55 protein-coding genes, 1 tRNA gene and 1 pseudogene (2 of these 57 running past the window's edge) are annotated in these 55,107 nt (G+C 64.0%); 36 read left to right on the top strand and 21 right to left on the bottom strand.

What is annotated here, in order from left to right:
* Positions 1 to 610: the 3' portion of an SDR family NAD(P)-dependent oxidoreductase gene (locus UB31_RS24070; RefSeq protein WP_045002293.1), read on the top strand. Its footprint begins 176 nt before the window's first position; the window shows 610 of its 786 coding nt (coding positions 177-786); the start codon falls outside the window, past its left edge; the stop codon is at positions 608 to 610.
* Between the two features lie 194 nt (positions 611 to 804).
* Here UB31_RS24070 and UB31_RS24065 read toward each other — a convergent pair whose 3' ends face one another.
* Together UB31_RS24065 and UB31_RS24060 are read right to left on the bottom strand one after the other, a co-directional pair.
* Positions 805 to 1,077: a GlsB/YeaQ/YmgE family stress response membrane protein gene (locus tag UB31_RS24065; RefSeq protein WP_197087151.1), complete on the bottom strand. Its 273-nt coding sequence runs from the start codon at positions 1,075 to 1,077 to the stop codon at positions 805 to 807.
* 28 nt (positions 1,078 to 1,105) lie between these two features.
* Positions 1,106 to 1,717: a YidB family protein gene (locus tag UB31_RS24060; RefSeq protein WP_045012677.1), complete on the bottom strand. Its 612-nt coding sequence runs from the start codon at positions 1,715 to 1,717 to the stop codon at positions 1,106 to 1,108.
* A 156-nt stretch (positions 1,718 to 1,873) separates the two neighbouring features.
* Between UB31_RS24060 and UB31_RS24055 the strand changes: the two genes are divergently transcribed.
* Both UB31_RS24055 and UB31_RS40630 read left to right on the top strand, forming a co-directional pair.
* Positions 1,874 to 2,878, top strand: a complete 1,005-nt coding sequence (locus UB31_RS24055) for a 2-dehydropantoate 2-reductase (RefSeq protein ID WP_045012702.1) — start codon at positions 1,874 to 1,876, stop codon at positions 2,876 to 2,878.
* 12 nt (positions 2,879 to 2,890) lie between these two features.
* Positions 2,891 to 3,094: a hypothetical protein gene (locus UB31_RS40630; protein ID WP_082078600.1), complete on the top strand. Its 204-nt coding sequence runs from the start codon at positions 2,891 to 2,893 to the stop codon at positions 3,092 to 3,094.
* Between the two features lie 118 nt (positions 3,095 to 3,212).
* Here the strand turns inward: UB31_RS40630 and UB31_RS24050 are convergent, their stop codons facing one another.
* Complete coding sequence (locus UB31_RS24050; RefSeq protein ID WP_045012676.1) at positions 3,213 to 3,836, bottom strand: hypothetical protein; 624 nt, start codon at positions 3,834 to 3,836, stop codon at positions 3,213 to 3,215.
* Between the two features lie 204 nt (positions 3,837 to 4,040).
* Here UB31_RS24050 and UB31_RS24045 point away from each other — a divergent pair.
* From UB31_RS24045 to UB31_RS24020, 6 genes and pseudogenes are all read left to right on the top strand, one after another.
* A pseudogene (locus UB31_RS24045) lies at positions 4,041 to 5,070 on the top strand (alpha/beta hydrolase).
* 126 nt (positions 5,071 to 5,196) lie between these two features.
* A complete protein-coding gene (locus UB31_RS24040; RefSeq protein WP_045012675.1) occupies positions 5,197 to 6,708 on the top strand; it encodes an AMP-binding protein in 1,512 nt (503 codons plus the stop codon).
* A 25-nt stretch (positions 6,709 to 6,733) separates the two neighbouring features.
* Positions 6,734 to 7,372 carry an RraA family protein gene (locus UB31_RS24035; RefSeq protein WP_045012674.1) on the top strand — a complete coding sequence of 213 codons (639 nt, stop codon included), beginning with the start codon at positions 6,734 to 6,736 and terminating at the stop codon, positions 7,370 to 7,372.
* A gap of 25 nt (positions 7,373 to 7,397) precedes the next feature.
* Positions 7,398 to 7,769: a cupin domain-containing protein gene (locus UB31_RS24030; RefSeq protein WP_045012673.1), complete on the top strand. Its 372-nt coding sequence runs from the start codon at positions 7,398 to 7,400 to the stop codon at positions 7,767 to 7,769.
* A 48-nt stretch (positions 7,770 to 7,817) separates the two neighbouring features.
* Positions 7,818 to 8,774, top strand: a complete 957-nt coding sequence (locus tag UB31_RS24025; RefSeq protein WP_045012672.1) for a tripartite tricarboxylate transporter substrate-binding protein — start codon at positions 7,818 to 7,820, stop codon at positions 8,772 to 8,774.
* Between the two features lie 96 nt (positions 8,775 to 8,870).
* Positions 8,871 to 8,947: transfer RNA gene (locus UB31_RS24020), tRNA-Arg, on the top strand.
* A 42-nt stretch (positions 8,948 to 8,989) separates the two neighbouring features.
* Here UB31_RS24020 and UB31_RS24015 read toward each other — a convergent pair.
* Positions 8,990 to 9,580, bottom strand: a complete 591-nt coding sequence (locus tag UB31_RS24015) for a helix-turn-helix domain-containing protein (protein ID WP_045002303.1) — start codon at positions 9,578 to 9,580, stop codon at positions 8,990 to 8,992.
* 202 nt (positions 9,581 to 9,782) lie between these two features.
* On the opposite strand from UB31_RS24015, the gene UB31_RS24010 reads away from it, so the two are divergent.
* The 10 genes from UB31_RS24010 to UB31_RS23965 all read left to right on the top strand — a co-directional run bounded on the left by UB31_RS24010 (position 9,783) and on the right by UB31_RS23965 (position 21,115).
* Entirely contained in the window at positions 9,783 to 11,015 is a 1,233-nt protein-coding gene (locus tag UB31_RS24010) for a dienelactone hydrolase family protein (RefSeq protein ID WP_045012671.1), read from the top strand.
* 69 nt (positions 11,016 to 11,084) lie between these two features.
* Positions 11,085 to 12,629 carry an ABC transporter substrate-binding protein gene (locus tag UB31_RS24005; RefSeq protein ID WP_156175525.1) on the top strand — a complete coding sequence of 515 codons (1,545 nt, stop codon included), beginning with the start codon at positions 11,085 to 11,087 and terminating at the stop codon, positions 12,627 to 12,629.
* 29 nt (positions 12,630 to 12,658) lie between these two features.
* Positions 12,659 to 13,666, top strand: a complete 1,008-nt coding sequence (locus tag UB31_RS24000) for an ABC transporter permease (RefSeq protein ID WP_045012669.1) — start codon at positions 12,659 to 12,661, stop codon at positions 13,664 to 13,666.
* Positions 13,659 to 14,549, top strand: a complete 891-nt coding sequence (locus UB31_RS23995; RefSeq protein WP_045012668.1) for an ABC transporter permease — start codon at positions 13,659 to 13,661, stop codon at positions 14,547 to 14,549. The genes UB31_RS24000 and UB31_RS23995 overlap by 8 nt, the downstream gene beginning before the upstream one ends.
* Positions 14,546 to 15,421 (top strand): ABC transporter ATP-binding protein, encoded by an 876-nt coding sequence (locus tag UB31_RS23990; protein WP_045012667.1) that lies wholly within the window; start codon positions 14,546 to 14,548, stop codon positions 15,419 to 15,421. The genes UB31_RS23995 and UB31_RS23990 overlap by 4 nt, the downstream gene beginning before the upstream one ends.
* Positions 15,418 to 16,275: an ATP-binding cassette domain-containing protein gene (locus tag UB31_RS23985; RefSeq protein ID WP_045012666.1), complete on the top strand. Its 858-nt coding sequence runs from the start codon at positions 15,418 to 15,420 to the stop codon at positions 16,273 to 16,275. The genes UB31_RS23990 and UB31_RS23985 overlap by 4 nt, the downstream gene beginning before the upstream one ends.
* Positions 16,272 to 16,991, top strand: a complete 720-nt coding sequence (locus tag UB31_RS23980; protein ID WP_045012665.1) for an SDR family oxidoreductase — start codon at positions 16,272 to 16,274, stop codon at positions 16,989 to 16,991. The genes UB31_RS23985 and UB31_RS23980 overlap by 4 nt, the downstream gene beginning before the upstream one ends.
* Before the next feature lie 48 nt (positions 16,992 to 17,039).
* Complete coding sequence (locus tag UB31_RS23975) at positions 17,040 to 17,642, top strand: VOC family protein (protein WP_045012701.1); 603 nt, start codon at positions 17,040 to 17,042, stop codon at positions 17,640 to 17,642.
* Between the two features lie 228 nt (positions 17,643 to 17,870).
* On the top strand, positions 17,871 to 19,871 hold the full coding sequence (locus UB31_RS23970) for an SPFH domain-containing protein (RefSeq protein ID WP_045012664.1): 2,001 nt from the start codon (positions 17,871 to 17,873) through the stop codon (positions 19,869 to 19,871).
* 104 nt (positions 19,872 to 19,975) lie between these two features.
* On the top strand, positions 19,976 to 21,115 hold the full coding sequence (locus UB31_RS23965; protein WP_045012700.1) for an amidohydrolase/deacetylase family metallohydrolase: 1,140 nt from the start codon (positions 19,976 to 19,978) through the stop codon (positions 21,113 to 21,115).
* Positions 21,116 to 21,122: 7 nt separating this feature from the next.
* On the opposite strand, the gene UB31_RS23960 is transcribed toward UB31_RS23965, so the two are convergent.
* From UB31_RS23960 to UB31_RS23945, 4 genes are all read right to left on the bottom strand, one after another.
* Positions 21,123 to 22,733 (bottom strand): ABC transporter substrate-binding protein, encoded by a 1,611-nt coding sequence (locus UB31_RS23960; protein ID WP_045012663.1) that lies wholly within the window; start codon positions 22,731 to 22,733, stop codon positions 21,123 to 21,125.
* Between the two features lie 166 nt (positions 22,734 to 22,899).
* Complete coding sequence (locus tag UB31_RS23955) at positions 22,900 to 23,505, bottom strand: TlpA family protein disulfide reductase (protein ID WP_045012662.1); 606 nt, start codon at positions 23,503 to 23,505, stop codon at positions 22,900 to 22,902.
* The gene (locus UB31_RS23950; protein ID WP_045012661.1) at positions 23,498 to 23,959 is read right to left on the bottom strand and encodes a DsrE family protein; all 462 of its coding nucleotides are present in this window, start codon (positions 23,957 to 23,959) and stop codon (positions 23,498 to 23,500) included. The genes UB31_RS23955 and UB31_RS23950 overlap by 8 nt, the downstream gene beginning before the upstream one ends.
* Before the next feature lie 19 nt (positions 23,960 to 23,978).
* Complete coding sequence (locus tag UB31_RS23945) at positions 23,979 to 24,407, bottom strand: DoxX family protein (RefSeq protein WP_045012660.1); 429 nt, start codon at positions 24,405 to 24,407, stop codon at positions 23,979 to 23,981.
* A 104-nt stretch (positions 24,408 to 24,511) separates the two neighbouring features.
* On the opposite strand from UB31_RS23945, the gene UB31_RS23940 reads away from it, so the two are divergent.
* Positions 24,512 to 25,396 carry a LysR family transcriptional regulator gene (locus UB31_RS23940; protein ID WP_045012659.1) on the top strand — a complete coding sequence of 295 codons (885 nt, stop codon included), beginning with the start codon at positions 24,512 to 24,514 and terminating at the stop codon, positions 25,394 to 25,396.
* A 42-nt stretch (positions 25,397 to 25,438) separates the two neighbouring features.
* Here the strand turns inward: UB31_RS23940 and UB31_RS23935 are convergent, their stop codons facing one another.
* Complete coding sequence (locus tag UB31_RS23935) at positions 25,439 to 26,164, bottom strand: alpha/beta hydrolase (RefSeq protein WP_045012658.1); 726 nt, start codon at positions 26,162 to 26,164, stop codon at positions 25,439 to 25,441.
* Positions 26,165 to 26,322: 158 nt separating this feature from the next.
* Here UB31_RS23935 and UB31_RS23930 point away from each other — a divergent pair, with 158 nt between their 5' ends.
* Positions 26,323 to 27,303: a helix-turn-helix domain-containing protein gene (locus tag UB31_RS23930; protein ID WP_045012657.1), complete on the top strand. Its 981-nt coding sequence runs from the start codon at positions 26,323 to 26,325 to the stop codon at positions 27,301 to 27,303.
* Positions 27,304 to 27,538: 235 nt separating this feature from the next.
* On the opposite strand, the gene UB31_RS23925 is transcribed toward UB31_RS23930, so the two are convergent.
* On the bottom strand, positions 27,539 to 28,684 hold the full coding sequence (locus UB31_RS23925; RefSeq protein ID WP_045002319.1) for an acyl-CoA dehydrogenase family protein: 1,146 nt from the start codon (positions 28,682 to 28,684) through the stop codon (positions 27,539 to 27,541).
* Between the two features lie 125 nt (positions 28,685 to 28,809).
* Here UB31_RS23925 and UB31_RS23920 point away from each other — a divergent pair, with 125 nt between their 5' ends.
* Positions 28,810 to 29,487 carry an alpha/beta hydrolase family protein gene (locus UB31_RS23920; protein ID WP_045002345.1) on the top strand — a complete coding sequence of 226 codons (678 nt, stop codon included), beginning with the start codon at positions 28,810 to 28,812 and terminating at the stop codon, positions 29,485 to 29,487.
* Between the two features lie 3 nt (positions 29,488 to 29,490).
* On the opposite strand, the gene UB31_RS23915 is transcribed toward UB31_RS23920, so the two are convergent.
* Positions 29,491 to 30,465: a ketopantoate reductase family protein gene (locus UB31_RS23915; RefSeq protein WP_045012656.1), complete on the bottom strand. Its 975-nt coding sequence runs from the start codon at positions 30,463 to 30,465 to the stop codon at positions 29,491 to 29,493.
* A gap of 159 nt (positions 30,466 to 30,624) precedes the next feature.
* Between UB31_RS23915 and UB31_RS23910 the strand changes: the two genes are divergently transcribed.
* Entirely contained in the window at positions 30,625 to 31,428 is an 804-nt protein-coding gene (locus UB31_RS23910) for an enoyl-CoA hydratase-related protein (RefSeq protein WP_045012699.1), read from the top strand.
* A gap of 10 nt (positions 31,429 to 31,438) precedes the next feature.
* On the opposite strand, the gene UB31_RS23905 is transcribed toward UB31_RS23910, so the two are convergent.
* Complete coding sequence (locus UB31_RS23905) at positions 31,439 to 32,323, bottom strand: LysR family transcriptional regulator (RefSeq protein WP_045012655.1); 885 nt, start codon at positions 32,321 to 32,323, stop codon at positions 31,439 to 31,441.
* 113 nt (positions 32,324 to 32,436) lie between these two features.
* Between UB31_RS23905 and UB31_RS23900 the strand changes: the two genes are divergently transcribed.
* Genes UB31_RS23900 through UB31_RS23885 form a run of 4 tightly spaced genes read left to right on the top strand, consistent with a single transcriptional unit; the run spans position 32,437 to position 36,440 of the window.
* Entirely contained in the window at positions 32,437 to 33,801 is a 1,365-nt protein-coding gene (locus tag UB31_RS23900; protein WP_045012654.1) for an FAD-dependent oxidoreductase, read from the top strand.
* Positions 33,802 to 33,834: 33 nt separating this feature from the next.
* Positions 33,835 to 34,839, top strand: coding sequence for an ABC transporter substrate-binding protein (locus tag UB31_RS23895; RefSeq protein ID WP_045012653.1), 1,005 nt, complete (start codon positions 33,835 to 33,837; stop codon positions 34,837 to 34,839).
* 16 nt (positions 34,840 to 34,855) lie between these two features.
* Positions 34,856 to 35,629 (top strand): ABC transporter ATP-binding protein, encoded by a 774-nt coding sequence (locus tag UB31_RS23890; protein ID WP_045012652.1) that lies wholly within the window; start codon positions 34,856 to 34,858, stop codon positions 35,627 to 35,629.
* The gene (locus UB31_RS23885) at positions 35,622 to 36,440 is read left to right on the top strand and encodes an ABC transporter permease (RefSeq protein ID WP_045002326.1); all 819 of its coding nucleotides are present in this window, start codon (positions 35,622 to 35,624) and stop codon (positions 36,438 to 36,440) included. Before UB31_RS23890 ends, UB31_RS23885 begins: the two co-directional genes overlap by 8 nt.
* Positions 36,441 to 36,557: 117 nt before the next feature.
* Here the strand turns inward: UB31_RS23885 and gtdA are convergent, their stop codons facing one another.
* Complete coding sequence (gene gtdA, locus UB31_RS23880; RefSeq protein WP_045002327.1) at positions 36,558 to 37,598, bottom strand: gentisate 1,2-dioxygenase; 1,041 nt, start codon at positions 37,596 to 37,598, stop codon at positions 36,558 to 36,560.
* Between the two features lie 90 nt (positions 37,599 to 37,688).
* On the opposite strand from gtdA, the gene maiA reads away from it, so the two are divergent.
* Positions 37,689 to 38,321, top strand: a complete 633-nt coding sequence (gene maiA, locus UB31_RS23875; RefSeq protein ID WP_045012651.1) for a maleylacetoacetate isomerase — start codon at positions 37,689 to 37,691, stop codon at positions 38,319 to 38,321.
* Positions 38,311 to 38,823 (top strand): MarR family winged helix-turn-helix transcriptional regulator, encoded by a 513-nt coding sequence (locus UB31_RS23870; protein ID WP_045012650.1) that lies wholly within the window; start codon positions 38,311 to 38,313, stop codon positions 38,821 to 38,823. Before maiA ends, UB31_RS23870 begins: the two co-directional genes overlap by 11 nt.
* A 359-nt stretch (positions 38,824 to 39,182) precedes the next feature.
* On the opposite strand, the gene UB31_RS23865 is transcribed toward UB31_RS23870, so the two are convergent.
* The 5 genes from UB31_RS23865 to UB31_RS23845 form a co-directional block, all read right to left on the bottom strand.
* Positions 39,183 to 40,796, bottom strand: coding sequence for a benzoate-CoA ligase family protein (locus UB31_RS23865; RefSeq protein ID WP_045012649.1), 1,614 nt, complete (start codon positions 40,794 to 40,796; stop codon positions 39,183 to 39,185).
* Positions 40,793 to 41,947, bottom strand: coding sequence for an FAD-dependent monooxygenase (locus UB31_RS23860; RefSeq protein WP_045002331.1), 1,155 nt, complete (start codon positions 41,945 to 41,947; stop codon positions 40,793 to 40,795). The genes UB31_RS23865 and UB31_RS23860 overlap by 4 nt, the downstream gene beginning before the upstream one ends.
* A gap of 190 nt (positions 41,948 to 42,137) precedes the next feature.
* The gene (locus UB31_RS23855; RefSeq protein ID WP_045012648.1) at positions 42,138 to 42,353 is read right to left on the bottom strand and encodes a hypothetical protein; all 216 of its coding nucleotides are present in this window, start codon (positions 42,351 to 42,353) and stop codon (positions 42,138 to 42,140) included.
* Between the two features lie 122 nt (positions 42,354 to 42,475).
* A complete protein-coding gene (locus UB31_RS23850) occupies positions 42,476 to 43,294 on the bottom strand; it encodes a cysteine rich repeat-containing protein (RefSeq protein ID WP_045002333.1) in 819 nt (272 codons plus the stop codon).
* Between the two features lie 153 nt (positions 43,295 to 43,447).
* Positions 43,448 to 44,449 carry an NADP-dependent oxidoreductase gene (locus UB31_RS23845; RefSeq protein WP_045012647.1) on the bottom strand — a complete coding sequence of 334 codons (1,002 nt, stop codon included), beginning with the start codon at positions 44,447 to 44,449 and terminating at the stop codon, positions 43,448 to 43,450.
* Positions 44,450 to 44,658: 209 nt separating this feature from the next.
* On the opposite strand from UB31_RS23845, the gene UB31_RS23840 reads away from it, so the two are divergent.
* Positions 44,659 to 45,954, top strand: coding sequence for a dicarboxylate/amino acid:cation symporter (locus UB31_RS23840; RefSeq protein WP_045002335.1), 1,296 nt, complete (start codon positions 44,659 to 44,661; stop codon positions 45,952 to 45,954).
* Positions 45,955 to 45,965: 11 nt separating this feature from the next.
* A complete protein-coding gene (locus UB31_RS23835; RefSeq protein ID WP_045012646.1) occupies positions 45,966 to 46,886 on the top strand; it encodes an amino acid ABC transporter substrate-binding protein in 921 nt (306 codons plus the stop codon).
* A 110-nt stretch (positions 46,887 to 46,996) separates the two neighbouring features.
* Here the strand turns inward: UB31_RS23835 and UB31_RS23830 are convergent, their stop codons facing one another.
* Positions 46,997 to 47,809 (bottom strand): ATP-grasp domain-containing protein, encoded by an 813-nt coding sequence (locus UB31_RS23830; RefSeq protein ID WP_045012645.1) that lies wholly within the window; start codon positions 47,807 to 47,809, stop codon positions 46,997 to 46,999.
* 390 nt (positions 47,810 to 48,199) lie between these two features.
* Here UB31_RS23830 and UB31_RS23825 point away from each other — a divergent pair, with 390 nt between their 5' ends.
* The 4 genes from UB31_RS23825 to UB31_RS23810 all read left to right on the top strand — a co-directional run bounded on the left by UB31_RS23825 (position 48,200) and on the right by UB31_RS23810 (position 52,360).
* Entirely contained in the window at positions 48,200 to 48,973 is a 774-nt protein-coding gene (locus tag UB31_RS23825; protein ID WP_045001785.1) for a ferredoxin--NADP reductase, read from the top strand.
* Positions 48,974 to 49,308: 335 nt separating this feature from the next.
* Positions 49,309 to 50,187, top strand: coding sequence for a patatin-like phospholipase family protein (locus UB31_RS23820; RefSeq protein ID WP_245306051.1), 879 nt, complete (start codon positions 49,309 to 49,311; stop codon positions 50,185 to 50,187).
* A gap of 200 nt (positions 50,188 to 50,387) precedes the next feature.
* A complete protein-coding gene (locus UB31_RS23815) occupies positions 50,388 to 52,013 on the top strand; it encodes an FMN-binding glutamate synthase family protein (RefSeq protein WP_045012697.1) in 1,626 nt (541 codons plus the stop codon).
* 107 nt (positions 52,014 to 52,120) lie between these two features.
* Entirely contained in the window at positions 52,121 to 52,360 is a 240-nt protein-coding gene (locus UB31_RS23810; protein ID WP_045012644.1) for a PilZ domain-containing protein, read from the top strand.
* A gap of 28 nt (positions 52,361 to 52,388) precedes the next feature.
* Here the strand turns inward: UB31_RS23810 and UB31_RS23805 are convergent, their stop codons facing one another.
* On the bottom strand, positions 52,389 to 53,684 hold the full coding sequence (locus tag UB31_RS23805; protein WP_045012643.1) for a hemolysin family protein: 1,296 nt from the start codon (positions 53,682 to 53,684) through the stop codon (positions 52,389 to 52,391).
* 227 nt (positions 53,685 to 53,911) lie between these two features.
* Between UB31_RS23805 and UB31_RS23800 the strand changes: the two genes are divergently transcribed.
* Positions 53,912 to 54,643 (top strand): sulfite exporter TauE/SafE family protein, encoded by a 732-nt coding sequence (locus UB31_RS23800; protein ID WP_045012642.1) that lies wholly within the window; start codon positions 53,912 to 53,914, stop codon positions 54,641 to 54,643.
* A gap of 4 nt (positions 54,644 to 54,647) precedes the next feature.
* On the opposite strand, the gene UB31_RS23795 is transcribed toward UB31_RS23800, so the two are convergent.
* A protein-coding gene (locus UB31_RS23795; protein ID WP_045012696.1) for an ABC transporter ATP-binding protein crosses the window boundary here: on the bottom strand, positions 54,648 to 55,107 show its end. Its footprint extends 854 nt past the window's final position; only the last 460 of its 1,314 coding nucleotides appear in the window; its start codon lies off the right edge, out of view; its stop codon occupies positions 54,648 to 54,650.

The raw sequence follows: 55,107 nt of genomic DNA, 5'->3' as shown, positions 1-55,107 counted from the left end.
GGTCGCGCAAGGCGATGTCTCGCGCGACGAGGATTGCCGCAAGATCGTGGCGGCAGCAGCGCCCTGGGGCCGGCTCGACATCCTCGTCAACAATGCCGGCACTACCAAGCACGTCGCGCATGCCGACCTCGATGGATTGTCGGCTGAAGATTTCCAGCGACTCTACGGCGTCAACACCATCGGCCCGTTCCAGATGGTACGTGCCGCGCGCAGCCTGCTCGAGGCCGGCGCGAAGGCGTCGGGGCGGCCGTCGGCAGTGGTGAACGTCTCTTCAGTGGCCGGCATCAGCGGCGTCGGCTCGTCGATTGCGTACGCTGCAAGCAAGGGCGCGCTGAACACGATGACGCTGTCGCTGTCACGTGCGCTGGCGCCGCTGATCCGCGTCAACACGGTGTGCCCCGGCTATATCGACACGCCCTGGTTCACCAAGGGTCGCGGCGAGGCCGGCGCCAAGCAGGTGCGCGACAGTGTGGTCGCGAAGGTGCCGCTCAAGGTCGCCTCAACCGCTGATGATATCGCCCAGCTCGTCTGCTTCCTGGCGATGCCGGCGTCGAGCAACATGACCGGCGAGATCGTGCGCATGGATGCCGGGATGCATTTGGTGACGTGATTACGTAACTGTGCCGGGGTGACGTCCCCCGGGCGCGTCAAACAAAGTTGTCGTCCCGGCGAAGGCCGGGACCCATAACCACAAATGGCCGTTGCGACGCGACACTGACAACTACGAGTCTTCGCCAAACCCAATCCTGTGGGTGGGTCCCGGCCTTCGCCGGGACGACGCAAGAATTTGCCGGGCGAGATGGGCTACCCCTTGATCACGCCGCTCGCCACCAGCCGGTGCCAGATGAACAGCACTACCACGGCGCCGATGGTGGCCATGATGAAGCCGGCGCCCTGGTCAGGACCGTAATGGCCGATGGCCTGGCCGATGAAGGTCGCGAGAAACGCACCGACGATGCCGAGGATGGTGGTCAGGATGAAGCCTGACGGGTTGTTCGGCCCCGGCGCCAGCCAGCGTGCGATAAGGCCGGCGACGAAGCCGACGACGATGATCCACAAGATGCCGCCCATGCTCATGTCAGTGCTCCCCTCGGTTTGACTAAAATCAGACTCGGTCCGAGATCTCGTTCTCGGTCGGCAGCCGTCCGTCCGGCGTCAAATGGTCGATCACCTGCGGCAGATACTGGCTGAGGCCGGAGAGCAGCTCGTCGCGTGACAGGCCGCTCTGGGCGGTGAGGCTTTGGATCTGATCGGCGCCGAGTGCATTGGCGAGATCACCGGGGGCGATAGGCTTGTTCTCGCCCTTGCCGACCCAGGTGTTGGCGGTCTCGCCGTGGCCGCCCTGCTGAAGCTGGTTGAGGAGATCGCCGAGCCCGCCGCTGAGCACACTGCCGGCCGCGCCGCCCGCAAGCAGGCCGCCGAGGCCACCCTTGAGCACATCACCGAGGCCGCCGCCTCCGCCAAGAGCACCTCCAAGCGCGCCACCTAGGCCTCCGCCCGGGCCCGCATTCACCGGCGGCGGCACAGAAGTCGGCGCCGTCTGCGGCGCTGCGCCCGGCTGGCCTGCCGTCAAATGCTTGAAAGTCTTCCAGGCCAGCAGACCAAGGATCGCCATGGTCATGGGCGACATGCCGCCGCTGGATGAGGATTGTGAACTCGGCGCGCTCGGGCCGCGAGGGCCGTTCTGCATGCCGTTGAGGACGTCGAGTAAACCCATGGCGTTCTCCTTTGGCGTTCTCTTGCCGGTAACAAGCCCCTGTCGAAAACATATGAGGCTCTCATGACGGTTACAAGGCGATTGCGCCGCAACCGGGCGATGGGCAGCCAGCGTCGGCTCTGCTATCGAGGGCCGGTCATTCAGGGAGCAAGCCAGGTGGTTACGGATCGATCGATCGTGGTGGCCGGCGCGGGCGCCATCGGCTGTTTTGTCGGAGGCCAGCTGGCCGCCGCCGACCGTCGCGTCGCGCTTTTGGTGCGGCCGCGGGTGAAGACCGAGATCGAGCGGTTCGGCCTGCGGCTGACCGATTTCGACGGCTCCGAGCAGAAGTTAGGCGCCGGCCAGCTCGCACTGTCGGACGATCCCGCGATCTTCCACAGCGCCGGAATCGTGCTGGTCACCGTGAAGAGCGCCGACACCGCTGATGTCGCGGACCAGATCGCGCAGCATGCGCCGCAGGATGCCGTCATCGTCTCCCTTCAGAACGGCGTCGGCAATGTCGCCGCGCTGCATCAGCGGCTCGGCGGTCGGCGCGTGCTCGCCGGCATGGTGCCGTTCAACGTGATCGCGATGGGCGAGGGCCGCTTCCATCGTTCGACCTCGGGCGACATTCATGTCGGCGAAGATGCGGACAACACGGCCGCGGCACTCTCGGCGCCCGGTCTCGCCGTGCGCGCGAGCCGTGACATCACCGGCGTGCAATGGGGCAAGCTGATCATCAATTTGAACAACGCGCTCAGCGCGTTGTCCGACATGCCGCTCGCCGCGCAACTGGCGAACCGCGACTGGCGAAAATTGTTTGCCGACCAGATGGCGGAAGGGCTCGCCACACTGAAGGCTGCCGGCATCACGCCGGCCTCGGCGACGCCGATCCCGCCGAACTGGATGCCGACAATGCTGAGGTTGCCCGATATGATCTTCAGCGCGATCCTGGGGCGGACGATGAAGATCGATCCAGAGGCGCGCTCCTCGATGTGGCAGGATTTGAAGCAGGGGCGCCGGACCGAGATCGACTACCTCCAGGGTGCGGTCATTGCGCTGGCCGAGCAGAACAATGTCGATGTGCCGCTGATGCGCCGCATTGTTGCGCTGATCAGGGACGCCGAGACGGCGGCCGCGGGCCCGCCCGGGCTGACGCCGCAGCAGATTCGCGGCGGTTGATGGAGGAGCGCGATGAAACGTCGTTTGATAGTCGGGCTCGCGCTGGCCGCGTTCTGTGGCGGATCGACGATCGCGGAGGCAAGGCCGCCGACCGTCATGAACTCTCCCGGCTATGACAGGCGATTGCAGGAGAGCAGGTCGGCGTTGGGCAATTCACCAACAGTCGCTGCGCCGGTGGCGACACCCAGGCACACCAAGAAGAAGCACACGAACTGACGGCGGAGTTGTAGGGTGGGCAAAGCGAAGCGTGCCCACCATTTTCTCCAGCTGTTCGGTGGTGGGCACGGCGCGCGAAGGGCGCGCCTTTGCCCACCCTACATTCGGCATGGCAAACTCAGCCCTTCTTCGCCGGCTTGCTCGGCGTCGGGCTGAACATCTTCTTCAGATCGCTCAATCCCTCCGACAGGCGCGGCCATTCGCAGGAGAATGCACTCTTGGTGCAGTTCGCGCCCTTTTGCCGTGATCGCGGATCGCCGCCGGCCTGTAAGACCTTGGGCCGCTCGACCGGAACGGGCACGCGCTCGACCTCGGTGCGCAGCGCCACCTGCTGGATCTGTTGCGCCTGTTGTTCCTGTTGCTGGCGCGCGAGGGCATCGGCCACGACGGTGCTGCGGCGCTGATTGGCGAGATAGGCGGTGTAGGATTCGTCGATCTTCTTCTGCTCCTCCGGCGTCGGATTGGGTCCGGCGATGTCGAAGGTGCGGTCTTGCAGGAAGTCGTAATAGGTGTAGCCACCGCCGGTCTTGCGGCGGCCGGCGAACTTGGCGTTGCAGTCGGCAAGTGCTGATGTCTTCTCGGCCTTGGTCGCGGCTTTCTCGGCCGCGTCGGCGCATTCCTCGAAATCGACCGGTGCGCGCTTCCACCATTGGGCGTGGACATGCGACGACGTCAGCAGAAAAAACCCTGCTGCGGCAACGATAAGCGGCGCCGCGCGACGCGATGCAACTACGTCCGACATTCTACGAGAGCATTCCTTGCAAAACTCAACCCGAACTGAGTCGGAACAGATTTTTGCCCCTTTATCGCCGGCTTGTCACCCATGGAACCCGGGAATTTCATGGCTGGGATGCTGACATTTTTTGCTTGACGTGGCGCGGCAGTCACAGCCGCGCACTATCCGATGCGCGTAGAGTTTGGTCGATTTGAATTCGAGGGGGACGACATGAGAGCGCTGGCCGGTCTTGCCGTAATCGCTTTGGCGCTCATTTGCGGCCATGCGCGCGCCGCGGATGAGGATGCTCCCAACCGCAAGCCGGTGAAGGCGATTGCCGATGCGCGGCTTTCGGTCGGCGGGCAGGGCATTTTGCCGCTTTACGTGTCCAGCGACTGGTCGATGCCGTTACCGGCGATCTCTCGCGCGATCATCGTGCTGCACGGACGCCTGCGCAACGCCGACGAATATTATATTTCAGCCAACACCGCGCAGGTCGCAGCGGGCAATGATGGCAAGAGCGCGATCATGATCGTGCCGCAGTTCCTGGCGGAGATTGATATCGAAGCGCACAAGCTGCCGGCGGAAACACTGCGCTGGTCGCTGGAGGGATTGGGAGGGCGGCGATGCGGCGCTTGCGCCGAACCCGGTTTCTTCTTTCGAGGCGCTGGATGCGATCCTCGCAAAATTGTCCGACCGGCGCATCTTCCCGAATCTGAAGCAGGTCGTGGTTGCCGGTCATTCCGGCGGCGGCCAGGTCGCGCAGCGCTACGCCATCGCCGGCAAAGGCGAGGCGGCGCTGTCGCGTCAGCACATTGATGTCCGCTACGTCGTCGCCAACCCGTCGTCCTATGCGTATTTCAGTGCCGATCGGCCCGTGCCCGCGATTGCTGCGTCCTGTCCGGGCTACAACAACTGGAAATACGGCATGGACGAACGCCCGCTTTATCTCGCCGACGCGACGCCGGCTGCGCTCGAGCAGCGCTATGTCGAGCGTGACGTGATCTACCTGCTCGGCACGCTCGACACCAATCCGGAGCATCCTGCGCTCGACAAGAGCTGCATGGCCAAGGCACAAGGCCCTTATCGCTACGCCCGCGGTCACGCCTATGTGGACGCGATGGCGAAGCGCGACCACGGCACACCCAATCACAGGGTGTGGGACGTCGCCGGCGTCGGCCATGACGGTGACAAGATGCTGACCTCGAAATGCGGCCTTGCGGCGCTGTTCGATATTCCGGGCTGCGGAGCGGAGCGCTGATGCGGATGCCTTGAAGGCGGGCACCTTGAAGGCAGGCACCTTGAAGGGTTGGCTCCGGCTGTTACACTTCGTCCCGTGACCGCCTCGCCCTGAGGCGGCGCCAAGAAGACGAACTGGAAACGCCTGATGCTGCTGCCCCTGTCCGACGTGCCGCGCTGGTACGCGCAACGCAAACCGCAAGGCACGATCGCCGTCCGCCATGGGCAGGACACGCTGACATGGGACGAGCTCGAACGCGGCGCCAACAGGCGCGCCCGGGCGTTCGCGGCGAAGGGCGTCAAGCCCGGCGATTTTGTCGCAATCGGCCTGCCCAATGGCAATGCATTCTTCGAGACCTCGTTTGCGGTGTGGAAATGCGGGGCGACACCGACCTCGCTGTCATGGCGGCTGCCGCGCGGCGAAGCCGCTGCCGTGCTCGACATTTTGAAGCCGGCGCTGGTGGTCGGCGGCGAAGCCGACTGGAATGCGCCGAACCGGTTGCCTGCCGATTTCGTGCCGGAGGGTTTTTCCGATGAGCAGCTCAACCCGCCGGTGGCGCGCTACTGGAAGGCCATGACCAGCGGCGGCTCGACCGGCCGCCCAAAAGTGATCCTCGATCACCATCCGGCCGTGACCGACACCGTCGCCCCGCTGCCGCTCAACATCCCCACCGGCGCCTCGCTGCTCAATCCGGGGCCGCTCTATCACAATGCGCCGTTCATCCTGTCGCACTATGCGCTGTTCGGCGGCGGCCGGCTCACTGGTCTCGTCAAGTTCGACGCCGAGGAAACGCTGCGGCTGATCGCGCGCGAGCGCGTGCAATGGGTTAATTTCGTGCCGACCATGATGCACCGGATCTGGGCGCTGCCGGAGGACGTGCGCAATTCCTACGATGTGTCGAGCCTCCAGACCGTGTTCCACATGGCGGCTCCGATGCCGCCCTGGTTGAAGGAGAACTGGATCGCCTGGCTCGGACCGGAGCGGGTCTGGGAGCTCTATGGCGGCACCGAGCGGCAGGGCTCGTGCATCATCTCCGGCACGGAATGGCTGACGCACAAGGGGTCGGTCGGCAAGATCGGCGAGATGGCGCGCTTACGTATCGTCGGCGAGGACGGCAAGGACGTCGCGCCGGGCGAGACCGGCGAGATCTATTTCCTCAACAATGAGGGCACTGACGCCACCTATCACTATCTCGGCGCCGAGCCGAAGCGCCGCACCGACGGCTGGGAATCGCTCGGCGATATCGGCAGGCTCGATGCAGAGGGCTATCTTTATCTCGGCGACCGTCTCGCCGATATGGTGCTGCGCGGCGGCGCCAACATCTATCCGGCCGAGGTCGAGGCTGCGGTTTCCGCTTGTCCCGGCGTGCGCTCCTGCGTCGTGGTGGGGTTGCCCGATCCGGAATTCGGCCAGCGCGTGCACGCCATCATCGAGCTGGAGGCCGGCGCTGACGGTCAGGCGATCTCCGACGGCATGGCGGATTTTTTGAAGGACAAGCTCAGCCGCTACAAGCATCCCGAGAGTTTTGAGATCGTCAGCGCGCCACCGCGCGATGATTCCGGAAAAGTTCGCCGCACACTGTTGCGCGACGAGCGCGCGGCGTGGATGAAGGAGGGGCGCGCGTTCCGGATGACGCCTTCGAAGGCGCACGCCGACTAAGAGAAATCACGGAAGGACTGAACGTATGACCATTACCATCGCTGCCAACAGCGTGCCGAAGCCGCCGACCGACATCATCGAGGGTTTTCGGGTCGCGCCGACTTCGATCATTTCCGATAATCTCGCCCGTCTGCCCGGCGCGGTCGGGCTGAAGCCCTATCATCGCGGCGGCAAGCTGGTGGGGACGGCCTTCACGGTGCGCACCCGGCCCGGCGACAATCTCGCCATCCACCGCGCGCTCGAGCTGGTCGGCCCCGGCGACGTCATCGTGGTCGACGGCGGCGGCGACGAGACAAGGGCGCTGGTCGGCGAGATCATGAAGAACATCGCACAGTGGCGCAAAGCGGAAGGCTATGTGATCGACGGCGCCATCCGCGATGTCGCGGCCTTCGCCGGCGACGACTTTCCCTGCTTCGCCCGCGCGGTGATCCATCGCGGCCCCTACAAGAACGGCCCCGGCGAGATCAACGTGCCGGTCTCGATCGGAGGCAGCGTGATCTCGCCCGGCGACATCGTGGTGGGCGACGAAGACGGCGTGGTGTCATTTCCCGCCGCGGGCGCTGCGGCGCTGCTGGAGGCGGTGCGTGCCCAGATCACGCGCGAGGAGGAGACACTGAAGGCGATCCGCGAGGGCCGCTACCAGGGCTCCTACGGCAAGTCGTAATCGAAGCAAGGCAGGGAGAACGGGCGTGAGCCAGAAGGACGAATTCCACAATCTCGACGACGCCAGCGACGGGCTGTTTCGCGAACTCGCCGCGGGGGTGACCACGCGCATCTTCTCCGGCGAGCAGGCGATGCTGTCGGTGGTGACGCTGGCGCCGCATGCGCATGGCACGCTGCATCATCATCCCGAAGAGCAGTGGGGTGTGCTGCTCGACGGCTCGGCGATCCGCGTCCAGGGTGACGAGGAGATTTCCGTGAAGAAGGGCGATTTCTGGCGCACGCCCGGCAATGTGCCGCACACCATGCGTGCCGGACCTGACGGCGCCCGCGTGCTGGACATCTTTAGCCCACCGCGGCCGGAATATAAAAAAGCGGGGTCCGGTTTCGGGACGACGTAACGCTCAAAAGCAAAAAGCGGAGCGGCAAAACAAAAAAGGGAGGCGACCATGACGATCACACGACGCGCGCTGCTGGCTGCGCCGGCCATTCTCGCAATGATGCCGGCGGCGGCTCAGGCCGGCAAGATCACGCTGGTGGTACCGTTTCCGCCGGGCGGATCGACCGATGCGATGGCGAGGCTGCTTCAAAGCAATCTGCAAACCAGGCTCAACCGCATTGTCGTGGTCGAGAACAAATCGGGCGCCGCCGGTGCGCTCGGCGCGGCGCAGGTCGCCAAGAGCCCGCCGGACGGCTCGTCGTTTCTGGTGACCTTCGATTCCCATGCGGTGATCCCGTCCATTCTCGACAAGCCGCCGGTCGACGTCGAGCGCGAGCTGATGCCGGTCTTCCTGGTCGGCACCGCGCCTTATGTGATCGCGGCCAATGCCAGCCGCCCCTATAAGAGCTTTGCCGACGTGGTGGCGGCCTGCAAGGCGTCCCCGGGCGCGGTGAAATACGCCTCCGTCGGCATCGGCACGCTTGGCCATCTCGCCATGACCGTGCTCGGCAACAAGGCCGGCGTCGAGATCACCCATGTGCCCTATCGTGGCGGCGGGCCTGCCATGAACGACGTGCTCGGCGGCCATGTCGATCTCATTGCGGGTTCGGCGGCGCTGGTCGCGGCCCAACTCGGCACCAATCTGCTGCGCCCGATCCTGCAACTCGGCCGCCAGCGTCTGCCGCTGCTGCCGGATACGCCAACCGCGATCGAGGCCGGCTTCCCGGATTTCGAGACGCTCGCCTGGTGGGGCATCTTCGCGCCCACAGGCACGCCGCCCGACATCGTCGCGGCCATGGCGGCGTCGACCAAGGAGATCCTGAGTGAGCCGGCGACTGCCACCCAGCTGAAGGAGACCCAGCAGATGACGCTGCTGCTCGAGGACGGGCCTGCGTTCAAGACCTTCTTCGACACGCAGGTCGCCTATTGGGGCAAGGTGGTGCGGGACAACAATATCAGGGCGTAAGGCCCTGAAGCTCCCGCCCGGTCTGCGAAGTGTAGGCTTCCGGTCCCGCCGCTGCTTTGATATGAACGGGCCGGTAACCCGCTCAGCGGGTTCCGCGGTCCCGTAGCTCAGCCGGATAGAGCGACGGTTTCCTAAACCGTAGGTCGCATGTTCGAGTCATGCCGGGATCGCCAGTTTTTCGTCTGCAATCGCCATGGATCGCGCGGGACAATCCCTTATGGCTGGTGCCGTCTGGTGATCGCGACCTGGGCTGCCTGGGTATAGAGGCTCGACACCAGCTCGAGATGACTGCCGGCGGCCTCGGACTTTTCCGCCCAGCCTTCGAGGGCCTCCAGCATAGGCGGCAAGGTCGCGGCGCGCAACGCCGCATAGGCTTCGGTGACGGAGTGGCCCGTCTCGGTCGGGCGATAGCGCGTCTCCTTGCGCGATGACGAACCTTCGGTCTCGATCAGGCCGGCCTTCACCAGCTTGCGCGTGGCGTATTGCAGGTTGGGGACGTCGACGCGGTTGAGCAACTGACCTATCTCGGACAGCCGTTTCGGTTCGTCACCCATCCTGACCACGTTGAGCACGGCAACATCGTCACCCGTCAACGGGACGTCGCAGACGGCCGCAAGGCACGCGGCTTTCCAGCGGTAATAGGCCTGCGCCAGCCGCTCCACCCTGAACTCGAATTCCGACAGCCGCCGCTCGGTTTCACTGCGCGCCAGGTGCCAGGAGCCCGGCCGCTCGTTGGAGGCTCGCTGCTGCTTCGGCTTGACCGTCGCGCCGGTTCGTTTCGCCGCAGCCTTCTCAGTCTTCCGCAAAATCGTCTCCTGATTCCCGCCTCGCTTACGGCCTAGGCAGGCTGTGCTCAATCTATGCTATTTACAAGTTGGATTCTTACATTAAAAGTTCAATTAAGAAAGCATGATGAAAAAGGCAAGGCCTTCGGCTCATGCAGGACGCGTCAAACAGACGCGCCGGAGGGAAGACCCTAGGGACTCAACGACGAGAAGGGATCGAACGATGGCCGGACAATGGATCGACATCGCTGCCAAGGATGGCGGCAGCTTCAAGGGGTATCTCGCGGTCCCCGCGTCAGGTTCCGGTCCCGGCATCCTGCTGTTGCAGGAGATTTTCGGCGTCAACAAATCGATGCGCGAGGTCGCCGACTACTATGCCGAGGAAGGCTATGTCGTGCTCGCGCCGGATCTGTTCTGGCGCATGGAGCCCGGCATCGAGCTCGGCTACACCGAGGCCGATTTCGGCAAGGCGATGGGCTACTACCAGCGCTTCGACGCCAACCAGTCGATCAAGGATGCCGCGGACGCGCTGAAGGTCCTGCGTGCGCGCCCCGAATGCAAGGGCAAGGTCGGCGCGCTCGGCTTCTGTCTCGGCGGCAAGCTCGCCTACCTCGCCGCCGCGCGTACCGATGTCGATTGCGCGGTCAGCTATTACGGTGTCGGCATCGAGGCCGATCTCGCCGAGGCCGGTCAGGTGAAAGGCCCGATGGTCTTTCACTTTGCCGAGCTCGACCGCTTTGCGCCGCCGGAAGCGCGCGCGCAGATCACGGCCGCGTTCAAGGGCCGTCCCGACGTCGAGTCCTATCTCTATCCCGGCTGCGACCATGCCTTCGCGGCGCCGGAGCGGACCAGCTTCAACAAGCCTGCGACGCTGATGGCGCATTCGCGCTCGATCGCGCTGTTCCGCAAAGTCCTGGGCCCGCACTATGACCTCTCGACATTGTGGGACCGGCATACCGAGCTCGAATTCGTGACGCGTTCGGCGGAGGAGACCATGACCACCATGGTCGCCGAGCCCTATGTCAACCACATCCCGACCATGACCGGCGGGGTCGGCTACCGCGACCTGCTGCGTTTCTACAAGAACCATTTCATCCCGAAGACGCCGCAGGACACCAAGCTGGTGCCGATCTCGCGCACCATCGGTGCCGACCGCATCGTCGACGAGATGCTGTTCTGCTTCACCCACGACATCGAGATCGACTGGATGCTGCCGGGTGTGCCGCCGACCGGCAAATACGTCGAGATTCCGCTGGTCGCGATCGTGCGCTTCCGCGGTGACAAGCTCTACAACGAGCACATCTACTGGGATCAGGCCTCGGTGCTGGTGCAGATCGGGCTGCTCGATCCGAAGAAGCTTCCGGTGGCCGGCGTCGAGACCGCGAAAAAGCTCGTCGACGAGGCGCTGCCGTCGAACACGCTGATGGCGCGCTGGTCCGAGAGCGCCGGGAAATAGACGCACTGATCGACGGCGCCGCTTGCGGCGCCGTTTTCGCACATGGCTCATCGTGTTGGGGTAATGAACATGTCTTCACTGTCTCGTCGCTCGATCCTGCAACTCGCCGGCGGCGCTGCCGCGCTTCCGCTGACGTCCGGTCTCCTCGGCGACGGCGCTGCGCACGCGGCAGCAGCCGGTACGCTGACCATCGCCTACAACGTCAATCTGCCGTCGTTCGATCCGACGGTGGGCCTGTCGGCGGTCAATCCGACCATCCAGTCGATCTACCAGTCGGTGTTCGATCCCTATATCGGTCAGGCGGCGGACCTCTCGTTCAAGCCCGGCCTTCTGACCAAATGGGGCTGGAACGAGGACCGCAGCAAGATCACGCTGGAATTGCGCAAGGGCGCGACCTGGCACGACGGCTCGCCGGTGACGCCCGACGACGTGGTCTGGTCGCTCACGCGCGCCGCCGATCCCAAGGGCGGCAATCCGATTCAGTTCGTCTGGTCCAAGGTCGGCAACTACAAGATCGACGGCAACACCATCACCGGCGACGTGCTGGAGTTCGAGCCGACGCTGTTCAAATGGATGGCGTTCCTCACCGGCTACATCCTGCCGAAGGCCTATTATGAGAAGGTCGGCGCCGAAGGCTTCGAGAAGGCGCCGATCGGGTCGGGCCCCTACAAGGTCGACGCGTTCGAGCGCAACGCGTTCCTGCGGTTGAAGGCGCACCCGGGCTATTGGGGCGGCAAGCCCGCCTTCGAGACCGTGGTGTTCAAGTTCATCACGGACTCCACCAGCCGCGTCGCCGAGATGGAATCCGGCGGATCGGACCTCACCTTCGAAATCCCCTACGAGGAATTCGATCGCCTGAAGGGCAAGCCCGGCATGGTCGGCCAGACCAAGCCGGTGTCCGATATCGCGATGATCTTCCTCACCGACATCGATCCGATGCTGGATCGCAACGTACGCCTCGCGGCAAGCCACGCCATCGACAAGAAGGCGATCGTCGACCGGCTGTTGAAAGGCTACGGCGTTCCGATCGCGACGCTGGAGGCGCCGGGATATGCAGCCTTCGACCCCTCGATCAAGGTTGCCTATGATCCGGAGCTTGCCAAGAGCCTGCTGGCCAAGAGCGGCTACTCGCCGGAAAAGCCGGTCAAGTTCACGATCCAGACGACGCGCGGCTTCAAGCCGAAGGACTACGAGATGATCCAGGCGATCGTCGGCATGTGGCGCAAGGTCGGCATCGACGCCACCATCGAGGTCTACGAGATCGCCAAGCACTTCGAGCTGCGCGCACGCCATGCGCTGGCGCCGGCCGCCTTCTACAATTGGGGCAACGCCATCGGCGATCCCTCGACCTCGACCGGTTTTGCCATGTTCGGACCCTCGCCGCATTGCGCCTGGAAGGGCAAGGACCTCGTCGAGCGCATTGGGCCGCTGTGGGGCGAGAAGGACGAAGCCAAGCGCATCGCCGGCTACAAGGCCGTCGACAAATACATCGCCGAGGAAGGCGAGGTGATTCCGCTGTTCCAGTACGTGCAGCCGATCATCCACAAGAAGGGCCTGAAGGTGGTGCCGCAGGCGAACGGCATGATCCTTCCGCACCTCATCACGCCGGCCTGAGCGGCCGAGAAACGCGGAGTCATACAGCGATGCGATGGGGCGAGATCATCAAGCGACTCGTCCTTGTGCCGCCCACGCTGTTCGGCGTCGCGGTGATCGTCTTCGTGCTGCTGCGCGTGGTGCCGGGCGATCCCATCGCCATGATGATCCCTCCCGGCGCGTCGGAGGCCGACATTACGAGGCTGCGTGCGCTCTACGGCCTCGACCAGCCGATCCTCCAGCAATTCGCAACCTGGCTAGGCCAGGTCGCAAGCGGCGATCTCGGCCGCTCGATCAGCGTACGTCAGGGCGTACTCGATCTGCTGCTGGCGCGTTTGCCTGCGACCATCGAGCTCGCCTTGCTGGCAACGGTGATTGCCGTCGTGCTTGGCGTCCTCGTGGCGCTGGCCGGCATCCTGCTGCGCGGCCGCCGCGCGGAATGGGCGGTCGATGGCGGTGTTGGCGCGCTGCTCGCCATCCCGGATTTCCTCTGGGCATTGATCCTGCTGCTGCTGTTCGGCGTGCTGATTCCGTGGTTGCCGATCTCCGGTCGCGTCGATCCGCAGATTGATATCGACCTGCGCAGCAATTTCTATCTGCTCGAAAGCCTGCTGACCGGCCGCTTCGACACGGCCTCGGCGCTGCTGCATCACATGTTCCTGCCGGCGCTGGCGCTGGCGCTGCCCTTCGCGGCGCTGGTCGCGCGTATCCTGAAGGCTTCGCTGGCCGATGCCGAAGATCAGGACTACGCGCAGATCGCGCGGGCCCGCGGCTATTCGCGGCCGGCCATCCTGCTGCACGAGGTCTTTCCAAACGCACTGATCCCGACAGTCGCGCTCGGCGGCGTGCAGCTGACGCTGCTGCTCGGTGGCACCGTGCTGGTCGAGCGCATCTTTTCCTACGAGGGCATCGGCAACATGGCGATCGACGCGGTGATCAATCGCGACTTTCCGCTGATCCAGGGTCTGGTGCTGACCTTCGCGGTGCTGTTCATCGCGCTCAATCTCGCCGTCGATCTCGTGGTAGCGCTGCTCGATCCGAGGCTGCGCCATGGCTGATGCTATGGCTGATATAGCGCTCACCCTGCCGCCATCGCGCCTGCTCGCCGGGTTGAAGCGAGGTGGCGCGCGATTGTGGGTAGGCGCCGCGCTGGTCGCCGTGCTGGTGCTGGTTGCGGCATTTGCGCCAGTGCTCGCGCCGCATGATCCGCTCGAGCAGGATCTGATGTCGGCACAGCTGCCGCCGGCCTGGATGCAGGGCGGCGATCACGCGTATCTGCTCGGCACCGACAGCCTCGGTCGCTGCGTGCTGTCGCGGCTGATCTATTCGGCGCGCATTGCGGTCGCCGTCGCGCTGATCGCGGCCACGCTCGCGGCGCTGATCGGCGTCGCGCTTGGCCTGTTCGCGGGCAGTTTCGGCGGCTGGGTCGATCAGCTGATCTCGCGGCTGATCGACGTCTGGATGGCGTTTCCGCCGGTGTTGCTGTCCATCGTGCTGGCGGCGGTGATCGGCGCCGGCCTGACCTCGGTAATCGCGGCGATCGTCGTGGTCGACTGGACCCGCTTCGCCCGCGTGGTGCGCGCGGAGACGATGGTGCAGCTGACCCGCGACTACGCCGCGGCCGCCCGGGTGATCGGATTGAGCCGCGCAAAGCTGCTGCGGCTGGAGGTGCTGCCCAATCTCGTTCCGCTCCTGGTCACGCTGCTCGCGGTCGAAATGGGGATCGCGATCCTGGTGGAGGTCATCCTTTCCTTTGTCGGCATCTCCGTTGCAGGCGATACGCCGACCTGGGGCAGCATGATCGCTGAGGGTCGCCAGATCGTCTATCAGGCGCCATGGATCATGGCGCTGCCGATTGTCTGCATCATCTCGAGCGTGATCGGCCTCAACCTGCTCGGCGACGGGTTACGCCTTGCGCTCGATCCGGTGCAGCGATCATGAACGCAACGCTCACTGTGGAAGGGCTGAAGGTCGCGATCGGTGCCGCCAATGTGCTGCGCGGCGTCAGCCTCGAGGTGCAGCCCGGCGAGGTCCGTGGGCTGGTCGGCGAATCCGGCGCCGGAAAATCCATGCTCGGCCGTGCCGTGCTCGGACTGCTGCCCGCGAATGCAACCATCACGTCAGGTCAGATTGCATTTGAGGGGCGTGATCTCCTGGCGATGACGGAAACCGAGCGCCGCGGCCTGCTCGGCCGCCGCATCGCGCTGATCCCGCAGGACCCGATGACCTCGCTCAATCCGGTTAAGCGCATCGGAGCGCAGATCGGCAATTTGCTGCGGCACCATCTCGGCCTGCCGAAGCGCGCGGCGCTGACGCGCGCCGCCGAGCTCCTGACCGAGGTCGCGATCCGCGAGCCGGAGCGGGTGCTCGCGCTTTATCCGCACGAGATCTCCGGCGGCATGCGTCAGCGCGTGCTGATCGCGATGGCCTTTGCCTGCGATCCCGCCCTCGTCATTGCCGACGAGCCGACCACGGCCCTCGACGTCACTGTGCAGCGCCAGGTGCTGCAACTCGTCGAGCGACTGCGCTTGCGCCATGGCAGCGCGATCTTGTTCGTCACCCACGACCTCGGCGTCGTTGCCAAGATCTGCCGCAGCATGAGCGTGCTGCATGCGGGCCGCGTGCTCGAGGAGGGCGAAACCGCGGACGTGCTGGTACGTCCGCGTCATGCCTATACGCGCGCATTGCTCGCTGCGACGCCGCGCGCCGACCGGCCGGCGGACGCGCTGCGCCCGGTGCCGCCGGCCTTGATCGAGCAATTGTGGTCGGAGGCCCATCGCCTCGACCGGGCAGGCGAGGCGAGGCCGGCATGAGCGAGATCCTGCTCCGCACCGGCAGTCTGAGCTTCGGATATCCGGAGCATAAGGGTTGGTTTCGCAAGCCCGGTTTGCGCGAGGTGATCAGGGGGGTCGATCTCGCCGTGCCGCGCGGTTCGGTGCTTGGTTTGGTCGGTGAATCCGGCTCGGGCAAAACCACGTTCGGCCGATTGCTGGTGCGGCTCTTGAAGCCGACCGCCGGCGGCATTCAGTTCGATGGCGTCGAGATCGGACAGCTCGACGAGGCCGAGCTGCGCCCGTTGCGGGCGCGCATCCAGATGATCTTTCAGGATCCGCAGTCCTCGCTCAATCCGCGGCTGCGGCTCGGCACCACGCTGACGCGGCCGCTGGAGGTGCATGGGCGGCTGAAGGGCAGATCCGACCGGCGCGAGCGCGCGGCTGGCCTCCTCAATCTGGTCGGTCTGCCGCCGGAGTTTGCCGACCGTTATCCGCATGAATTGTCCGGCGGGCAGCGCCAGCGCGCCGGCATTGCGCGCGCACTTGCGCTCGAGCCCGATTTCATCGTCGCCGACGAGATCGTATCTGGCCTCGACGTCTCGACGCAGGCGCACATCATGCTGTTGCTGAGGGAGCTGCGCGCGCGGCTCGGTCTCACGATGGTGTTCATCAGCCACGATCTCTCGGTCGTGCGTGTGCTCTGCGACGATGTCGCAATCCTGCATCAGGGCGAGGTCGTCGAATACGGGCCCGTTGCACGCGTCTTCGGTACCCCGCAGCACGCCTATACGCGGCAACTGCTCGCCGCAATTCCCCTGCCCGACGTCGAGCCGGGCTGGCTCGACGATTCTCCGCCGGTTGTCACGCCCCAGCAACAAGGATCAGCCGCATGACCGAAAGCATCAAGGGTTCCGTCGTTCTCATGACCGGCGCCACCGGCGCGATCGCGCAGGCGCTCATTGCCGAGCTGAAGGCGCGTGGGGCTACGAAGATCTACGCCGCGGCGCGTGATGTTTCCGCTCTGATCGCCTCGGACGGCGTCGTGCCGATCAAGATGGACGTCACCAACGACGATGATGTCGCAAGGGCCGCAGCCACGGCGAATGACGTCACGCTGCTGATCAACAATGCCGGAGTGAACCACAACACCGGCTTCATGGCCGCGCCTGATCTTGCGATCGCGCGCGAGGAGATCGAGATCAACTATCTCGCGCCGCTGCGGGTGACGAAGGCCTTCGCACCAACGCTGATCAAGAACAAGGGGGCGGTGCTTAATATCCTCACCATCCTCGCGCGCGTGAACCTGCCGTTCATGGGGTCCTACTGCGCCTCCAAGGCGGCGGGTCTCAGCCTGACGCAGGGCCTGCGCGGCGAGCTGGTGCCGAAGGGCGTGCGTGTCGCCGCGGCGCTGCCCGGTGCGATCGACACCCGCATGACCGCGATGCTGACCATCCCGAAGATGACGACCGCGGATGCGGCGAGGGAAATCCTCGACGGTTTCGAGGCCGGCGAGGAGGAGATCTATGTCGGCGAGATGGCGCGTGGCCTTGCGCAAGGCCTTGCCCATGATCCCAAGGGCGTCGAGCGCCAGTTGGCGTCGCCGGGCTGAGTTTTCACGTCGGATGTTGCGTTGGCTTTGAACCAAAAGGAAGCGATCATGATCCCGTTGAGAGTACTGCTTGCCTCCGCCGCGCTGTCGCTCGGCGCCTCGATCCTGCCGGCTTCGGCGGATTCCATTCCCGGCCTGCGCGGCCACGATCATACCGGCATCACCGTGCCGGACGTGAAGGCGGCGACCGCCTTCTTCACCGACGTGCTTGGCTGTTCGCATGCGATGTCGTTCGGCCCGTTCATGGACGATAAGGGCACGTTCATGCAGGATGCTGTCAACGTGAACCCGCGCGCCGTCATTGACGAGATCAGCATGGTCCGCTGCGGCTACGGCTCCAACATCGAGCTGTTCCAGTACCAGTCGCCCGACCAGGCCAAGACGCTGCCGAAGAACAGCGACATCGGCGGCCACCACATTGCGCTCTATGTCGACGACATCGCCAAGGCCGCCGAGTATCTGCGGTCGAAGAACGTCAAGACCATGCAGGGACCGATCCCGGTGAACGAAGGACCGGCCGCCGGTCAATCCATCCTCTATTTCCTGACGCCGTGGGGCATGCAGATGGAGCTGATCAGCTATCCCAAGGGCATGGCCTACGAGAAGAGCGCCAAGACCGTGCTGTGGTCGACCACCGAGCCGATGAAATAAGGAGCACTTAACGGCGCTCATCGGCGGCCGACGTGCAGCACGGCTTTTTCGGCCGTGCTGCGGCGCAAGTTTATTCACGCGTCAAGTCCCCAATAAAAAAAGATTGGCACGGCTTTACGCGACAGCCGACTTGCGAAGCAGGGTCGGTACTCACATCTCCGCTCCCGCAATTCTGGGGTGTGGCTTTGGTTAACCAAGCCGCCCAGTTGCGAATCGTGGAGATGAACTATGGACCTCAATGGTTTCAATGGCGCCTGGCTGACCCAGCCGGCGCTTTGGGCTGCGGCAGCGATCGCGCTCGTGATCCTGCTGCGGATTGCCAATATCTTTCGTTACATCCCGAACAATCAGGTCGGCATCGTCGAGAAACTATGGACGACCAAGGGATCGATCGAAGGCGGCTTCATCGCGCTGAATGGCGAAGCCGGCTATGAGCCGGAAGTCCTGCGCGGCGGCCTGCACGTGTTCTTTCCGTTCATGTACCGGATCCACAAATCGGATCTCGTCACGGTCGGACAGGGCAAGATCGCCTATGTGTTCGCGCGCGACGGCGCGCCGCTTGGTGCCTCGCAGGTGCTCGGCGCCAACGACACCGAGGACAGGGCGGATTTCCAGGACGTGCGGCGATTCCTGCTCGGTGGCGGCCAGAAGGGCCCGCAGCGAAAAATCCTGCGCGAAGGTACCTATGCGATCAACACGACGCAGTTCGCGATCATCACCGACGAGCGCGTCTACGGCCATGCCCTGAGCGGGCAGGAGCGCGGCGTGCTCGACGCCATGCAGCTCACCATCGCCGAGCGCTGGGGTTTTGCGCCCGTCGTGCTGGCTGCCGATCATGATCTGGTCGGAATCGTCACCGTGCATGACGGCCCGTCGCTGCCATCAGGCGAAATCATCGCGCCCGAGGTCGGCACCGATCTGCGCGACGACGAGATCTTTCACAACAATTTCCAGGAGCCCGAGAAATTCTTAAGCGCCGGCGGCTATCGCGGTCGCCAGTTGCAGGTCATCGTCGAGGGCACCTGGTACATCAATCGTCTGTTCGCGACCGTCGAGGCGGTGCCGAAGACGGTGATCCCGGTCGGCAATGTCGGCGTCGTCATCTTCTATACCGGCCCGCACAGCGCCGACGTGTCGGGTGATCAGTATCGCCATGGCGAGCAGGTTCTCAACGGCGGCCGCGGCGTCTGGAAGGATCCGCTGCTGCCCGGCAAATACGCCTTCAACACTTATGCGGGCAAGATCGAGATCATCCCGACCGTCAACTTCATCCTGAAATGGGTGCGCGGCGAGGTCGGTGCGATGAAGTTAGATGAGAACCTGTCGGAAATCTCGTTGATCACGCGGGACGCGTTCGAGCCGACGCTGCCGGTGGTGATGCATATCGACTACAAGAAGGCGCCGATGATCATCCAGCGCTTCGGCGACGTGAAGAAGCTCGTCGAGCAGACGCTCGATCCGATGGTGAGCGCGTTCTTCAAGAACATCGCGCAGAAGATGACGCTGATCGAGTTGCTTCAGAACAGGGCGTCGATCCAGGATGAGTCGGCGGCGCAGATGAAGGCGAAGTTCGAGAGCTATTCGCTCGACCTCCAGGAGGTCTTGATCGGCACGCCGCGCGCCGCGAACGGCGACCACACGATCGAGAACATCCTGATCCAGCTCCGCTCGCGCCAGATCGCGCGCGAGCAGATCGAGACCTATCAGGAGCAGGAAAAGGCCGCTGTCCAGGAGCGTACGCTCAACGAGGCCAAGGCGGCGGCGGCGGCGCAGTCGGCGCTGACGCAGTCGCTGATCCAGATCAAGGTCAACGAGAATGAGGGTGCTGCGGCGTTCGCCCGCGCGCAAAAGGATGCGGAGACCCGAAAGGTGACCGCGGCCGCGGTCGGCGAGCAGTCGCGACTCGAGGGCCAGGGCGAAGCCGACCGGGTCCTTGCGGTTGGTACCGCCAATGCCCAGTCGACAAAGCTCTCGGTCGACGCCTATGGCGGACCGGAGTTCAGGTTGGCCGAGCAGAACTTTACAAAGTTCGCGGAAGCCCTGACCAAGATCAACCAGCCGTTGGTGCCGCAGTTCCTGATGTCCGGCGGGCAAGGCCAGGACACCGGCAATGCGGGCCTGATCCCGACCGCGATGCTGAGCTCGATGTTCGGCCGCATGATGCCCGATGCGCTGGAGCGGCTGAAGGAGGAGGCGCCGAAGGCGGATCGCAGGACTAACGGGCATTGAGCGCAGTTGATTTGCTTCGCTGGTGTGAAAATTGCTAACAGAAGCGGCCGGGCTGGAAGAGCACCTTCCAGCCCGGTCCATGTTTGCCTGATCCGGAGATGATGATGCCTTTCGACCTGATCCTGCGCGGCGGCCGTGTGGTCGACCCATCCCAGAAGCTCGATGCCGTGACCGATGTGGCCTTTTCGGGTGGCAAGGTCGCTGCGGTCGGCAGTGGGCTGAAGGCGGATCCGGCGACTGAGGTGCGCGACGTATCGCAGCTCATCGTGACGCCGGGGCTGATCGATCTCCATACCCACGTCTATTGGGGCGGCACCTCGCTCGGCATCGATGCCGAGGAATTCTGCCGCGCCTCAGGCGTCACCACCTCCGTCGATACCGGCAGCGCCGGCCCCGGCAATTTCGCGGGCTTTCGCAAGCATGTGATCGAGCCGAGCCAGGTCCGCATTCTCGCCTATCTGCACGTCTCGCATGCCGGCATCTTCGGCTTCTCGCACCGGATCATGGTCGGCGAGAGCGAGGAATTGCGGCTGATGAATCCGATCGAAGCGGTAAAGGTGGCGGATGCCAACCGCGACCTCATCGTCGGCATCAAGGTGCGCGTCGGACTGCACTCCTCGGGCACGTCGGGGACCGTGCCGCTCGACATCGCGCTCCAGGTCGCCGACGAGGTCGGCATGCCCTTGATGGCGCATATCGACCATCCGCCGCCGAGCTACGAGGAGGTGCTGGCGCGCCTGCGTCCCGGCGATGTGCTGACCCATGCGTTCCGTCCGTTCCCGAACACGCCTGCGACCGCGCAAGGTACGGTGAAGAGGGCGGTGCTGGACGCGCGCGAGCGCGGCGTGCTGTTCGACATCGGCCACGGCAAGGGCTCGTTCGCCTTCAAGACCGCACGCGCGATGCTCGCCAACGGCTTCTATCCGGACACGATCTCGTCTGACATCCATCAGCTCTGCATCGATGGCCCGGCCTTCGACCAGGTGACGACCCTGTCGAAATTTTTGTGCATGGGCATGCCGCTGTCCGACGTCATCGCGACCTCGACGGTCAACGCCGCGATGGCGCTGCGGCGGCCAGAACTCGGCAGCCTCAAGCCAGGCAGCGCCGGCGATGCCACGCTGATTTCGGTGAAGGAAGGCCAGTTCGACTATGAGGACGTGGTCGGCGAGCACCTGATCGGCGACCGCAAGATCGTCTCCGAAGGCGTCGTCGTCGGCGGCCGCTGGTGGCATCCGAAATAGGGCTTCGCTATTCGTTCTTGTCCACATTCCAGAACATCGGTGTCGCTGGGCCGTCGATCACGCCGGTGAGCGATTTGCGCCATGCGCTCGGCGCCTGGAATTGGCCGAGCGGGACGTAGATCACCTGGTCGTAGGCTTCCTTCTGCACCTCAAGCGCGATCTTCTTGCTCTCCTCGGGCGAGGTTGCGCGGGCAAAGGAATCGCGCAACTCCTCGAGCTTGGGGTCCTCGGACCAGCCGTACCAGCCGCCACTCGTGCCCTTACCGCCCATCGGGACGTTGACCAGCGGGTTCAAGGAGTCGGCCGCGCCCTGGTAGGTGAAGAACATGTTCCAGCCGCCTTCCTTCGGAGACTTCTGGTTGGCGCGGCGGGTGACCACGGTCTGCCAGTCCATCGATTGAAGGTCGACCTTGAAACCGGCCTCGCGCAATAGCTGCGCGACTATGACCGGCTGCGCTTTCAGCAGGATCTGATCAGTGGGGGCCAGGATCACCACGGGCGTGCCGTCATAGCCGGACTCGGCCAGGGCTTTCTTGGCCTGCGCCAGGCCGTTGCCCTTGATCAAGGTCTCGCCGCCGGCATCGCTGGCCAGCGGCGTATCGCAGACGAAGAACGCGCCGCACAGCTTGTAGTATTTGGGATTGCCGATCTGCGCGTCGAGCACGTCCTTCTGGTTGATCGCGAGCATCGCGGCGCGGCGGATATTCACATTGTCGAACGGCGGATGCAGGAAGTTCATCCGGCCGAACGACTGGAAGCCGAATTTGTTCAGGATCGACACGGTGATGTCCGGATTGGACTCGAGCGCGGGCAGCATGTCGAACGGCGGCGTTTCAACGAAATCGACATCGCCGGATTGCAGCGCGTTGAGGGCGGTCTGCGCGTCCGGCATCGTGATCCACTCGACACGGTCGACCTTGACCACCTTGCCGCCCGAGGTCCATTCGGCCGGCTCCTTGCGCGGCACATAGTCGGTGTTCTTTTCGTAGATGGCTTTCACGCCGGGCTGGAATTCGCTCGCGACGAACTTGAATGGGCCGGAGCCGATCTGCTCCGGAATCTGCTTGATGATCGGGGTCTCGGCCAACCGCTTCGGCATCATGAAGGCGACAACGGCCGACGGCTTGGCGATCGTCTCCAGCACGAGGCCATAGGGCTCCTTTAGCTTGAGCACGATCGTCTTGGCGTCCGTTGCCTCGATGCCCGCCGTGAAGTCCATCAGCTTGCGCGCCATGCCGTCGACGCTCGTGCCCCAGCGCTTCAATGAGGCGACGCAGTCCTCCGCCGTCACCGGCGCGCCATCATGCCACTTCAGGCCGTCGCGCAGGGTGAAGGTGTAGGTCAGCTTGTCCGTGGACACCGTCCAGTCGGCCATCTGCGGCCGCACCTTGAAGCTGGAATCGATGCCGAGCAGCGTATCGTAGACCATGTAGCCATGGTCGCGGGTGATGATGGCCGTCGTGAAGCCGGGATCGGTGACGCGAAGGTCCGATTGCATCACCGCAGTCAGGATCTTCTTTCCGGTTGCGGCAGATGCAACCGACGTCCACGCAGCAGGAAGCGCCGATGGTGCAACAGCCGCAAGCTGAAGCAGTTTCCGTCGCGAGACGTGAACCATTCGCAATTCTCCCGATGCAAACGAGACCAGACGGCGGCTGCCGATGACGGGCAGCGTATGGTCTGCCGCCGCACCTTGCAATGATGGGTTGTCTCGTAAATCTGAATTCGTTTGCGATCGAGCAAGGGCCGTCGGAACCGGCGGCGCGACGACAGGCCGCCTCGTCCTAGCCCTGCTCGCGATAGAATTGCAGCAACCGCGCGCCCGCGGGTGAGAGCCACTCGGCTGCCCCGGTGATGTAGCCCTCGACGCGGTTGCCGGTTCCGACGAGATAGGTGATGGGCATGCCGACGAGCGGGAAGACCGAGGCGGATGACTCGGCCGCCGCTCCATACGCGTCGACGTAGCAGGCAAGGTTTTGCGCGGCGAGGCCGCCAAGGAACGCGCGGACCTTGCGCAGGTCCTTCGTGTCAGTGCAAACAGCGACAATATCCAGTTGATCGCGTTGCGATCCGGCGAGGCTTGCGAGCACGGGCAGATCGAGCCGGCAGGCTGCACACCACGTCGCCCAGAAATTGACGAGCGTGATGCGTCCCGGCTTCGCTGCCACCGCAACGTCCTTTCCATGCAGGTCCTGAAGCCGCAGCACTGGCATCACTACCCGCGGCCGCACCAGCGTGAACTGGCTGCGGCCCGTCTCGAACACCGGCGGCCATGTGGTGTCGCCGCCCTGCGCGAGGCTCGCGCGCGTAGCAACGAGAAGCGCCGGCGCCGCCATCAGGAGTGATCGCCTGGACAATGCGGCACGGTGCGCGCGGGTTGTCTCACGCATGGATATAGGCCCAGCCCTTCAGTTGCAGATCGACAACCCGCCCGATGCCGAAGGGGACGAGGCTCGCGCCTGATATCAGCGGGATCGAGACCTGTTCCCTGGCTTCCGCGATCGCCTTTGACGATGCGCACATGCTGTAGGTGAGATTTGGCAGCGACTGACGCAGTGTCGCGAGCGGCTCGATCAGCGTGGTCTTGTCCGCGCGAAACACTTCGATGCCCTTGCCGTTGGCGACGACCTCGATCAACAATTTCGCGCCCTTGTCGGCAAAGTGCTTTGCAAGATTGGCCGAGTAGCTGATTGCGTGTCCCATCACATAGGGCTCGTTGCTGTCGATCAGGATTACGACGCCGTCGACGAGACGATCGTCCTTGGCGGTGGCGGGGCCGCCTGCCGTGAGGATCGTGGCACCGGCGAGCAGGCCCCTGCGAGACCATCCATTGAGAGAGTGCATGGCGGCAGCGCCCTGCCGGTCAGAGTTGCCGTGGCGCGATCGGCGCCTTGCGACCACGTCCCCACAACACGAAGACGGCGAGCGCGAGCAGGACCAAATTGAGCGGCGTGACGACAGCCTCGCCGCGCGAGACATGGAAGACGATCGCAAACACCTGCAACACCGTACAGCCCAGCGCTGCCAGCACCGTCAACCGCGGCAGGATGCGCGTCAGCGCCGGCAGCAGGATGCCGATCCCGCCGGCGAGATCGATCAGCCCGATGATTCGAACGAAGGCTTCGGAGTGCTCGCCCGTCCACGGCATCATCGCGGCAAGCTGCGGAATCGGCGTCAGCAGCTTGACCAGCCCCGCGAAGGTGAACACGAAGAAGATCAGACCTTGTGCGACCCAGAGGCCGATGCGAAGGGTCCGGCCCGGGGCGGCGGTTTCAAGGGCAGTGGTCGACATGGTGGTTCTCCGTGGAACGAGGGGTTGCCACCATTTGATAGTTTCTCCATTTTTGATCATTATGTCTTCTGGGATAGGTTCCTTTCCTGGATGTTGATGATCTTATGGACTCCCTGGTCAGCATGAGGGTGTTTTGCCTGGTCGCCGAGCTGAAGAGCTTTGCGGCCGCGGCGGAGCGCCTGCGCATCTCGCCGGCGATGGCGAGCAAGCACGTGATGCAGCTCGAGAAGCGGCTGGGCACGCGATTGCTCAACCGGACCAGCCGCCGCGTCAGCCTGAGCGAGAGCGGCACGCTGTATTTCGAGCAGGCGCGCCAGATGCTGGATTCGCTCGACGAGGTCGAAGCCGCCGTCAGCAAGGCGACCGTCGTTCCGCGCGGCACGCTGCGGCTGACCGCGCCGGTGTGGATGGCGAACGCGATGTTCGCGGGGGTGCTGGCCGATTATCAGGCGCGCTACCCGGAGGTGTGTCTGGACGTCGATCTCAGCGGGCGTCTGGTCAATCTGGTCGAGGAGGGATTCGATCTCGCGCTGCGCGCAACCGGCGCGCCCGACGAGGCGTTGATCGCGCGGCCGATCACCAAGGTCGCCTTCTACATGGTCGCCGCACCCGCCTATCTCGATCGTGTCGGGCATCCGACCAAGCCGGCCGACCTCGCCGGTCAGGCCTTTTTGCACTATGCGCTTTATCCGGGAGAGAGCCTCTCCCTAAACAGGAATGGTACCGTCGAGACCGTCAAGCTCAAACCAGTCCTGCGCAGCGGCAACGAAACGTTGCTGCACATGGCCGCGCTGGAAGGCATGGGTCTCGCCTTCCTGCCGAAATGGCTGGTCACTGAGGACATCGCTGCCGGACGTCTCGTGCTCATCCTGCCCGACGACATCATCTTCGAAGGTCGCCTGTTCGCGGTCTATCCCAGCCGCAAATATCTCTCCGCGAAGGTGAGGACCTTTATCGACTTTGTCGCTGCCGACAAGCGGATGAGATAGCTGACGACAGCGACCGCGCGATCGAAGCTTCGGATGCGGCGGTCAGTCTCGCCCCGCCTCCATGATCGCCTTGGCAAGGCGTGCCGGATTGGAGAAGCACAGCTCATGGCTTCCCGCCACCTGCACCAGGCGGAATAGGCCGAGCTTCTCGGAGAGCCGCGGATGCCAGGCGTAGCTGTGCGGCAGCGCGGTATCTTCGGTGCAGTTGATGTAGGATTTAGCGAGCGGCGTCTCGGCCGGGTTGGCCTTGAGTGCGATCTTGTCGCTGAAGGTCTTCAGCGGATGCGGATTGAGGATGTCATAGGCGCGCTGCGCCGTCTCGAGATCGGCATCGTTGATGAAGGCCTCGCGCCAGATCGGGAAAGGCAGCACCACCGAACCATCGCCGCGCTCGGCCGCGATCATGTCGAACAGCCCGATATAGTGCGGCGGCACCATGTCGTTGAGCGACTCGCCATTGTTGGGGACGAAGGCGTTCCAGTAGACGAGGCGGCGGATGCGCTCAGGCACAAGGTCGGCGACGCCAGTGATGACCATGCCGCCATAGGAATGGCCGAGCAGGATCACATCCGTCAGATTGTTCTCGGCGAGATAGTCGGCGATCGACTGGATCGCTTCCTTCAGCCCCGTGGTCTTGGCGTCGCCCGGGCGATTGCCGCTGATCGTCGGGAGGTAGACCTGATGGCCGGCGGCGCGGATCGGTGCCGCGACCGGCTCAAGCTCGGCGCCGGTGTGCCAGGCGCCGTGAACGAGAACGTAGGTCGACATGTTGTGGCTCCTCCGCAGGATGTGGTTAGATCGGCATGAATTGGGTCCTTTGCGGCGCTCGCGAGGCGCGGCGGACAATTCTTGTTGTGCGAAGTGTGAACCGGCTGGCCATTTGCCGCTTGGCTGGGAGTGAACCGGATTGGTCTCGGAGTGAACCGATGGAGCAGGTCAATCCCACAAGCCGGCCGCGGTACGTCATCTGGAACACCGCGGAGACGCGGCCGGACGAACAGTTTTCTTATTACCGTGAGGCGATCTGCCAGGCCTTCATGAACCTGACGCCGGAATCGGCGACGACGTCACGCTTCCCGGCCAAGGTGGAGACGATCGGGCTGGGCGCCGGCGCGATCAACCGGGTGATGTTTCCCGAGCACACCGTCAATCGTTCGCGTGCCGATATCGCGGCGTCGCGCGAGAGCTGCTTCTATCTCAACTTCAAGCTCGCGGGGCGCTGCCGCATGCTCCAGGATGGGCGCGAAGTCAGCCTGTCGCGGGGCCAGGTCGGCATCGTCGACAGCGACCGCGAGGTGACACTGTTGCATGATCGCGGTCCGACGCTGGAGGTCGCTTCGTTCTGGGTGCCCTCGCGTGCCTTGCGCGATCGGCTGCCGCCGTCATTCGATTTCAGGGCCGAGCGCGTGTCCGACGATCCTTATGTCGGTCATCTCATCGTCGAGACGGCGCGCTCCCTGAACGCCGGCGCGTTGCGGATGGCGGAAGAGGATAGCGTTCGGCTGTTCGACGTGCTGCTCGATCTCGTTGCGCTCAGCCTGTCGCGCCGCTCGCGGGCGCAGACGTCGGAAGCCGCAAGCTTCGCGGACGCCACCGTGCTGGCGCTGCGCCGCGCCATTCACGAGCGGCTGCGCGAGCCGGGACTGACGGTCGCGGCGGTCGCCGGCGCCGTCGGCATCAGCGAGCGCTATGTCCACAAGCTGTTCGAGCGCTCCGGCACAACGTTTTCGGACTATGTGATGGATCGCCGCCTCGTGGGCGCGGCGGCCGATCTGAAGGATCCGGCCCTGGACGCCCGCGGGATCGGCGCGATCGCGTTCGATTGGGGCTTTTCCGATCTCTCCCACTTCGCGCGGCGCTTCAAGCAGCGCTTCGGCTGCCGGCCGCGGGATTGGCGCAGCCGGTGAGGGAGATTGCGTGAAACGGCTTGTGGCAACGCCGTCGCCCCGATGTCCGCTCGTCGTCCCGGCGAAGGCCGGGACCCATACCGCGTGATCTATCAATCGCGAAAGATAGGAGTACCGAACCACTAGTCTTGGCCAAACTTCTCCCTGTGGTTATGGGTCCCGGCCTTCGCCGGGACGACAGTGCTTTCGTGGAAGCAATATTGCCTCAAGCGCCTTTCGCCTGAGGTAAAGCGCCTCACAGCGACCTCGCAATCAACAGCTTCATGATCTCGTTGGTGCCGCCATAGATCTTCTGGATGCGGGAATCGATGAAGATGCGCGAGATCGGATATTCTTGCATGTAGCCGTAGCCGCCGAACAACTGGAGGCATTCGTCGGCGGTCTGGACCTGCTTGTCGGAGCACCAGTATTTCGCCATCGAGGCGGTGACGGTGTCGAGGTCTTTTGCGATCAGGCGCTCGATGCACCAGTCGACGAAGACGCGCGCGATCATCGCTTCGGTCTTGCGCTCGGCGAGCGTGAAGGCGGTGTTTTGAAAGTCCAGCAGCGGCTTGCCGAAGGCCTTTCGTTCCTTGGTGTACTCGGTGGTGAGTTTGATCGCGCGCTCCATCGAGGCGACGGCGCCGACCGCGAGCGACAGCCGCTCCTGCGGCAATTGCTGCATCAGCTGGGCAAAGCCCTGGCCTTCTTCCTTGCCGAGCAGGTTTTCCGGAGGCACGGTGACATTGTCGAAGAACAGCTCCGACGTATCTGAGGCATGCAGGCCGATCTTGTCGAGGTTGCGCCCGCGCTTGTAGCCGTCCGCGTCCGCAGTCTCGACCGCGATCAGCGAGATGCCCTTGGCGCCGACATCGCCGGTGCGGGCCACGACGATGACGAGATCCGCGGCCTGGCCGTTGGTGATGAAGGTTTTCTGGCCGTTGATGACGTAGGAATTGCCCTGTTTCTTGGCCGTGGTCTTCACCGCTTGCAGATCCGAGCCGGTGCCGGGTTCGGTCATGGCGATGGCGCCGACTATCTCGCCCGACGCCATCTTCGGCAGCCAGCGCTTCTTCTGCTCCTCCGAGCCGTAGTTGAGGATGTAGTGGGCGACGATGGCGCTGTGCACGGAGACGCCGGTTGTCATTTCCGGCACCGTGCTCTCGAGATCTTCCAGCACCGCCGCCTCATAGGCGAAAGTCGCGCCTAACCCGCCATATTCCTCCGGCACGCTGGTCAGCAGTGCGCCCATCTCGCCGAGCCCGCGCCAGGCGAAGCGGTCGACCATCTTCTGCTCGCGCCATGTTTCGGCATGGGGCGCCAGGTCCTTGGCGAGATATTTGCGGAACTGGTCGCGGAAGACATCGAGCTCTTCGGTCATCCAGGAGGAGCGATAGGACATGATCACCTCGGTTGATGCGGTTGCCAGCTTGGTAGGCCAGCCGGCCGTGGCAATTATTGTGTTTTCAGGCTGCGCCGGTGACGCTACCAAGGCGGCCGGAGTGGCGTCTGTCGGGATGATTGATTGTGGCTGTCAAAACTCAAGAGCTCAAGCTCGACATCGAGCGCATCGGCACGGTCTCGGCGATCCTGATGCAGCCTGACAATGCGCGCGCCTGCTACGTTCTGGCGCATGGTGCCGGCGCAGGAATGCGGCATGCCTCCATGGACAAGATTGCGGAGGGACTCGCAGAGCGCGGCATCGCCACGTTCCGCTTCAATTTCTCTTACATGGAAAAGAAACAGGGGCGTCCCGACGCGCCGGCTGTCGCGCACGCCACGATCCGCGCGGCGGTCGAGGAGGCGGCGCGATTGTGTCCCGGATTGAAGCTCGTCGCCGGAGGCAAGTCCTTTGGCGGACGCATGACGTCGCAGGCGCAATCCAAGGCGCCGCTGCCGGGTGTAAAAGGGCTCGCCTTCCTCGGCTTTCCCCTGCATGCCGACAAAAAGCCGTCGACGGAACGCGCCGAGCATCTCGCGCATGTCGATATCCCCATGCTGTTCCTGCAAGGCACGCGCGACGGGCTTGCCGATCTCGGCCTCCTCAAGCCTGTGATCGCGGCGCTCGGGACGAAGGCGACGCTGCACGAGATCGCTGGCGGCGATCACTCCTTCGCGGTGCTCAAAAAGTCAGGCCGCACCAACGAAGAGGCCCTCGCCGAGGTGCTCGACGCGCTCACCGCCTGGATCGACGAACTCGTCTGAAATTCACGCGGAATAAAGTCCCTTGTCGCGCGCTTTCTGGATCGCGAGCGCGGCGATCAGGTCGAGCGTCGGCGTCGACAGGCCGGCGGTGCGCGCAAACGCAGCGGGCGCCCTCACCAGCACGTCGATCTCCATGGCGCGGCCGAGCTCGTAATCCTGGAGCAGCGATGGTTTGTGGTTGGGGGCAGGGCCGCTGCGGGTCACGCGCTTGACCTCGGGGATGAAGTGCTGCGCGATGTCGTTGGCCTCGTTGAGCATGCGCGGAATCACTTCGGCAAAGGCGGCGTCGTCGCGCACGCCGCGCGCGGTTTGGCCGGTGAGCAGGCACAGCACCGACAGCGACATGTTGGTCAGCAGCTTTGACCAGATCGCCTCGCGGATCTCGGCGACCGGCGGCGATTCCAGCCGCGCGTCATTCAGGACGCCGCGAAGCTTTGTGATGCGCTCGCAATTGCGGTCGTCGCATTCGCCGATCAGCAGGCGGTTGCGGTCCGGCGTCAGGTTCTGCACCACGCCGGGCGCGACCACCTCGTTGGAGGAGAAGATCACGCCGCCGATGATCCGTTCCTTCGGGATGCAGGCGCGCAGGCGCCCGCCCGGATCGAGGAACGATATGTCAGGGGGCGTCGGGTGTCGTGGCGGCAGGCCGATCCCGTACCACCAGGGAATGCCGTTTTGCGCAAACACGATCGCGGTGTCGTCTTGCAGCAGCGGCTTTATGCTGGAAACCAGCCCCTGAAGCGCGGTGGCCTTCAGCGTAGAGATCACCACGTCCTGCGGACCGAGCTGGGCCGGGTCGCCGGTGGCGTTCACCTTGGCGCTTACCTCGGATTCGCCGACGCGGAGCTTGAGGCCGTTGGCGCGGACCGCCTCGAGATGTGCTCCCCGCATCACGCACGAGACCTCGTGGCCGGCGCGCGCGAGCCTGACCGCGAGATGGCTTCCGACAGCGCCGGAGCCGAAGATGCAGATACGCATATGTAGTGTCCCGTCCCTAATTCCCTGGCTGCCGCCCGGCGCCACCATGGCACAACCCGCCATGCGATGGGCGCGGCCGCCCCACGCCGGAAAGATATGGATCAAGTTCAGTGGCCTCGGCCATAGTGCGCGGCAATGAGTATGACCGGAGGATCGCCGATGACCGCCAGCCCCGTCCTGTGGACCCTCGACGCACGTGGTGTCGCGACCGTCACGTTGAACCGGCCGGAGGTCAACAACGCCTATGACGGTGCGCTGATCGCCGGCGTGCTCGCGGCGATGGATGAACTCGGCCAAAAGCCCAATCTCCGCGTTGTGGTGCTCAGGGGCAACGGCAAGCATTTTCAGGCCGGCGCCGACCTCAAATGGATCAACGGCGTGCGGCCGCAATCGACTGATGCCAACGAGGCGGCGTCCCGGGCGACCTTCGAGGCGGTGCAGCGGCTCAATACCTTGCCGATCCCGACGGTGGCGCTGGTGCAGGGCGGCTGTTTTGGCGGCGGCACCGGCGTGATTGCGGCATGCGACGTCGTGATTGCGGCCGACAACGCCCTGTTCTCGATCACCGAGGTACGCTGGGGCCTGACCGCCGCGATCATCATTCCGCAGCTCTGCGACGCCATTAGTGTACGGCAAGTCCGCCGTTACGCGCTGACCGGCGAACGCTTTGGCGCGGAGGACGCCCGCCGCATCGGCCTCGTGCATGAGGTGGTGCCGCTCGCCGAGCTGGAGGCCGCCGGCGCGAAAGTGGTCGAGCAGCTGCTTGCCAATGGGCCGGAGGCGATGGACGAGACCAAGCGGCTTGCACTGGAAAGCTCGTTCGGCGGGATGGCCGTGGATGATGCGGCCTATGGGCGGCTCGTACAGCTGCATTCGCTGAAGCGGCAGAGTGCGGAGGCGGCGGAAGGGCTGGCGTCGTTCGCCGAGAAGCGTGCGGGCAATTGGGGTGGTGGCAAAGGCTGAGCGACAAGCCTTACAGCGACGATGCGAGTGACGTCTTGAGCAGTGTCAGCAGCGCTTGCACCGCGGCCGCGTTGCGCCGCCGCTCGGGGATGGCGGCCTTCACCCACAATTCCGGAATTGGAAAATCGCGCAGCACGGGCTTCAGCGTGCCGTCGCGCAAAGCATCGGCCACGAGATAATGTGACATCAGCGCGATGCCGTTGCCGGCGATCGCGCTGCGCGCCAACACATGTCCTTCGTTGGAGGAGAGCAGCGGGCTGACCTGGATGCTGATGCGGCCGCGTGGCCCGTCAAAGATCCATTCGGGGCCGGTCGGCAGGAAGCTGAGGCAGCGGTGCTCGACGAGATCGCGCGGATGCTTTGGCGTGCCGTGCTTCTCCAGATAGGCGGGCGAGGCGCACAGCAGCCGCTTCAACACGCACAAGGGCTCGTCGACGACACCGCCGAAGGAGTGAGGGAAGGCGCCGATGGCGATGTCGAAGCCCTCGGTCACCGGATCGACCGGGCGATCGATCAGCACGATCTCGAGCTTCAGCCGCGGGTTCTGGGTCTGGAAGGCGCTGAAGGCATCGGCAAGCCGCGCCACGGTCAGCGAAGTCGGCGCCTTGATGCGGAGATGATCGACGAGGTCGTGGCCCTTCTCGCCCATGCGCGAGAGCAGATCGGTGGCATCTGTGACGACGCCGCGCGCGCGATGCACATAGCGCTGGCCGGCGTCGGTCAGCCGCAATTGCCGGGTCGAGCGGTGAAACAGTGGCGTGCCGATCCGCGCCTCCAGCTGCGTCACGCGCTTGGCCACGACCGAGGTCGAAACATTCAGTTTTCGCGCAGCGGCGGAAAAGCCGGCCGCATCGGCGGTGGCGAGGAAGGCCTGAAGGTTCACCAGGATGTCCATTTCGACCTTTCTCGATTCGCAAAAGCTGATCGCTTATTTTGATGGATTGTAGCTTGGCCCGCGTTAATTCATAGTCGGGACCAAGCAAGAGATTTTCAGGGATAGGACGCGCCATGCGGGCCACGACGATCGAAGAACCAGCGCGCCAGGTGCCGCTCTACGGCGAATATGAAGTCGTCGTTCTCGGCGGCGGCCCGGCCGGCATCGTGGCGGCAGCGTCAGCCGCGCGCGCAGGGCGAAAGACGTTGCTGATCGAGCGTTATGGCTTCCTCGGCGGCATGGGCACCGCTGCCGGCGTCACCAATTTCTGCGGCCTGCACGGTAACGTCTTTGGCCAGGCCCACCGGCTGGTGCAGGGCATGGCATCCGAGCTGCTGGCGCGGATCGATCTGCTGAACGGCCTCAACGCCCCGCATTTGATCCTCGGCAAGGTCTTTGCCCAGGCCTACGACACCGCGGCCTACAAGATCGCGGCCGATGAACTGCTCGCCAGCCACAAGGTGCACATCCTCTTCCACGCGCTCGGCGCCGGCGTGGTGATGGGCGATGACCGCCGCATCGACGCGCTGATGGTGGAGACCAAGGCCGGCCGGCAGGCGGTGCGCTCGGAGATCTTCATCGATTGCTCCGGCGACGGCGATCTCGCGGTGTGGGCCGGCGCGCCGTTCGAATTCGGCGACGAGCACGGCCATCCGATGTATCCGTCGATGATGCTCCGTCTCAACGGCATCGATCCCGAGAAGGCGGGCGAGGCCTGGCGCACCATCCCGCAATTGATGGAGAAGGCCACTGCTGCTGGAACGCACAAATTTCCGCGCAAAAGCGCGATCGTGCGGCCGCAGAAGTCCGGTATCGAATGGCGGGTGAATTTTACGCAAGTGGCGCGCGAGGATGGCCACGCCATCAATGGCATCGAACCGGATGATCTCACTCGCGGCGAGATTGAGGGCCGCAAACAGGCGCTCGCCGCCTTCGAATTCCTGCGCACCGTGCCGGGCTTCGAAAAATCCTACATCGTCGACCTGCCGCCGCAGCTCGGCATCCGCGAGACCCGCCGCATCAAGGGCGGCTACCAGCTCAGCGGCGAGGACGTGCTTGGCTGCGCCTCGTTCGAGGATTCGATCGGGGTCAACGGCTGGCCGATCGAGGCCCATGTTCCCGGCGACGTCGTCTTCACCTTTCCGCCGATCCCGGAATCGCGTGGCTATAATGAGCTGCCCTACCGCATGCTGGTGCCCGAAGGCGTCGACAATCTCCTGGTCGCCGGCCGCTGTGCCTCGATGACACATGAGGGCCAGTCGGCGGCACGGGTTTCCGGTGCCTGTTTCGTGATGGGGGAGGCCGCCGGTTCCGCCGCAGCGCTGGCGCTGTCGGGTAATCGGATTCCACGCGAAATCCCGGTTGAAAAGTTGCAGGAAACGTTGAAACAACAGGGCGCCTTCATCGGACGGGACCAGCCGGTGCCCGAGGGCCTGTGACGGGCTGCTAAGAGAACCACGAGAGGAAACGGGATGATCGGGATTGCGCGGCTCGCAGCTGCCGGCCTGGTGGCGATCATGGCGATGGGCACGGCCTGGGCCGAGGACGCGCTGAAGGCCAAGATCGGCGTGCTCCGCCTGTCGTCGTCCGCGCCCGTCTTCATCGCCCAGGACAAGGGCTATTTTCGCGATGCCGGCCTCGACGTTGAGCTGAAATTCTTCGACGCGGCGCAGCCAATCGCGGTCGCGACCACCTCGGGCGACATCGATTTCGGTGTCACCGCCTTCACGGCCGGTCTCTACAATCTCGCCGGCAAGGGCGTGCTGAAGGTGATCGGCGGCATGAGCCGCGAGAAGGCCGGCTATCCGCTGATCGGCTATTTCGCCAGCAACAATGCTTATGCGGCCGGATTGAAGACGCCGAAGGACCTCGCCGGCAAGCGCGTGGCCGTGACGCAGGTCGGATCGAGCTTTCACTATTCGCTCGGTCTGCTTGCCGACAAATACGGCTTCAAGCTCGCGGAGGTGAAGATCATCCCGCTGCAATCGCTATCGAACGCGGCGGCGGCGCTGAAGGGCGAGACGGTCGATGCGGCGCTGCTGCCGATTTCGACCGCGCGAAAGCTGATGGATGACGGCGGCGCGAAGTTCCTGGGCTGGGTTGGCGACGAGACGCCCTGGCAATTGGGCGCGGTGTTCGCCTCGCCGAAGACGCTGACCAACAAGGTGCTGGTGACAAAACTGCTCGGTGTGCTGGCAAAAGCCGACCGCGAGTATCACGACGTGATCCTCGCCGCGATGAAAGACGGCACAGCCCCGATCAACGAGCAGACCAAACCGCTGCTGGAGATCATCGCAAAGTACACCAATTTGCCGCTTGAGCAGGTGGTGGGCAACTGCGCCTATATCGATCCGGACGGCAAGCTCGACGTCAAGAACGTCGACAACCAGATCAAATGGCTCCAGGAGCAGGGCTTCGCCGACAAGGGCTTTGATGCGAATACGATCATCGCCAGGGATTTCGTGAGGGCGGATTGAGAATAGAACGCAGCACATGGACCTGATCGCCAACCACATCTCTCATCGCTTCGGCGATCTCGCCGTGCTCGACGACGTCTCGTTCACGGTCAGCGCCGGCGAAGTCGTGGCGATCGTCGGGCCGTCGGGCTGCGGCAAGAGCACGCTGTTGTCGATCCTCGGCGGGCTGTTGCAGCCGTCCTCCGGCGCGCCCGAGCTGCGCGGCACGCCGCCGGCGGACAGCCTCAATCCGCTGACCTTCGTGTTCCAGGATTTTGCGCTGCTGCCCTGGGCGACGGTCGAGGAGAACGTCGAATTCCCGTTGCTGCACGCGCAACTCTCGGCCGCGCAGCGCCACGCGCTGGTCGACGATGCTCTGCATCGCACCGGCCTGACCGATTTCCGCAAAACCTATCCAAAACAGCTCTCGGGCGGCATGCGTCAGCGCGTCGGCATTTCGCGTGCGCTGGCGGTGCGTCCCGCGATCCTGCTAATGGACGAGCCGCTGTCGGCGCTGGACTCGCAGACCCGCGAGCTGCTGATGGAAGATTTCGTCCGCCTGCTCGCCGACGGCGGCATGGGCGCGGTCTATGTCACCCACAATCTCGAAGAGGCCGCGCGGCTTGCGGACCGCATCGTGGTGCTGTCGCGTCGTCCGGGCCGCATTCGCGAGGTGGTGAGCGTGCCGATGACGCGCACTGAGCGCGGTGAAATCGCTGCGCGCGAAAAGCTGCTGGCGCTCCAGAACCAGATCTGGTCGCTGATCCGCAACGAGGCGATCGATGCCGAGCGCGAGGTGCAGCATGCTTGATCGCGCGGGTACGCCTCCGAAGGACGATACGACCCGGCGCGTCCGCTTCCGCGGCGCAGGCTTCGTGCCCGCGTCGAGCCGCTTCGGCGGCTGGATTGCGCTCGCGCTCGTCATTGCGCTCTGGCAGGCGGCCGGCAGCGGCGGTCTCGTCAATCCCCTGTTCCTGCCGGCGCCGTCGGCGATCGTGCGGGCGATCTATGAGCTCGCGGTGTCCGGCGCGCTCTGGCAGCATCTCTCGGCGTCGCTCCTGCGTATCGGCGTCGGCTGGCTGCTGGGAACGGCCGCCGGCATTGTGGTGGGCTTCGCTATCGGCCTATCGCGACTCGCACGCAGCGTCGGCATCACCTTCATCTCCGCACTGTTCCCGATCCCGAAGATCGCGCTGTTGCCGCTGCTGATCCTCTGGCTCGGCATCGGCGAAGAGCCGAAGATCGCGACGATTGCGTTAGGGGTGTTCTTCTCGACCGCGATCTCGGTCTATAGCGGCGTCGATGGGGTGCCGCGCAACCTGATCCGCATGGCGCAGAGTTTCAACGTGCCGTTCGCCACCATCGTGCGCAAGGTGATCTGGCCGGGCGCGCTGCCCGCGATTCTCGCGGGCTTTCGTATTACGGCGTCAGTGGCACTGCTGCTCGTCGTCAGCGCCGAGATGATCGGCGCGCAATATGGGATCGGTGCGTTCGTGTTGCAGGCCGGCAATCTGATGCAGACGGATCAACTGCTGGCGGGCGTGGTGATCTTGTCGGTATTCGGGTTGGTGGTAGGCAGGGTGATCAATCTGCTGGAGACGCGGCTGTTGCACTGGCGGTAGCCGCAATCAGCGCGCTAATACAAGGGTGGGCAAAGCGAAGCGTGCCCACCATCTTTTCATCAATTGCGGAGGCATGGTGGGCACGGCGCAAGGGCGCCTTTGCCCACCCTACGAAAGTCACGCGTTCCCGCGATCTTCCCGGAACAAGTCCAGCTTCTGCTGCACGGGCCGATCCGAGAAGCTGAACAGCACCGCATCCTCGTCCGCCTCGTGCGTCACCCATTGCCAGCTCGGCACCACGAACAAATCGCGTGGGCCCCATTCGAAGGTCGCCTCGCCGATACGGCTGCGGCCGTGGCCTTCGATCGGACAGAACACCGTGGCGTCGGTCGAACGATAGCGCGCGGTCTTGAAACCCTTGGGCAGCAGCTGGATGAAAGTGCCGATGGTCGGCATCGCGAAATCGCCGGTCTCGGGGTTGCTGAACTTCAGCTTCAGGCCGTGGCAGGCGTCCCACTCCTGGCTCGCGCGAGCCTTTTCCAGCGCCTCGCGGGTGTAGGCATAGGGATAGCTGAAGATCGGTGAAGTCTTTGATGATCGCTTGACGTCGACCGGCAGCAGATTGTGGCCGTAGCGCGCAAAGCTGTCGCCGGCCGGCCTCGTGATCTTCTGCTGGTCGTCCTTCGATCCTTCCGCAAAGGAGCAGTCGAAGAACTGCACCAGTGGAATATCGAGGCCGTCGAGCCAGAACATCGGCTCACTCGTTTCGTTGGAATGATCATGCCAGGTCATCGACGGCGTGATGATGAAATCGCCGGGCTCCATCGCGGTGCGCTCGCCGTCCACTGCCGTGTGGGCCCCCTTGCCTTCGAGCACGAAGCGCAGCGCCGACTGGCTGTGCCGATGCGCGGGCGCGACGTCGCCGGGCACCACCATCTGCACGCCGGCATAGAGCGAGGTCGTGATCTTGGATTGTCCGCGCAGGCCGGGATTCTCCAGCACCAGCACCCGCCGCTCAGCCTCCTTCGCGGTGATCAGTCGACCTGCCTCGGTCATGTAGTTGCGGATGACATCGAATTTCCAGAGGTGCGGCCGGCAGGCGCTTCTCGGCTCCGGCGTGATCAAATCGCTCATCACCGTCCACAGCGCGGTGAGATTTTCGCCGTCGATCTTCTTGTAGAAGGCCTCGCGTTCCGGCGTCTTGGTCACGGCTTCCATGGTGCGGCTCCCGTTCGTTTTATTGATTGACAGTATACTTACGATCTAGGTACCGTCAATGCGACGAACAAGAATGAAAGGGAGGTCTCGATGAAGCTGCATGGCTATTTCCGCTCCAGCGCCGCCTACCGCGTGCGGATCGCGCTGAACCTCAAGGGCCTCGGCGCCGAGCATTTGCCGCATCACCTTCGCAAGGGCGAGCAATGCGCGCCGGCCTACCTCGCCATCAACCCGCAGGGCCTGGTGCCGGCGCTGGAGGATGATGCGGGCGCGGTGCTGACCCAATCGGTTGCCATCATCGAATGGCTCAATGAGACCCATCCCAGCCCGCCGCTGCTGCCGAAAGAGCCGCTGCAACGCGCCAAGGTGCGCGCCTTCGCGCTCGCCATTGCCTGCGATACTCACCCCGTCCAGAATTTGAAGGTGCTGGCACGATTGCGCGAGCTTGGGCTTGCGGAGGAGAAGGTCCAGGAATGGGCGGCCTGGGTCAATCGCGAGGGGCTGTCGGCCTGCGAGACCCTGATCAGGGACGAGCCGGGGCCGTTCTGCTTCGGTAATGCGCCGACGCTCGCCGATCTCTGCCTGGTGCCGCAGCTCGCCAATGCGCGCCGCTTCGGCGTCGATGTCTCGGCCTATCCGCGCCTGCTCAAGGCTCAGGCCGCCGCGAAAGCGCTGCCTGCCTTCGCCAACGCTGCACCGGAGAAGCAGCCCGATGCCGAGTAAGCCTGCCGCTCCGATCACGATCGACGCGGTCTATGCCGCGCCGGGCTATCTGTTCCGTCGGATGCAGCAGATCGCCGTCTCGATCTTCATGGAGGAGTGCAAGGCGTTCGACCTGACCCCGGTGCAATATGCGGCGCTGATCGCGATCCACGCCCATCCCGGCATCGACGCGACGCGGCTGTCGGCGGTGATCGCCTTTGACCGCTCCACCCTCGGCAGCGTGATCGAGCGGCTTCAGGCCAAGGACTATATCGATCGCAGGCCTGCGCCCGAGGACAAGCGGATCAAGCTGCTCTATCTGACTAGGCCGGGCGCCGCGATTCTGCGCGAGATCGTTCCGGCAGTCGAGCGTGCTCAGGCGCGCATGCTGGAGCCGCTGAAGCCTGCCGACCGCAAGGCGTTGATGGGGCTCTTGGTGCAGCTCGTCGATCTCAACAACGAGGCGTCACGGGTGCCGTTGCGAGCCGAGGATGCGCTGGAGCATCTGGGGAAGGCGGGGTGAGGGGGTGGGAGGCTGCGCTCGCGCCTCATTCTCCACCGTCGTCCCGGCGAAGGCCCTACTGTATGCACACATCTTTTGACCGTCATCGGCAGCTTCAAAAAATGTGAGTCTTATCAAGGACGCAAACGTGCCCACGATAGGATCGCTCAAAAACCGGGGGGCATCTAAGTCCCTGTATCTGAGTCGGTTTTTGAGATGTGTGCATACACTAGGGCGAAGGCCGGGACCCATAACCACAAATCTTGAATTGGCGGGGATTGGCAATGACCACCCCACGCCACAACTACGGCCTCGGCGTATGGGTCCCGGCCTTCGCCGGGACGACACTGAATGTGCGGCGCGGTCACAGCCTCACAGCCTCACATCCGCAACAACGCCTGCCGATCAATCTTCCCCGTGCCCGTCTTCGGCAGTTCGTCGATGAAGATCACCTCGCGCGGATATTTGTACGGCAGCAGCTTGCCCTTCACGTAGTCCTGGAGCTTTCGCGTCGCCTCGCTCTGGTCGGCGCCGCTTCTATTCATCACCACCACAGCCTTCAGCGTCATGCGCCGGTCCGGTAGCTCCGCCGCGAACACCGCGCATTCGCGAATGTCGGGGTGGTCGGCGAGGCACAGCTCGACCTCGAGCGGATAAACCCACTGGCCGGAAATCTTGATGAGGTCATCGGCGCGGCCACGGAAGAAGTGGAAGCCTTCGCTGTCGCGGACGAAGCGGTCGCCGGTGTAGATCCAGCCGCCCTCACGAATCGTCTCGGCGGATTTGTCCGGCCGGTTCCAGTACAGCGGCGTGTTGGAATCACCGCGTACCCACAAAATGCCTTCCTCATTGTCGCCGACGTCGCGACCGTCCTTGTCGCGAAGCGCGACCTCGTAGCCAGGCACGCGCAGGCCCGCCGCGCCGAGCTTCTTCTGCCCCTCGCGGTTGGAGAGGTAGATGTGCAGCACCTCAGTCGAGCCGAGGCCTTCGACAATCTCAAGTCCCGTGAGCGTCTTCCAGCCGTTGAACACGTCGGCCGAGAGCACTTCGGCGGCGGACAGCGCCATGCGCAGCGACGAGAAATTTGTCTTGTCCGCGCCTGCGGCCTTGGTCAGGGACGTATAGAGCGTCGGCAGGCCGAAGAAGACCGTCGGCTTGTACTGTTCGATCGCTGCGAAGATCGTTGCCGGCTTAGGCTGGCCCGGCAGCAGCAGCGTCACGGCGCCGGCCGAGAACGGGAAGGTGACGGAATTGCCAAAGCCGTAGGCGAAGAAGATCTTCGGCACCGAGAAGCAGATGTCGTCCGGCGCGAGTTTCAGCACGTTCTGGGCGAAAGCGGCATCGCTATAGGCCATATCGTGCTGGAGATGCACGATGCCCTTGGGCCGGCCGGTCGAGCCGGACGAGTACATCCAGAACGCCATCTCGTCGCGATGCGTATCGGCTTCTGCGCGCTCGGTCGGGAATTGAGGAAGCCAGTCTGCTGCGGCGATCGCTTCCGGTGCGGCGTGGTCGCGCACCTCGCCATTGACGACGATCAATGTGCGCAGGCAGGTCGCCTTGCAGGCCTCTGCATTGAAGCGCGCGCAAAACTCCGACTCGGCCACCGCAACACTGGCGCCGGAATCCGCGAGATAGAATTGCAGGAGATCCGGCGGCGTCAGCGTATTGATCAGCAGCGGCACGAAGCCGGCGCGCACCGCGCCGAAGAACGCGGCCGGATAGGCCGGGGTGTCGTCGAGGAACAGCAGCACGCGGTCGCCGCGCTTCAGGCCGAGCGCGGCAAAACCATTGCCCCAGCGGCTGGCGTCAGCGCACAGCTCGGCATAGCTGCGCGTGCCCGCCGGACCGATGAGTGCGAGCCTGTCACCATGTCCCTTGGCGAGATTGTCGAACAGCACGCGGCTGGCATTGTAGATTTGCGGAACGGCAAAGCCGATCTCGTGGGCGCCCGCGCAGTCGGCGGGTACCTGGTCGCGAATCTCGTTGCTCATGCCGTAGTCCCGCCGTCCGCGTCTCCGCCGTTCTTCTCGGCCTCGTAGCGCGCCATGAAGGCGGGCGCCATCGCCCGCAGCCGGGAATCGTCGATGCGGCCTGAGCGGGTGATGTAGCTATAGGCAAAGTCGATCAGGCCGAGCTGCATGTGCTGGGCAAAGTGCTCGTACCAAAAGGCGCTCGTGCGTGCGGCGTTGACGAGCTTCTGCACCACCGGCTTTCGCGCAGCCTGGTAGCGATGCAGCGCGGTCGTCAGATGCGCATCCGATTCCAGCGCCTTGACCAGCGCGATGGCGTCCTCGATCGCGAGCCGCGTGCCCGAGCCGATCGAGAAATGCGCCGAGTGCAGGGCATCTCCAATCAGCACCATGTTCTTGAACGACCAATGCTCGTTCCAGACCCACGGAAAATTACGCCACACCGATTTGTTGGAAACCAGGCAGTGGCCGCCGAGCGTGTCGGCAAACACCTCCTCGCAGACGCCCTTGGACTGCTCGACGTCTTTGTAGGCGAAGCCATAGGCCTGCCAGGTGGCATGGTCGCATTCGACCAGGAAGGTGCTCATGTTCGGTGAATAGCGATAGTGATGGGCGTTGAAGGCGCCGCGGTCGGTCTTGACGAAGGTCTGCGACAGCGTGTCGAAGCGTTTTGACGTGCCGTACCAGACGAATTTGTTTGAGGAGTAGGACAGCGAGGTGCCGAAATCGCCCTCGTAGGCGCGGCGCACCAGCGAGTTCAAGCCGTCGGCGGCGACGATCAAATCGTGGCCGTTGAGCTGGTCGATCGTGTGAATTGGCGTGTCGAAGCGCGGGGTGACGCCGGCGTCAAGCGCGCGCTGCTGGAGGAACTGCAAGAGCTCGAGCCGGCCGATCGAGGAGAACCCGACGCCGTCGATGGCGACGTTGTCGCCGTGCAGGCTCAGCGTGATGTTCTCCCAGCTCTCCATATGCGGCGCGATCGCATCGACCGTCTCGGGGTCGTCGGCGCGCAGGAATTCCAGTGCCTGGTCGGAGAACACCACGCCAAAACCCCAGGTCGCGTCGGCCGGGTTCTGTTCGAACAGGTCGACTTGATCCTCGGGGTGACGCTTCTTCCAGAGATAGGCGAAGTAGAGCCCACCGGGCCCCCCGCCGATCACGGCGATCCGCAATGTCCGCCTCCCTAATTGACAGTATACTTACTATCTAAGGGTAGACTAATGTGCCCCAACGTCCGGCGCCAGCGGAATTCTCGGCTGGGCGCGGCGCGCCGAAACTCGCTTTCGGACACGCGTTTTGCGTGTGTCCGAAACCGTCAGATGCGAATCATAGCCAAAGCGCGCGGGATTGACCACCCAGGCGTTAGACGCAGCGCTTCACGTAGACCCCGTTCACCAGCACCCTGGTACAGCGGACCACCGGAACCGGGTTGCGGACCACGACGGCCCCGTTCGGTCCGGCGCAGCCGGCGCGATAGACGCCGCGGGCGCACACCACCGCGTTGGCGTCGGTAGCCTCAAAAGTCATGGTCGCCCCGAAGGCGAGGAGCGCGGAAGCGATGAGCAGCAATGAACGCATGTTGTCCTCCCGGACTTGTCGTGATTGAAATCGGATAGCGGCAAAAGATTAGTCGCGAGAGGCGCGCGAAAATTCATTCACGCGCGCCGCCGGATGTCGACGGCGCGCGAGTTGCGTGCGCCTTACTGCGCGGCGAACGGCGCCAGCACGTCCTTGCACCCGGGCGACAGCGACGCGGCGTTGCTGGCGATGCATTGCACGATGCGGCCGCCACCGGGCTGGACGCCGGCGCAGAGCGTGCGGATGTCGGCGCCGCAGGCGGATCGGACGATGAACAGCTCTTCGCGCGGCCGCAACGGTCGCAGCACGATCACGGCGGGGGCTGCGGCAGGCGCTGCTGCGGCAGCCGGTGCAGTACCGGCCGCAGGAGCGGCCGTCGTAGCCGCGCCGCCGCCGGAGGCCGCGTTCACGGCTTTGGCGCAGGCCGCCGACACATTGGCCTTGTTCTTTTCCAGGCATTCGAGCGCGGGGGCTCCGCCCGGCGGCACACTGGCGCAGACTTTTGGATAGTCGGAGCGGCAGGCGCTCTTGATGGCGGAGACCTGTGCGCTGCTAGGCTTCTTTGGAGCGGCGGCCTTCGGAGCGGCTTCAGCGGCCGGCTTCGCCGCAGGCGTGGCAGCGGGCGCAGCTTCGGTCTTTGCCGGTTCGGTTTTGGCGGGCGCGGCTTCAGTCTTCGGAGCTGCCGCGGGTTCGACTGCGCGAACTGCGGTTTGGCATCCCGATGACAGGCTGGACATGTTCTTCTGCAAACATTGATACGCCTCTACGCCGCCGGGCGTGACGCTTGAGCAGTGCGCGATGAAGTCCGAGCGGCATGCGGACCGGATGGCGCTCTTCTGAGCCTCGGTCGGCGCTTGCGCGAATGCGCTTGTTGCAGTTGCGAAGAGTGTTGCCGCCAGCAACGCCTTGCGCGTCGAAACATGTTTCAACGTGTTGAACATCTGAGTGTATTCCTGCCCTGTCGGTAACCCGACGCTTTTAAATGTGATGCAAGCGCAATCGTCGCGAGTGATGCCTCGCGCGCGGCATCTTTGGCCGCTTTGGCCACTACCGCAAGTAGATAATGCCGAAGCAATTGCGACGTAACTACGTCGTCACAGCTTGACCATGCGCTTGCCGCGGTTCTCGCCGGCAAGCAATCCGATCAGCGCCTTCGGCGTGTTCTCCAAGCCATCGATGATGTCTTCCTGCACCTTCAGCTTGCCGGATTTGACCCAGGCCTGGAGATCGGCGAGCGCGCGCTGGCTCTCCTTCATATAGTCCATCACGATGAAGCCTTGCATGACGAGCCGCTTCACCACGATGAGCCCTGGCACGCCGCGCGGGCCGTGCGCCGACGGCGTGCCGTCATATTGCGAGATCGCGCCGCAGCAGGTGATGCGGCCGTAATTGTTCATCTGCGGCAGGCAGGCTTCCAGGATGTCGCCACCGACATTGTCGAAATAGACGTCGATGCCTTTTGGCGCGGCTGCGCGCAGCGCCTTGAACACCGCACCGTCCTTGTAGTCGACGGCGGCGTCGAAGCCGAGCTCGGAGGTCAGCCAGTTGCACTTGTCCGCCCCACCGGCGATGCCGACCACGCGGCAGCCTTTGATCTTGGCGATCTGTCCGACGATCGAGCCGACCGAGCCCGCGGCCGCCGAGACCACGACGGTCTCGCCCTCTTTGGGCTTGCCGATCTCCAGCAGGCCGAAATAGGCGGTGAGGCCGGCGATGCCGAACACGCTGAGCAGGTGCGTCATCGGCTCGAGCTTCGGCATTTTGGTCAGATGCTTTGCCGGCACCGCGGCATATTGCTGCCAGCCGGTGTCACCGAACACAATGTCGCCGGGCGCAAATCCCGGCGCCTTCGAACTCACGACCTCGGCGATGCCGCCGCCGGCCATCACACTGTTCGCTTCGACCGCGGAGCGATAGGTTGCGCCGTGCATCCAGGCGCGGTTGGCGGCATCGAGCGAGATGTAACGCACGCGCAGCAGAGCCTCGCCATCCTTCGGCTCCGGGACTGCACCTTCAACCATCTTGAAATGCTCGGGACCGAGCTTGCCGCTGGGCTTTTCCACCAGAAGAATCTGGCGATTGACGCTACCGGTCATGGCGTTTCCCCTTCGCTTGTTTGACGATTATTGATGCAGCCGCAGCCAAGAAAACGTGCAAGCCGCATTCGTTGTGCGCTGCATGAACGCTAGATTGCCGCGTCAAGTTTCACAATGGGAACATCCGGACAACCCAATCGCACGCAAGCGTGTTGCGTAGTTGTCATATCTGCGACATCATGAAGCGGTCGGTGTAGTGGGGGTCATTAATGTCGAACAGGTTTACGCAATATATCTTGGTGGCGATGGTGCTGGGCATCATCATGGGGTCGGCGATCTACAACTTCATGCCGGATACGCGAGGCGATTGGGCCTCCTCCATCAACCTGGTCGCCGTGATCTTCCTGCGCCTGATCAAGATGATCATCGCGCCGCTGGTGTTTGCGACCCTGGTTGGCGGCATCGCCCATATGGGCTCGGGCTCCAAGCTCGGCCGCATCTTCGCCAAGACCATGGGCTGGTTTATCAGCGCGTCCTTCGTGTCGCTGATGCTGGGCCTCGTGATGGTCAATCTGCTCCAGCCCGGTGCTAACTTCCCCGGCACGTTGCCGGACAAGGCGCAGTCGACCGGCCTGCCGGTCTCGGCCTTCTCGATCGAGAAATTCCTGACCCATCTGATCCCGACCTCGATCGCGGATGCGATGGCGCAGAACGAGATTCTTCAGATCGTGATCTTTGCCGTGTTCTTCTCGGTGGCGATGGGCTCGATGCCCGAGCGCTCCAAACCGATTCTGGCGCTGATCGATGATCTCGGCCACATCATGCTCAAGGTCACGAGCTATGTGATGCTGTTCGCGCCGCTGGCGGTCTGGGCCGCCATCACGGCGACGGTCGCCAAGAACGGCCTCCTGGTGCTCTGGAAGCTCATCGTGTTCATGGGCGGCTTCTACCTCTCACTGTTCCTGCTCTGGGGAATCCTGGTCATCGTCGGCTTCATCGTGATCGGGCCGAGATACAGCCATCTCCTCAGGCTGATCCGCGAGCCGCTGATGATCGCGTTCTCCACCGCGAGCTCGGAAGCGGCCTATCCGAAGACGCTGGAGGGGCTCAACCGCTTCGGCGCTTCGTCGCGGATATCGAGCTTCGTGCTGCCGCTTGGTTATTCCTTCAACCTCGACGGCACGATGATGTACTGCACCTTCGCCAGTATCTTCATCGCGCAGAGCTACCACATCGACATGCCGCTCGGCACGCAGCTTGCGATGCTCGCGACCTTGATGATCACCTCGAAGGGTGTCGCCGGCGTGCCGCGCGCCTCCCTCGTCGTGATCGCCTCGACGCTGTCGCAGTTCAACATTCCCGAGGCGGGTCTGTTGATGATCATGGGCATCGACACCTTCCTCGACATGGGCCGCAGCGCCACCAACGTGATCGGCAACACGCTCGCGACCTCGGTCGTGGCGAAGTGGGAGGGCGAGCTCGGGCCCGAGCATGCGATGGAACCGGGCGACGCCGTGCCGGGCGATATGGTGCCGGGCGAAGTGCCCGCGATGGCCGGCCATTGACGGGAGTGCATATGCGCCCTTTGACGGCGATTTCGGGCGGCCTGTTGCTGGCAGCGTGTCTGCTGGCAACGGGTGCCTCCGCCCAGACCGGCGGCAGCGACGGGCTTAGCCCGACGCTATCAGCCATCAAGAAAGCTCACACCGTGCGGCTCGGCTACCGCGAGAGCTCGCCGCCGTTCTCCTTCCTCGACCAGTCGGGCCGCCCGATCGGCTACAGCCTTGAACTCTGTGAGGCTGTCGTCGAGGAGATCGGCGTCGAGGTCGACGATCCCAATCTCAAGATCGACTACGTCAAGGTCACATCCGACGATCGCATCGATGCGGTGATTGCGAACAAGATCGATCTGGAATGCGGCTCGACCACGGCCAATGCGGAGCGTGGCAAGCGCGTCGCATTCTCGCCGCTGATGTTCGTCGCCGGCACCAAGCTGATGGTGCCGAAGGGATCAAACGTCCAGTCGCTGACCGATCTGAAGGGCAAGACCATCGTGGTGACGAAGGGCACTACCAACGAGCAGGCGATCCAGGCCGCCGACAAGAAGTCGTCGCTGGGGCTGAACATCGTCGTCGGCGCCGATCACGAGGAATCGTTCCAGATGCTCGCCGACGGCAAGGCCGATGCGTTTGCCACCGACGACATCCTGCTCTCGGGCCTGATCGTTCGCCACAAGGCGCAGGACAAGTTCCGCGTCACCGGCGATTATCTGTCCTACGATCCCTACGGCATCATGTTCAGGAAGGGCGAGCCGCCGCTGACGGCGGTGGTCGACCGCACCTTCCGCAAGCTCGGCTCCAACCACGATCTCGTTCCGCTCTACAACAAATGGTTCATCGCGCGCATGCCGACCGGCGAGCGCATGAACGTGCCGATCTCGCTGCAACTGGAAGAAGCCTTCAAGGCGATGGACGATTCCGCGAGCGCGAATAATTAGGTCCAACGGGATCTCTGAAGAATTGTTCGGAGGATCTCCGTCATCCTGAGGTGCGAGCTGGGCAGTGCGTTTGCACTGCGCAGCGAGCCTCGAAGGGCGACGGGGATAGATTAGTGCTCGCGGAGAGCCCCTCCAAACACCCGATCCAGCGCCGCGTCATATGTCGCCTGCACCAGCTCCGGATAGAGCTTCCCCAGAGCCTCCATCATCACGCCGGAATTGATTTCGAGCACGCGCCAGTCGCCATCCACGCGCACCACGTCGATTGACGCAAAGGCGATGCCGATGGCGCTTGCGGCGTCGATCGCGAGTTTCACGCAAGCTGAGCGAGCCTCGCCGTCCTCAAGCAGCACGGGTTTTGCACCGGCATCGAGATTGTGCCGCCAATCCGGGCCACGCTGCTTGCTGTAGACGACGAGGGGTACATCATCGAGCAGCACCACGCGGACCTCCTCCTCGATCTCGACATAAGGCGAAATCACGAGCCCGACGCTCATCGAAAAGACCTCGCCAACCGCGTAGTCGAGCTCCGCCTCCGTCGTTACCCTGAAGACAGATCGTCCCGACGTCCCCTCGTTCGGCTTCACCACGACGCCTTGCGGGTTCTGCGCAAGCAGCGCCAGCATCGCCTCGTGCCAGCCGGGAACGACGATTTGCGCACCCAGCTTCGGGTTGAGAAAGAGATCATGGGGAATGCAGGGCACGCATTCCAGCGCCAGCGCTTCGGCGGTTGCCGATTTGTCGTTGGCGAGACGATGCGCAATCGCGCTGTTGAGTCCGATGTCGTAGCCGAAAGCGAAGCGGCGCTCCTCCCCTCGGCGCATCGCGATCAGCCAGCCGCCGGCGCGGATATCGACGGCGATGCCATGGTCCGCGCAATAGCGCCTGATGGCCTGGACGAAGATCCGCTCACTGCTTGCCATAGGCTTCAATCGTTCTGCTTCAATCGTTCCCGTCGCCAAAAGCCACAAAAATGCGGGAAGCGGCGCCAAACAGGGGTGAAAGTCAGGGCTATTCTTAATGAAATTCTCGCGAGCGCGACGGAAATTAAGTGCTGCGATCGAGCCCCGCAGGGAAAAGAAATTACCCTCCATGCGCGCGCCGCAGCAGATTCCTTAACAGTGCGGTCAATTCCGCTGCAAATGCCGGTTTGAGCGGCATCAATTGCATCCCAAACGAGGTTGATTATTGGCCTCGATGGAGTAGATCACACCCAAGAAATCCTCCGCCATGACAAGTGGTGTTCGCCTCGCTTTCAGGGGCCGGGCAACGCTGTTGTTCTAAAACCGCAAATATTCGGAATATCGAAAATCATGAGCGCGTTTTACCGAGAGAAGGTTCTTTCCGTCCAGCACTGGACCGACACGCTGTTCAGCTTCCGCGCCACGCGCGATACCGGCTTCCGCTTCCAGAACGGCCAGTTCGCGATGATCGGCCTCGAGATCGATGGCCGTCCGCTGCTGCGCGCCTACAGCATGGCGAGTGCCAATCACGAGGAAGAGCTCGAGTTCTTCTCGATCAAGGTCCAGGACGGCCCGCTGACCTCGCGCCTCCAGAAGATCAAGGAAGGCGACACCATCCTGGTCGGCCGCAAGGCGACCGGCACGCTGATCACCGACAATCTTATTCCCGGCAAGCGGCTGATGCTGCTCTCGACCGGTACGGGCCTCGCCCCGTTCGCGAGCCTGATCAAGGACCCCGAGGTTTACGATCAGTTCGACACCATCGTGCTGGTTCACGGCTGCCGCCAGGTCTCCGAGCTCGCCTATGGCGAAAAGCTCGTCGCTTCCTTGCGCGAAGACGAGCTGTTCGGGGAGCTGCTCGCGGACAAGCTGGTGTATTACCCGACCGTGACCCGCGAGCCGTTCCGCAACCGCGGCCGCATCACCGACCTCATCAACTCCGAGCAGATCTTCAACGACATCGGCCAGGGTCCGCTCAACATCGAGACTGATCGTGTCATGATGTGCGGCAGCCCGGCGATGCTCGAAGAGCTGAAAGTCATGTTCGAAGGCCGCGATTTCATCGAGGGCTCCGGCAACAAGCCCGGTCATTTCGTGATCGAGAAGGCGTTCGTCGAGCGGTAGTTTTCCTGTCGTCCCGGCCTAGTGCGCAATTGCGCACGGGGGGCCGGGACCCATACCGCGGAATCTATCGATCGCGATTGGCGGCAGTACCGAACGACTAGTCTTCGCCAAACTCTACCCCTGTGGTTATGGGTCCCGGCCCCCGTGCGCAATTGCGCACTAGGCCGGGACGGCAGCGAGTGTGTGGTTGGCATCTAGCCTCACATACGCGCGCGCGCCCTCACCATCCTCCCCCGACTTTGTTATTGGCCCCGCTCGCGCGGGCGCTGTTATAAGCTCGCTGCAAAATCTCGCGGCGATGTTGCGATGCGAGAGGTGGGGGAGCTGCGCACATCTTGTCTGCGATCGATCATGGTCGTCCGCCAAACCCGACCGCCTTCGTGCTGGCGGGCGGCGGCAGTTTCGGGGCGATCCAGGTCGGCATGATGCAGGCGCTGGCCAAGCACGGGGTCGTCGCCGACCTCGTGGTCGGCTCCAGCGTCGGCGCGATCAACGGCGCATATTATGCCGGCGATCCCTCCCTCAAGGGCGTGCTCGGGCTGGAAGCGATCTGGCGCAGCCTGAAACGGCAGGACGTCTTCCCTGTCACATGGCGGACCCTGCTTGGATTCATGTGGCGGCGGGATTTCCTGATTCCCCATGACGGCATCCGCAAGCTGGTCGAGGATCATCTGCCCTACCGCAACCTCCAGGAGGCGCGGCTTCCCCTGCACATCGTCACCACCGATTTCGTCTCCGGTGAGAGCGTGGTGCTGTCGGATGGCTCGGCGGTGGAGGCGATCCTGGCGTCCACCGCGATCCCGGGTGCCTTCACGCCGGTTCGCTACCGAAATCTGTTCCTCGCCGACGGCGCGATCTCCTCCAACACGCCGGTCCGGGTCGCGGTTCACAAGGGCGCAAAGCGGCTGATCGTGCTGCCGGCCGGGCACGCCTGCGCGGCCGAAAGCCCCCCGGTCGGTGCGGTCGCCAATGCCCTGCATGCGCTGACGCTGCTGACGGCCCGGCAGTTGGTGGCCGAGCTCGAAGGGCTCGCCCCCGACATCGAATATGTCGTGGTGCCGCCGCTCTGCCCGGTGGTCGGCTCGCCTTACGATTTCTCGCGCACCGGCGAACATATCGACCGCGCGATCGCGAGCACCGACGCCTGGCTGGCGCAGGGCGGCCTCGAGCAGCACGGCGTGATTCCGCATCAGGCGCAGCTACATAGTCACTGATTTGTCATGTCATTGAATCTATTGCACTGCAAAAGCCCGCGCCCGGACGGATTGATTTGCAGCGTGCGGATTCGGTAGCCTGAAGCCAGGCCGCGTCATATCCATAGACGGGGCGCGGGCGTATTGTACCCCGTCATTTTGACGAGAAGGATGTGGTCGTGGCCAACGATAACAAGACGCAAGCTTCGGCCGAGGGTGTCATGGAAACTCTGCTGCTTCCATTTTCGCCGCGCTTCATCATCCTGACGATCTGCGCGGTCGTCACCGCGCTCCTGATCGGCATCGGTATCGCCGACCGCAAGATCTTCGACATCCTGCTGATCCCGATCGTGATCTTCGGTGCCCTGACGCTGCTGGGCGTCCGCGATCTCATGCAGAAGGGCCATGCGGTCCTGCGCAACTACCCGATCTCGGCACATATCCGCTTCCTGCTCGAAGAGATCCGCCCGGAGATGCGGCAGTATTTCTTCGAGAGCGAGAAGGACGGCATGCCGTTCTCGCGTGACATCCGCGCGGTGGTTTATCAGCGCGCCAAGATGCAGCTCGACAAGCGTCCGTTCGGCACCCAGGAGGACGTCTACCGCGAGGGTTATGAATGGATGCATCACTCGGTGTCGCCCAAGGCGCATGCCGAGGAGAAGTATCGCATCACCATCGGCGGGCCGGACTGCGCAAAACCGTATTCTGCGTCGGTGTTCAACATCTCGGCGATGAGCTTCGGCGCACTCAGCCCCAATGCCGTGCGCGCGCTCAATGCCGGCGCCAAGAAGGGCGGCTTCGCCCATGACACCGGCGAGGGCGGCTTCAGCCCCTATCACCGCGAGATGGGCGGCGACATCATCTGGGAGATCGGCTCCGGCTATTTCGGCTGCCGTCATCTCGACGGCACCTTCGATCCCGACGCGTTCGCGCGGGTCGCTGCCCAGGACCAGATCAAGATGGTCGAGCTCAAGATCAGCCAGGGTGCCAAGCCCGGCCATGGCGGCGTGCTGCCGGCTGCCAAGGTTTCGGAAGAAATTTCCAAGATCCGCGGCGTCGCGATGGGCGAGGACTGCATCTCGCCGGCCTCGCATCGCGCCTTCTCGACCCCGGTCGGAATGATGCAATTCATCGCCGAAATGCGAAAGCTCTCGGGCGGCAAGCCGACCGGCTTCAAGCTGTGCATCGGCCATCCCTGGGAGTTTCTGGCGATCTGCAAGGCGATGCTGGAGACCGGCATCTATCCGGACTTCATCGTCGTCGACGGCAATGAGGGCGGCACCGGTGCCGCGCCGCTGGAATTCATGGACCACCTCGGCATGCCGATGCGCGAGGGCATCAATTTCGTCCACAATGCGCTGATCGGCATCAATGCGCGCGACCGCATCAGGCTCGGCGCGTCCGGCAAGATAGCGACCGCCTTCGACATGGCCCGCGCGATGGCGATCGGCGCCGACTGGTGCAATTCGGCCCGCGGCTTCATGTTCTCGCTCGGCTGCATCCAGTCGCTGAGCTGCCACACCGACCGCTGCCCGACCGGGGTGGCGACGCAGGATCCGACGCGGGCGCGCGCGCTCTATGTGCCGCTCAAGATCGACCGCGTGCACAATTATCACCACGCCACGCTGCACTCGCTGACCGAGCTGATTGCCGCGGCGGGTCTCGAACATCCGCAGCAGCTGCGGCCGATCCACTTCAGCCAACGGACGTCGACGACCCAGGTGAAAACCTTCGCGCAGCTCTATCCGGCGCTGCGTCCGGGTGAACTGCTCGAAGGCACGGAAGACCCGCGCTTCCGCGATGCCTGGCAGATGGCGCGGGCGGAGACGTTCCAGCCGGCGCCGTAAGGCGCCGGTCGACCGGATGATACCGCTGTGTCCTCCGGCTGCGTAAATTCACTGGGGGCAGGGTCAAGCTTTAACGTCTGTGTCAGCTTCGGGTGTAAATTGGCGCCATGGACGAGCGACGCGACAAAACCAGGCACCGCGTGCTGAAGACCGGGACCATCGAGTTCGGCGGCGGCGCGATCGACTGCACCGTCCGCAACTTCTCGGACACCGGCGCAGCGCTTGATGTCACCAGCCCGGTCGGCATTCCCGCGCACTTCACACTGTCCATCAAGGCCGACGGAACGCATCTGCCCTGCACCGTGGTCTGGCGCAAGGAGAAGCGGATCGGGGTGAGGTTCGGGTGAGGGTTCTGCGGTGCCGCGTGCCCGCAACTCACGTCGCCGCCTGCACACCACTCCGGCTCGCCAGAATCTTGTCGATCCGCCGGCCATCGAGATCGACCACCTCGATATGCCAGCCACCGAGGTCGAAGGCATCGCCGACATTGGGCAGGACGTTGAATTGTTGCAGCACCAGACCCGCCACCGTGTGGTAGCGGTGCGGCGGCAGCTCGATGCCGAGCAGATCGCCGAACTCGTCGACCGGCATCCAGCCCTCGATGAGCAGCGACGAGTCCGCACGTCTGACATAAGCCGGCTCCGGCGGGCCTTCCTCGGAATGGAAGGCGCCGACGATCGACTCCAGAATATCGGCTGCCGTGACCACGCCTTCGAAGGCGCCGTACTCGTCATAAACGAAACCGACATGAACCGGCGCAGCCCTCAGGATCGCGAGCACATCGCGGGCATCCGCTGAGGCGGGAATGCTCGGCGCTTCGCGGACAAGCGCCCGTAGATCCGGCGTGCGCTCGTTCATATACGCGACCAGCAGGTCCTTGGCCTGGAGCACGCCGATCGGCTTTTCGCGATCGCCGTCCGAAGCGGGGAAGCGCGAATGCGGACTCTTCGCGATGATCGCTTGAATGGTTTCCGGGGCATCGCTCAGGTCGATCTCGTCGACCTCGGTCCGCGGCGTCATCACGGCGCCGACCGGCCGGTCGCCGAGTCGCATCACGCCGGCGATCATCTCCTTCTCGCCGGGCTCGAGCACGCCGGCGTTCTCGGCCTCGCTGACGAGATGATGGATCTCGTCCTCCGAGACCTTCTCCTCGGCCTTGCCGCTGCGGCCGAGCAGCGTGAGGATCAGCTTGCCCGAGAGATCAAGCAGGAAGACGAGCGGCAGCGATACCCGCGCCAGCACGTGCAACGCGGGCGCGACCCTGACCGCGATGCTTTCGGGATCACGCAGCGCCACCTGCTTCGGCACCAGTTCGCCGACGATCAGCGTCGCATAGGTGATGAGCGTGACGACGATGCCGACGCCGACGATGTCGGCGATCCCGGCCGCAAGACCAAGCTCGACCAGCCATTGCGCCAGCCGCTGTCCGAGCGTCGCGCCTGAGAATGCGCCCGAGAGCACGCCGACCAGCGTGATCCCGATCTGCACCGTCGAGAGGAATTTTCCGGGATCGGCGGCAAGCATCAGCGCGCGCTCGGCGCCGCGCACGCCCTTGGCGGCAAGCAGCGACAGCCGGGCCGGGCGTGACGACACCACGGCGAGCTCGGACATGGACAGGAGGCCGTTGATGACGATCAGGACGACAACGATGATAAGTTCGACAGACAACATTTTTCGCAAGGGAGAGGGGATGCGGGCCAGCGGACGCCGGAGCGAGCCTCTTATATATGAACTCACCGCATAGATTGCCCGTTCCGACCAAATTGTCGCAGCGCGCCAGAGGAGGGCCATTGTGGAGGGAACCAGGTTCTCCTAGGCTTGCAGCCCGGGGACATCGCAGCCTTCCCGTGAAGTGGTGATCCCACGCAAGCGCTGCTCGCTGATTTATGGAGCGAGCAATGGACGGGATCACAATCGAGCTTCCGCTTTTCCTGTTGGCCACTTTCGCCGGCGCGTTTGTCGCCGGCCTCTCCGGTTTTGCCTTCGGCCTGGTCGCCGCATCGTTGTGGCTCTATGTGCTGACGCCGCTCCAGAGCGCCAGCCTGATCGTCGGGTTCGGCCTTCTGGTGCAGGGTTATTCAGTCTGGAAGCTCCGCGCTGCGATCGATTGGCGCCGGCTATGGCCTTTCATGATCGGCGCCGTCGTGGGCGTGCCGGTCGGGGTGTCGCTTCTGACCTGGGCCGATCCGAAGAGCGTTCGCATCGCGGTTGGGGCGATCCTGATCGTCTACAGCCTTTATGCGTTGTTTCGGCCGCAGCTCAAGATCGCAACCGTCGTGCCGCCCGCGGCCGACATCGCAGTCGGGTTCGTCAACGGCCTGCTCGGCGGGTTGACCGGCCTTGCCGGCATCATCATCACCATCTGGTGCAATTTGCGCAGCCTGCCCAAGGACCTTCAGCGTGCCACGTTCCAGCCCGTCGCGGTCGTGGTGTTCGCCATGGCGGCGCTCTTGCTGGGCGCCAAGGGATCGGTCACGCCCGAGACTGCAAAGCTGTTCGTGCTCGGCCTGCCGTTCCTGTTTGCCGGGACGTGGCTGGGGCTAAAGCTGTTCGGCCGGATCGACGAGGCCGCGTTCCGCAAGATCGTGCTCGCGCTGCTGTTGGTCTCGGGCGGCGCCCTGCTGTTCTGAGCGATCAAGCGCTCTCGCCGGGGTTTTCCAGGCTGAACGTCTCGGAGTGCTCGTCATAGGCGAACAGCTCGGCATAGCGGCCCCATGACACCACCGTCTTGAGGGTCTCGTCCGCATAGTCCTCGGACATGTAGTCTTCGAGCTCGTTGCGGAACCGCGCCGCGGGCGCGGTATGCGAGGGGCGTTCGTCGAGCACGCGACGGATCAGTCCCATCACCGGCACGTAGGTGACGAGATGTTCGGCGAACATTTTCTTGCGCGCGTCGGTTTCGAGATGGGCGAAGCGCTTGCCGGCTTCCGTGAGCATCAGGTCACCTTCGCTGAGTTGCGCGAAGCGCAGAAGTTGCAGTGACTCGCCGAGATGGAGGATATCGTCGGCCTCGAGCTGGAGCTGGCTTGCGAGCACGGGCAGGTCGGCATGTCCGTGATAGGGCGGTCCTGCCAGCGTCTCGATCAGGCCGGAC

Origin of the sequence: Bradyrhizobium sp. LTSP849, from assembly GCF_000938255.1 — a bacterium.
Lineage (GTDB): Bacteria > Pseudomonadota > Alphaproteobacteria > Rhizobiales > Xanthobacteraceae > Bradyrhizobium.
This window is presented reverse-complemented; position numbering and strand designations above follow the sequence as displayed.

Bases quoted from the DNA above. Each gene is read 5' to 3' on its own strand.
- UB31_RS23935 (WP_045012658.1), bottom strand. From the start codon at position 26,164: ATGTCGACCTACGTTCTCGTTCACGGCGCCTGGCACACCGGCGCCGAG.
- UB31_RS24005 (WP_156175525.1), top strand. From the start codon at position 11,085: ATGTCTTCACTGTCTCGTCGCTCGATCCTGCAACTCGCCGGCGGCGCT.
- UB31_RS23830 (WP_045012645.1), bottom strand. From the start codon at position 47,809: ATGGCAAGCAGTGAGCGGATCTTCGTCCAGGCCATCAGGCGCTATTGC.
- UB31_RS23965 (WP_045012700.1), top strand. From the start codon at position 19,976: ATGCCTTTCGACCTGATCCTGCGCGGCGGCCGTGTGGTCGACCCATCC.
- UB31_RS24050 (WP_045012676.1), bottom strand. From the start codon at position 3,836: ATGTCGGACGTAGTTGCATCGCGTCGCGCGGCGCCGCTTATCGTTGCC.
- UB31_RS23915 (WP_045012656.1), bottom strand. From the start codon at position 30,465: ATGCGTATCTGCATCTTCGGCTCCGGCGCTGTCGGAAGCCATCTCGCG.
- UB31_RS23905 (WP_045012655.1), bottom strand. From the start codon at position 32,323: ATGGACATCCTGGTGAACCTTCAGGCCTTCCTCGCCACCGCCGATGCG.
- UB31_RS23910 (WP_045012699.1), top strand. From the start codon at position 30,625: ATGACCGCCAGCCCCGTCCTGTGGACCCTCGACGCACGTGGTGTCGCG.
- UB31_RS23885 (WP_045002326.1), top strand. From the start codon at position 35,622: ATGCTTGATCGCGCGGGTACGCCTCCGAAGGACGATACGACCCGGCGC.
- UB31_RS23975 (WP_045012701.1), top strand. From the start codon at position 17,040: ATGATCCCGTTGAGAGTACTGCTTGCCTCCGCCGCGCTGTCGCTCGGC.
- UB31_RS24000 (WP_045012669.1), top strand. From the start codon at position 12,659: ATGCGATGGGGCGAGATCATCAAGCGACTCGTCCTTGTGCCGCCCACG.
- UB31_RS24065 (WP_197087151.1), bottom strand. From the start codon at position 1,077: ATGAGCATGGGCGGCATCTTGTGGATCATCGTCGTCGGCTTCGTCGCC.
- UB31_RS23840 (WP_045002335.1), top strand. From the start codon at position 44,659: ATGTCGAACAGGTTTACGCAATATATCTTGGTGGCGATGGTGCTGGGC.
- UB31_RS23845 (WP_045012647.1), bottom strand. From the start codon at position 44,449: ATGACCGGTAGCGTCAATCGCCAGATTCTTCTGGTGGAAAAGCCCAGC.
- UB31_RS23945 (WP_045012660.1), bottom strand. From the start codon at position 24,407: ATGTCGACCACTGCCCTTGAAACCGCCGCCCCGGGCCGGACCCTTCGC.
- UB31_RS23870 (WP_045012650.1), top strand. From the start codon at position 38,311: ATGCCGAGTAAGCCTGCCGCTCCGATCACGATCGACGCGGTCTATGCC.
- UB31_RS23865 (WP_045012649.1), bottom strand. From the start codon at position 40,796: ATGAGCAACGAGATTCGCGACCAGGTACCCGCCGACTGCGCGGGCGCC.
- UB31_RS40630 (WP_082078600.1), top strand. From the start codon at position 2,891: ATGAAACGTCGTTTGATAGTCGGGCTCGCGCTGGCCGCGTTCTGTGGC.
- UB31_RS24010 (WP_045012671.1), top strand. From the start codon at position 9,783: ATGGCCGGACAATGGATCGACATCGCTGCCAAGGATGGCGGCAGCTTC.
- UB31_RS23955 (WP_045012662.1), bottom strand. From the start codon at position 23,505: ATGCGTGAGACAACCCGCGCGCACCGTGCCGCATTGTCCAGGCGATCA.
- UB31_RS23810 (WP_045012644.1), top strand. From the start codon at position 52,121: ATGGACGAGCGACGCGACAAAACCAGGCACCGCGTGCTGAAGACCGGG.
- UB31_RS23980 (WP_045012665.1), top strand. From the start codon at position 16,272: ATGACCGAAAGCATCAAGGGTTCCGTCGTTCTCATGACCGGCGCCACC.
- UB31_RS23890 (WP_045012652.1), top strand. From the start codon at position 34,856: ATGGACCTGATCGCCAACCACATCTCTCATCGCTTCGGCGATCTCGCC.
- UB31_RS23985 (WP_045012666.1), top strand. From the start codon at position 15,418: ATGAGCGAGATCCTGCTCCGCACCGGCAGTCTGAGCTTCGGATATCCG.
- UB31_RS23990 (WP_045012667.1), top strand. From the start codon at position 14,546: ATGAACGCAACGCTCACTGTGGAAGGGCTGAAGGTCGCGATCGGTGCC.
- UB31_RS24040 (WP_045012675.1), top strand. From the start codon at position 5,197: ATGCTGCTGCCCCTGTCCGACGTGCCGCGCTGGTACGCGCAACGCAAA.
- UB31_RS23805 (WP_045012643.1), bottom strand. From the start codon at position 53,684: ATGTTGTCTGTCGAACTTATCATCGTTGTCGTCCTGATCGTCATCAAC.
- UB31_RS23855 (WP_045012648.1), bottom strand. From the start codon at position 42,353: ATGCGTTCATTGCTGCTCATCGCTTCCGCGCTCCTCGCCTTCGGGGCG.
- UB31_RS23950 (WP_045012661.1), bottom strand. From the start codon at position 23,959: ATGCACTCTCTCAATGGATGGTCTCGCAGGGGCCTGCTCGCCGGTGCC.
- UB31_RS23900 (WP_045012654.1), top strand. From the start codon at position 32,437: ATGCGGGCCACGACGATCGAAGAACCAGCGCGCCAGGTGCCGCTCTAC.
- UB31_RS23925 (WP_045002319.1), bottom strand. From the start codon at position 28,684: ATGTCCTATCGCTCCTCCTGGATGACCGAAGAGCTCGATGTCTTCCGC.
- UB31_RS23850 (WP_045002333.1), bottom strand. From the start codon at position 43,294: ATGTTCAACACGTTGAAACATGTTTCGACGCGCAAGGCGTTGCTGGCG.
- UB31_RS23815 (WP_045012697.1), top strand. From the start codon at position 50,388: ATGGAAACTCTGCTGCTTCCATTTTCGCCGCGCTTCATCATCCTGACG.
- UB31_RS23930 (WP_045012657.1), top strand. From the start codon at position 26,323: ATGGAGCAGGTCAATCCCACAAGCCGGCCGCGGTACGTCATCTGGAAC.
- UB31_RS23895 (WP_045012653.1), top strand. From the start codon at position 33,835: ATGATCGGGATTGCGCGGCTCGCAGCTGCCGGCCTGGTGGCGATCATG.
- UB31_RS23835 (WP_045012646.1), top strand. From the start codon at position 45,966: ATGCGCCCTTTGACGGCGATTTCGGGCGGCCTGTTGCTGGCAGCGTGT.
- UB31_RS23995 (WP_045012668.1), top strand. From the start codon at position 13,659: ATGGCTGATGCTATGGCTGATATAGCGCTCACCCTGCCGCCATCGCGC.
- UB31_RS24035 (WP_045012674.1), top strand. From the start codon at position 6,734: ATGACCATTACCATCGCTGCCAACAGCGTGCCGAAGCCGCCGACCGAC.
- maiA (WP_045012651.1), top strand. From the start codon at position 37,689: ATGAAGCTGCATGGCTATTTCCGCTCCAGCGCCGCCTACCGCGTGCGG.
- UB31_RS23960 (WP_045012663.1), bottom strand. From the start codon at position 22,733: ATGGTTCACGTCTCGCGACGGAAACTGCTTCAGCTTGCGGCTGTTGCA.
- UB31_RS24060 (WP_045012677.1), bottom strand. From the start codon at position 1,717: ATGGGTTTACTCGACGTCCTCAACGGCATGCAGAACGGCCCTCGCGGC.
- UB31_RS24025 (WP_045012672.1), top strand. From the start codon at position 7,818: ATGACGATCACACGACGCGCGCTGCTGGCTGCGCCGGCCATTCTCGCA.
- UB31_RS23940 (WP_045012659.1), top strand. From the start codon at position 24,512: ATGGACTCCCTGGTCAGCATGAGGGTGTTTTGCCTGGTCGCCGAGCTG.
- gtdA (WP_045002327.1), bottom strand. From the start codon at position 37,598: ATGGAAGCCGTGACCAAGACGCCGGAACGCGAGGCCTTCTACAAGAAG.
- UB31_RS23800 (WP_045012642.1), top strand. From the start codon at position 53,912: ATGGACGGGATCACAATCGAGCTTCCGCTTTTCCTGTTGGCCACTTTC.
- UB31_RS23825 (WP_045001785.1), top strand. From the start codon at position 48,200: ATGAGCGCGTTTTACCGAGAGAAGGTTCTTTCCGTCCAGCACTGGACC.
- UB31_RS23970 (WP_045012664.1), top strand. From the start codon at position 17,871: ATGGACCTCAATGGTTTCAATGGCGCCTGGCTGACCCAGCCGGCGCTT.